At 71.0% G+C, this 55,795-nt stretch carries 36 protein-coding genes and 1 pseudogene; 27 read left to right on the top strand and 10 right to left on the bottom strand.

Annotated features, from left to right (window positions below; genetic code table 11):
• The 6 genes from ACQKIP_RS01495 to ACQKIP_RS01470 form a co-directional block, all read left to right on the top strand.
• A partial coding sequence (locus tag ACQKIP_RS01495; protein ID WP_427741878.1) for a non-ribosomal peptide synthetase occupies positions 1-1,658 on the top strand: 1,658 nt, incomplete at its 5' end.
• A 4-nt stretch (positions 1,659-1,662) separates the two neighbouring features.
• Positions 1,663-5,550, top strand: coding sequence for a non-ribosomal peptide synthetase (locus ACQKIP_RS01490; protein ID WP_365866026.1), 3,888 nt, complete (start codon positions 1,663-1,665; stop codon positions 5,548-5,550).
• Between the two features lie 7 nt (positions 5,551-5,557).
• On the top strand, positions 5,558-6,313 hold the full coding sequence (locus ACQKIP_RS01485; protein WP_361197417.1) for a thioesterase II family protein: 756 nt from the start codon (positions 5,558-5,560) through the stop codon (positions 6,311-6,313).
• 68 nt (positions 6,314-6,381) lie between these two features.
• Entirely contained in the window at positions 6,382-7,359 is a 978-nt protein-coding gene (locus tag ACQKIP_RS01480; protein ID WP_365866025.1) for an ATP-binding cassette domain-containing protein, read from the top strand.
• Positions 7,356-8,117, top strand: a complete 762-nt coding sequence (locus tag ACQKIP_RS01475) for an ABC transporter permease (protein WP_365866023.1) — start codon at positions 7,356-7,358, stop codon at positions 8,115-8,117. The genes ACQKIP_RS01480 and ACQKIP_RS01475 overlap by 4 nt, the downstream gene beginning before the upstream one ends.
• A gap of 148 nt (positions 8,118-8,265) precedes the next feature.
• Positions 8,266-9,492, top strand: coding sequence for a cytochrome P450 (locus tag ACQKIP_RS01470; RefSeq protein WP_365866021.1), 1,227 nt, complete (start codon positions 8,266-8,268; stop codon positions 9,490-9,492).
• 7 nt (positions 9,493-9,499) lie between these two features.
• Here the strand turns inward: ACQKIP_RS01470 and ACQKIP_RS01465 are convergent, their stop codons facing one another.
• From ACQKIP_RS01465 to ACQKIP_RS01455, 3 genes are all read right to left on the bottom strand, one after another.
• A complete protein-coding gene (locus tag ACQKIP_RS01465; protein ID WP_365866019.1) occupies positions 9,500-10,342 on the bottom strand; it encodes a DUF4097 family beta strand repeat-containing protein in 843 nt (280 codons plus the stop codon).
• A gap of 62 nt (positions 10,343-10,404) precedes the next feature.
• Entirely contained in the window at positions 10,405-10,917 is a 513-nt protein-coding gene (locus tag ACQKIP_RS01460) for a hypothetical protein (protein WP_365866017.1), read from the bottom strand.
• Between the two features lie 129 nt (positions 10,918-11,046).
• The gene (locus tag ACQKIP_RS01455) at positions 11,047-12,612 is read right to left on the bottom strand and encodes an FAD-dependent monooxygenase (RefSeq protein WP_427741873.1); all 1,566 of its coding nucleotides are present in this window, start codon (positions 12,610-12,612) and stop codon (positions 11,047-11,049) included.
• Between the two features lie 395 nt (positions 12,613-13,007).
• Between ACQKIP_RS01455 and ACQKIP_RS01450 the strand changes: the two genes are divergently transcribed.
• From ACQKIP_RS01450 to ACQKIP_RS01420, 7 genes and pseudogenes are all read left to right on the top strand, one after another.
• Entirely contained in the window at positions 13,008-13,250 is a 243-nt protein-coding gene (locus ACQKIP_RS01450; RefSeq protein WP_361197397.1) for an acyl carrier protein, read from the top strand.
• Positions 13,247-14,497: a cytochrome P450 gene (locus tag ACQKIP_RS01445; RefSeq protein WP_361390267.1), complete on the top strand. Its 1,251-nt coding sequence runs from the start codon at positions 13,247-13,249 to the stop codon at positions 14,495-14,497. Before ACQKIP_RS01450 ends, ACQKIP_RS01445 begins: the two co-directional genes overlap by 4 nt.
• Complete coding sequence (locus ACQKIP_RS01440; RefSeq protein ID WP_365866013.1) at positions 14,494-15,228, top strand: thioesterase II family protein; 735 nt, start codon at positions 14,494-14,496, stop codon at positions 15,226-15,228. Before ACQKIP_RS01445 ends, ACQKIP_RS01440 begins: the two co-directional genes overlap by 4 nt.
• 52 nt (positions 15,229-15,280) lie before the next feature.
• Positions 15,281-18,400 (top strand): type I polyketide synthase, encoded by a 3,120-nt coding sequence (locus ACQKIP_RS01435; protein ID WP_365866011.1) that lies wholly within the window; start codon positions 15,281-15,283, stop codon positions 18,398-18,400.
• A gap of 52 nt (positions 18,401-18,452) precedes the next feature.
• A pseudogene (locus tag ACQKIP_RS01430) lies at positions 18,453-24,917 on the top strand (SDR family NAD(P)-dependent oxidoreductase); the annotation flags it as partial.
• Between the two features lie 5 nt (positions 24,918-24,922).
• A complete protein-coding gene (locus ACQKIP_RS01425) occupies positions 24,923-28,075 on the top strand; it encodes a type I polyketide synthase (protein WP_365866008.1) in 3,153 nt (1,050 codons plus the stop codon).
• A 75-nt stretch (positions 28,076-28,150) separates the two neighbouring features.
• On the top strand, positions 28,151-31,429 hold the full coding sequence (locus ACQKIP_RS01420) for a non-ribosomal peptide synthetase (protein ID WP_365866006.1): 3,279 nt from the start codon (positions 28,151-28,153) through the stop codon (positions 31,427-31,429).
• Positions 31,430-31,511: 82 nt separating this feature from the next.
• Here ACQKIP_RS01420 and ACQKIP_RS01415 read toward each other — a convergent pair whose 3' ends face one another.
• Entirely contained in the window at positions 31,512-32,279 is a 768-nt protein-coding gene (locus ACQKIP_RS01415) for a thioesterase II family protein (RefSeq protein WP_365866005.1), read from the bottom strand.
• Between the two features lie 304 nt (positions 32,280-32,583).
• Here ACQKIP_RS01415 and ACQKIP_RS01410 point away from each other — a divergent pair, with 304 nt between their 5' ends.
• Both ACQKIP_RS01410 and ACQKIP_RS01405 read left to right on the top strand, forming a co-directional pair.
• Positions 32,584-34,161, top strand: coding sequence for an acyl-CoA carboxylase subunit beta (locus ACQKIP_RS01410; RefSeq protein ID WP_365866003.1), 1,578 nt, complete (start codon positions 32,584-32,586; stop codon positions 34,159-34,161).
• Positions 34,158-34,442, top strand: coding sequence for an acyl-CoA carboxylase epsilon subunit (locus ACQKIP_RS01405; RefSeq protein ID WP_365866001.1), 285 nt, complete (start codon positions 34,158-34,160; stop codon positions 34,440-34,442). The genes ACQKIP_RS01410 and ACQKIP_RS01405 overlap by 4 nt, the downstream gene beginning before the upstream one ends.
• On the opposite strand, the gene ACQKIP_RS01400 is transcribed toward ACQKIP_RS01405, so the two are convergent.
• Positions 34,359-34,862: a hypothetical protein gene (locus ACQKIP_RS01400; RefSeq protein WP_365865999.1), complete on the bottom strand. Its 504-nt coding sequence runs from the start codon at positions 34,860-34,862 to the stop codon at positions 34,359-34,361. The genes ACQKIP_RS01405 and ACQKIP_RS01400 overlap by 84 nt on opposite strands.
• Positions 34,863-35,067: 205 nt before the next feature.
• Here ACQKIP_RS01400 and ACQKIP_RS01395 point away from each other — a divergent pair, with 205 nt between their 5' ends.
• On the top strand, positions 35,068-35,856 hold the full coding sequence (locus tag ACQKIP_RS01395; RefSeq protein WP_365865997.1) for an alpha/beta fold hydrolase: 789 nt from the start codon (positions 35,068-35,070) through the stop codon (positions 35,854-35,856).
• 108 nt (positions 35,857-35,964) lie between these two features.
• Here ACQKIP_RS01395 and ACQKIP_RS01390 read toward each other — a convergent pair whose 3' ends face one another.
• Positions 35,965-36,750 carry a hypothetical protein gene (locus ACQKIP_RS01390; protein WP_365865995.1) on the bottom strand — a complete coding sequence of 262 codons (786 nt, stop codon included), beginning with the start codon at positions 36,748-36,750 and terminating at the stop codon, positions 35,965-35,967.
• Between the two features lie 377 nt (positions 36,751-37,127).
• Between ACQKIP_RS01390 and ACQKIP_RS01385 the strand changes: the two genes are divergently transcribed.
• From ACQKIP_RS01385 to ACQKIP_RS01335, 11 genes are all read left to right on the top strand, one after another.
• A complete protein-coding gene (locus ACQKIP_RS01385) occupies positions 37,128-38,507 on the top strand; it encodes a His/Gly/Thr/Pro-type tRNA ligase C-terminal domain-containing protein (RefSeq protein ID WP_365865993.1) in 1,380 nt (459 codons plus the stop codon).
• 91 nt (positions 38,508-38,598) lie between these two features.
• Positions 38,599-40,716 carry an AMP-binding protein gene (locus ACQKIP_RS01380; RefSeq protein ID WP_365865991.1) on the top strand — a complete coding sequence of 706 codons (2,118 nt, stop codon included), beginning with the start codon at positions 38,599-38,601 and terminating at the stop codon, positions 40,714-40,716.
• 73 nt (positions 40,717-40,789) lie between these two features.
• The gene (locus ACQKIP_RS01375) at positions 40,790-41,431 is read left to right on the top strand and encodes a cupin domain-containing protein (RefSeq protein ID WP_365865989.1); all 642 of its coding nucleotides are present in this window, start codon (positions 40,790-40,792) and stop codon (positions 41,429-41,431) included.
• Positions 41,428-42,855 (top strand): aldehyde dehydrogenase family protein, encoded by a 1,428-nt coding sequence (locus ACQKIP_RS01370; RefSeq protein WP_365865987.1) that lies wholly within the window; start codon positions 41,428-41,430, stop codon positions 42,853-42,855. Before ACQKIP_RS01375 ends, ACQKIP_RS01370 begins: the two co-directional genes overlap by 4 nt.
• Positions 42,856-42,934: 79 nt before the next feature.
• Positions 42,935-44,170 (top strand): ATP-grasp domain-containing protein, encoded by a 1,236-nt coding sequence (locus ACQKIP_RS01365; RefSeq protein ID WP_361390239.1) that lies wholly within the window; start codon positions 42,935-42,937, stop codon positions 44,168-44,170.
• A complete protein-coding gene (locus ACQKIP_RS01360) occupies positions 44,167-45,597 on the top strand; it encodes an MFS transporter (RefSeq protein ID WP_365865985.1) in 1,431 nt (476 codons plus the stop codon). The genes ACQKIP_RS01365 and ACQKIP_RS01360 overlap by 4 nt, the downstream gene beginning before the upstream one ends.
• Positions 45,594-46,193 (top strand): PaaI family thioesterase, encoded by a 600-nt coding sequence (locus tag ACQKIP_RS01355; RefSeq protein ID WP_365865983.1) that lies wholly within the window; start codon positions 45,594-45,596, stop codon positions 46,191-46,193. Before ACQKIP_RS01360 ends, ACQKIP_RS01355 begins: the two co-directional genes overlap by 4 nt.
• 199 nt (positions 46,194-46,392) lie before the next feature.
• Positions 46,393-47,634, top strand: a complete 1,242-nt coding sequence (locus ACQKIP_RS01350; RefSeq protein WP_365865981.1) for an MFS transporter — start codon at positions 46,393-46,395, stop codon at positions 47,632-47,634.
• Between the two features lie 146 nt (positions 47,635-47,780).
• Positions 47,781-49,679 (top strand): 2-oxoacid:acceptor oxidoreductase subunit alpha, encoded by a 1,899-nt coding sequence (locus ACQKIP_RS01345; RefSeq protein WP_427741864.1) that lies wholly within the window; start codon positions 47,781-47,783, stop codon positions 49,677-49,679.
• Positions 49,672-50,733 carry a 2-oxoacid:ferredoxin oxidoreductase subunit beta gene (locus tag ACQKIP_RS01340; RefSeq protein WP_365865537.1) on the top strand — a complete coding sequence of 354 codons (1,062 nt, stop codon included), beginning with the start codon at positions 49,672-49,674 and terminating at the stop codon, positions 50,731-50,733. Before ACQKIP_RS01345 ends, ACQKIP_RS01340 begins: the two co-directional genes overlap by 8 nt.
• A gap of 42 nt (positions 50,734-50,775) precedes the next feature.
• Complete coding sequence (locus ACQKIP_RS01335) at positions 50,776-51,555, top strand: methylmalonyl-CoA mutase family protein (protein WP_365865538.1); 780 nt, start codon at positions 50,776-50,778, stop codon at positions 51,553-51,555.
• Here the strand turns inward: ACQKIP_RS01335 and ACQKIP_RS01330 are convergent.
• The 4 genes from ACQKIP_RS01330 to ACQKIP_RS01315 all read right to left on the bottom strand — a co-directional run bounded on the left by ACQKIP_RS01330 (position 51,552) and on the right by ACQKIP_RS01315 (position 55,582).
• Positions 51,552-52,895, bottom strand: coding sequence for a PLP-dependent aminotransferase family protein (locus tag ACQKIP_RS01330; RefSeq protein ID WP_427741861.1), 1,344 nt, complete (start codon positions 52,893-52,895; stop codon positions 51,552-51,554). The two genes, ACQKIP_RS01335 and ACQKIP_RS01330, sit on opposite strands and share 4 nt — an antisense overlap.
• A 234-nt stretch (positions 52,896-53,129) precedes the next feature.
• Positions 53,130-53,906: an ABC transporter permease gene (locus ACQKIP_RS01325; protein WP_361196177.1), complete on the bottom strand. Its 777-nt coding sequence runs from the start codon at positions 53,904-53,906 to the stop codon at positions 53,130-53,132.
• The gene (locus ACQKIP_RS01320) at positions 53,903-54,868 is read right to left on the bottom strand and encodes an ATP-binding cassette domain-containing protein (RefSeq protein ID WP_365865540.1); all 966 of its coding nucleotides are present in this window, start codon (positions 54,866-54,868) and stop codon (positions 53,903-53,905) included. Before ACQKIP_RS01320 ends, ACQKIP_RS01325 begins: the two co-directional genes overlap by 4 nt.
• 39 nt (positions 54,869-54,907) lie before the next feature.
• The gene (locus tag ACQKIP_RS01315; protein WP_361196174.1) at positions 54,908-55,582 is read right to left on the bottom strand and encodes a DUF4097 family beta strand repeat-containing protein; all 675 of its coding nucleotides are present in this window, start codon (positions 55,580-55,582) and stop codon (positions 54,908-54,910) included.
• Positions 55,583-55,795: the final 213 nt, after the last annotated feature.

Raw genomic sequence — 55,795 nt, 5'->3', positions numbered from 1 at the left:
GACGCGGGGTGGGCCCGGAGTCGGTGGTCGCCGTGTCGCTGCCGCGCTCGGCCGACCTGGTCGTCGCGCTGCTAGCGGTCCACAAGGCGGGCGGCGCCTACCTCCCGGTCGACCCCAAGTACCCGAGCCACCGCCTCCAGGCGATCTTCGAGGAGGCGCGGCCGAGGCTCGTCCTGACGGACTCCGCGACGGTCGCGGTGCTGCCGGAGCACGAAGCCCCGGACGTCTTCCTCGACACGCTCGACCTGTCCACGGAGACCGCCGCACCCGAACTCCGCTTGCACGCGGACCAGTTGGCGTACGTGATGTACACCTCGGGCTCCACGGGCAAGCCCAAGGGCGTCGCCATCACCCACGGATGCGTGGTCAACGGCGTGCTGCGGCTCGCCTCCCGCGTGGGCCTGGAGCCGGGCAAGCGGCTCCTCGCGGGCACGTCCGTCAACTTCGACGTGTCGGCGTTCGAGATCTTCACGACCCTCGCCACCGGCGGCGTCGTCGAAGTGGTCCGCGACGTCCTGGTCCTGGGCGAGCGGGAGAGCTGGAACGGCAGCGTCATCTCCACCGTGCCGTCCGCCTTCGCCGAGCTCGTCGACGAGATCTCCGGCCGTACCAGCGTGGAGACGGTCGTCTTCGCCGGTGAGGCCCTGCCCTCGTCGCTCGTCGAGAAGACCCGCAAGGCCTTCCCCGGCGTACGGGTCGTCAACGCCTACGGACAGAGCGAGTCGTTCTACGCCACCACCTTCACCGTCGATGCCGACACCCGGGCCGGGTCGGGCAGCGCGCCCGTCGGCACCCCGCTCGGCAACATGCGGACCTACGTCCTGGGCCCCGGCCTCTCCCCGGTGCCGCCCGGCGTGGTGGGCGAGCTGTACGTCGGCGGCAGTGTCGGGCGCGGCTACCACGGCCGCCCCGAACTGACCGCCGAGCGCTTCGTCGCCGACCCGTTCGGCCCGGCGGGCGCACGCATGTACCGCACCGGTGACCTGGCCCGCTGGAACGACGCGGGACAGCTGGAGTACGTGGGCCGCGGCGACACGCAGGTCAAGGTGCGCGGCTTCCGCGTCGAGCCCGGCGAGGTCGAGGCGGCGCTCACCGCGCACCCCGAGGTCGCGCAGGCGGTCGTCATCGCCCGCGCCGGGCGCTCCAGCACGGCGGGCAAGCAACTCGTCGCCTACGTCGTACCCGTGGCGAACGGCGACGGCACGGCCGCCGACGGCCGCCCCGCACCGGCGGCGAAGGACCTGCACGGCTTCGTGTCGGAGCGGCTGCCGGACTTCATGGTGCCGTCCGCCTTCGTGGTCCTCGACCAACTGCCGCTCGCCCCGAACGGCAAGCTCGACCGGGCCGCGCTGCCCGAGCCCGAGTACACCGGCGCCGAGTACCGCGCGCCGCGCACCGCCCGCGAGAAGGACCTGGCCGGGCTGTTCGCCGAGGTGCTCGGCCTGGACCGGGTCGGCATCGACGACGGCTTCTTCGAGCTCGGCGGGCACTCCCTGCTCGCCACCCGCCTGATCAGCCGCACCCGCGCCGAGATGGGGATCGAGATCCCCATCCGCAAGATCTTCGACCTGCCGACGGTGGCCGCGCTCGCTGCGTGGTCGGAGGAATCTGCCGCTCCCCGTCGCCCCAGTCTGCGTCAGATGTTCAATAAGGAGTGAAGCAATGATTCCGCTGTCATTCGCACAACGCCGCATGTGGCTCCTGCACCAGCTGGAGGGGGGAGCGGCGACCTACAACATCTCGGCGGCCTTCCGGCTGACCGGAGCCCTGGACGAGGACGCCCTGGTGGCGGCGCTCGGCGATGTGCTCGGCAGGCACGAGATCCTGCGTACGACGTACGAGACGGACGACGCCGGTGAGCCCCACCCGCGGATCCTGTCGGCCGACGAGGCGTCGCCCGAGGTGCGCGTCGTCGATGTGGCGGCCGACGACGTCACCGGCGTGATCGACGAGGCCGTCGCGCACCGTTTCGACCTGGCAGCCGAACTCCCCTTCAGGGCAAGCCTGTTGCGCTGCTCCCCGGAGGACCATGTCCTGGTCCTCGTGGTCCACCACATCGCGTCCGACGGCAGTTCCAGCGCGCCGATGATGGGGGACCTCTTCGACGCCTACATCGCACGGCGGGGCGGCAAGGCGCCGGCCTGGGAGCCGCTGCCCATCCAGTACAAGGACTACGCGGTCTGGCAGCGCGAGGTGCTCGGCGATGTGGCCGAGCCGGGCACGCTGGCCGCCGGGCAGGTCGAGTACTGGCGCAAGGAACTGGCCGGGGTGCCGCAGCCGCTGAACCTGCCGCTGGACCGGCCCCGGCCCGCGGAGGCCAGTTCGGACGGCGACACGGTCGACCTCGAAGTGCGTCCTGACGTCGTGGCCGGCCTGCAGAAGCTGTCGCAGGAACGCGGGACGAGCATGTCGATGCTCATGCAGGCCGCGCTGGCCGTCCTGCTCAGCAAGATCGGCGGCGGCAACGACGTGACGATCGGCTCGCCGATCGCCGGACGGAACGACGAGGCGCTGGCCGACCTGATCGGCTGCTTCGTCAACACGCAGGTGCTGCGCACGGACCTCTCCGGCAACCCGACGTTCGTCGACCTGCTCGCGCAGGTGCGGGACAAGTCCCTTGCGGCGTACGAGCACCAGGACGTGCCGTTCGACGTGGTGGTCGAGGCGATCAACCCCGACCGCTCCGCCGCGTACCAGCCGCTGTTCCAGGTGATCTTCGCCTGGCAGAGCTACGAGAAGCCGAACCTCGAACTCCCCGGTCTCGACGTGGCGTTCGAGCAGGCCATCCCCTCGACCGCCATGGTCGACCTGACCTTCTTCATGGCCGTGGACGACACGGGGACGCTGCGCGGAGACCTCCAGTACGCCACCAAGCTGTTCGACCGCGCGTCGGCCGAGGTGATCGTCGCCCGGCTCGTACGGGTCCTGGAGCAGCTCTCCGCCGACCCCGGCATGCGCGTCGGCGACGTCGACGTACTGATCGCGGGGGAGCGGGAGCGGCTCCTCGTCGAGGTCAACGAGGCGGGCACCGACGCTCCCGGCGCCACCCTCGTCGAGCTCTTCGAGCGCCAGGCGGCGCAACGGGCCGACGCGGTCGCGGTGACCCACGAGGACACCGCGCTCACCTACGGAGAGCTGAACGCACGGGCCAACCGGCTCGCGCGGCACCTCGTCACCCGGGGAGTGGGCCCCGAGTCCCTCGTCGGCGTCTGCCTGGGGCGCTCGGCCGACCTGGTCGTCGCGCTGCTCGCGGTGCTCAAGGCGGGCGGCGCCTATTTGCCCATCGACCCCGACTCCCCGGCCGACCGCATCGCCTACATGCTCGAGGACGCCGCACCGGTCCTCCTGGTGACCACGAGCACGACCGGCGACACCCTCGACATCTCCCCGGACCTCCCCGTGGTCCACCTCGACCGGGCCGACGCGCTCGACGGACAGCAGGACACCGACCTCACCGACGCCGAGCGCCGCACGGCCCTGCGCCCCGACCACACGGCGTACGTCATCTACACCTCCGGGTCGACCGGCCGCCCCAAGGGCGTGCTGGTCCCGCACAGCAACGTGGTCGGACTCTTCAACGCCACCGAGGACTTCGCCTTCGGCGCGGACGACGTGTGGACCCTCTTCCACTCCTACGCCTTCGACTTCTCGGTGTGGGAGCTGTGGGGCCCGCTGCTGTACGGCGGCCGCCTGGTCGTGGTCCCCTACGACGTCTCCCGTTCCCCGGTCGACTTCCGTCGGCTGCTGGCCCGCGAGCAGGTCACCGTCCTGAACCAGACGCCGTCGGCCTTCTACCAGCTCATCCAGGCCGACGCCCAGGCCTCCGACCAGGAACTGGCCCTGCGCTATGTGGTGTTCGGCGGCGAGGCCCTGGACCTGAACCGCCTCACGGAGTGGTACGAGCGCCACGCTCCCGACGCGCCGGTCCTCGTGAACATGTACGGCATCACCGAGACCACCGTGCACGTCACCCGCATCGACCTGGACGAGCACTCCGTCACCCACCACGGGAACGGCGTGATCGGCCGCGCGGTCCCCGGCCTGCGCTCCTACGTCCTCGACGACCACCTCAAGCCCACGCCCCCCGGCGTGACCGGCGAGCTGTACGTGGGGGGCTACGGCCTGGCCCGCGGATACCACGGCCGTCCCGAGCTGACGGCGGGACGCTTCGTCGCGTGCCCCTTCGGCGAGCCGGGCGAGCGGATGTACCGCAGCGGCGACCTGGTCCGCTGGGGCAGGACCGGCCAGATGGAGTACGTCGGCCGGGCCGACTCCCAGGTGAAGATCCGCGGGTTCCGCATCGAGCTGGGCGAGATCGAGCAGGCGATCGCCGGGCACCCCGACGTGGCGACGGCGGTCGTCGTCGTGCGCGAGAACCAGGAGGGCGACAAGCGCCTGGTCGGCTATGTCGTGCCCGAGCCCGGCGCCGCGGCCCGGGCGGAAGAGATCTCCGCGCACCTGCGCGAGTTCCTCCCCGACTACATGGTGCCCTCCGCGCTCATCACGCTGTCGGAGATCCCGCTGACCTCGAACGGCAAGCTCGACCGGCGGGCCCTGCCCGCCGAGGAGACGAACACCGAGGTGGGCAGCGCGCCGCGCAACGCCTACGAGGAGAGGCTGTGCGCCCTCTTCGGCGAGCTCCTGGGCCTGGAGAACGTCGGCATCGACGACAACTTCTTCATGCTCGGCGGCCATTCACTCCTGGCCACCCGGCTCAGCGTCCGGGTCCGCGGCGAGTTCGACATCGACATCCCCATCAGGACCATCATCAGGTACCCCACGGTGGCCGAGCTCGCCGCGCTGATGCTCGCGGGCGGCGCCCCCGTCGACGAGGCCGACGCGTTCGCGGTCGTCCTGCCGCTGAACAACGATCCCGGCACGGGCAAGCCGCCGGTGTGGTTCTTCCACGGAGGCGGCGGTCTCGGCTGGGCGTACTACAGCTTCGTACTGCACATCGAGGACCGGCCCGCCTACGCCCTGCAGTCCCGCGGCTCCGACGGCGTCGAGCCGGTGGCGGGCTCCGTCGAGGAAATGATCGACGACTATGTCGGCCAGATCCTGAAGGTCCAGCCCGAGGGCCCCTTCGACCTGATCGGCTGGTCCTACGGCGGCACGGTCGTACAGGCCGTCGCGGACGCGCTCGACCGGCTCGGGCACGAGGTCCATCTCGTGGCCGTCCTGGACGCCCAGCCCGGCGGCCACGGATTCTCCACGGTGCACGCCGGCAAGGACTCGACGGACTACCGGGCCGAGCTGGAGGACGACCTCAGCCAGTACATACGGACCGGAAACCGGCAGGGCTTCCTGGACACCATGTCGACGGTGCTCGCCAACAACACGTCCCTGATGGCGGACTTCGAATCGCCGGTCTACCGCGGCGACGTGCTGTATTTCAACGCGACGCTGGAGGAGCAGTCGTACGGGCATCTGTGGCGGCCCTATGTGCTCGGCTCCCTGGAAATACACGACGTGCACGCCACGCACCACGAAATGCACATGCCCGGACCCGTGGCCCAGTTCTTCGAGGTCGTCAAGAACAAGCTCGTCTAACGAACGAATGAAGGGGTTGGTCGGTGTGAGGGAACCCGGAACATCCGCACGGGAACAGGACCGGACGGCGCTGCTGTGCGTGCCGTTCGCGGGAGCGGGACCGTCGTTCTTCCACCCATGGCAGGAGCTGGCCGGCGACCGGTGGCGCGTGACCGCCGTCGAACTGCCGGGCAGGGAACGGCGGATCCTGGAGACGCCGTTCCGCAATGTCGTCGAGGCGGCCAAGAGTTCCGTCGACGACGTCGTCGCGGACCTCGGCGAGGGGACGCGGGCCGTGCTGTTCGGGCACAGCCTGGGCGCGGTGCTCGCGTACGAGCTGGTGCATCTGCTGAGCACGCGCGGCATTGAGGTCGAGCGGCTCGTCGTCAGCGGGTCGCCGGGGCCGTGGACACAGCGAGAGCGGAGGGCGGCGGGGCTCCCGGACGACGAATTCCTCGCCAGGGTCGAGGAGTTCGCGGGATTCAGGCACGAAGCTCTCGACCACCCGGAGATGCGCGAACTGATTCTCCCCACGCTCCAGGCCGACTGCGAGATGCACGAGAGCTACGTACCGAGCACCGACGAACCGGTGTCCGTGCCGATCTGCTCGCTGCGGGGCAGCGTCGACGGTCTGGTCACCGCGGAGGAGGCGCAGCAGTGGCGGGACGCGACCACCGCTGAATTCAGCTATGCGGAATTCGAGGGCGACCACATGTACCTGGTCGACAGCGGCCGTCAGGTGCTCGACGCGATCGAGGCGGAATGCGCCCGCGTCAGTGCCTGACCGCTACGTGAGCCGACCGCTACGTGAGCTGACCGATGAGTGAAAGGACCGGAGAGGAAAGTGGAGGCATGAGAAGTCCAGCGATTGCGGTCTCAGGGCTGCGCAAGGCCTATGGCGACAAGGTCGTGCTCGACGGCGTCGACTTCGAGGTCGCGGCGGGATCGATCTTCTCCCTGCTCGGCCCGAACGGGGCGGGCAAGACGACGACGGTGAACGTCCTGACGACGTTGATGAACGCCGACGCCGGAACGGTGCGGATCGCCGGGCACGACGTGGCGACGGAGACCAAGCAGGTGCGTGCCAAGATCGGTGTGACCGGCCAGTTCGCCGCGGTGGACGACCTGCTGTCGGGCCGGGAGAACCTGCGCCTGATGGCCGACCTGAAGCGCGTGCGCTCCGACGAGGTGGTCACCGGACTCCTCGAGCGGTTCGACCTGGTGGAGTCGGCGGACAAGCTGGCGGCCACCTACTCCGGCGGTATGCGCCGGAAGCTGGACCTGGCGATGACGCTGGTCGGCAGTCCGGAGATCATCTTCCTCGACGAGCCGACGACGGGCCTGGACCCGCGCAGCAGGCGCACGATGTGGGGGATCGTGCGCGAACTCGTGGCCGAGGGCACCACCATCTTCCTCACCACCCAGTACCTCGAGGAGGCCGACCAGCTCGCCGACCGGATCGCGGTGCTCAACGGGGGCCGCCTGGTCGCCCAGGGCACCGCCGACGAGCTCAAGCGCCAGATCCCCGGCACCCACATCCGCTTCCGCTTCGCCGACCTCCGTGAACTCGACACGGCGGCGCGGGTCCTGGCCGACGCGACACGGGACGACGACGAGCTGACCCTGCGGGTGCCGAGCGACGGCGAGACCAAGTCGCTGCGGGCGCTGCTCGGACGGCTCGACGCGCACGCGATCGACGCCCTGGAGTTCTCGGTGCACCGCCCGGACCTCGACGACGTGTTCCTCGCCCTGACCGAACGCAAGAGCACCGACGCGGCGGCCGACCACGCGGACATCGAGCACCTGAGCAAGGAGGCGGTCGCACAGTGAGTACGGTCTCGACGCCGTTGGCCGATTCGGCGATCATGCTGCGCCGCAACCTGAAGCACAACGTGCGCAACCCCGTCACGATGTTCAACGCGGTCCTGTTCCCCATCGTGATCATGCTGATGTTCGTCAAGGTCTTCGGCGGCGGATTCAGCGTCGGCGACAGCTACATCGACTACGTGACGCCGGGGCTGCTCGTGATGGCCATCAGCTACGGGCTGAGCGCCACGGCGACCGCGGTGAACTCCGACATGACCAAGGGCGTCATCAACCGGCTCAAGGTGATGGACGTGTCCCGCGGCGCCATGCTGAGCGGGCATGTCGTCATCACCACGGTGCGCGCCCTGGTGGGCTGCGCGGCGATCGTCGGCGTTGCCTTCCTGATGGGCTTCGACCCGCAGGCGTCCGCCCTGGACTGGCTCGGTGTGGTCGGTGTCGTCGTGCTGCTCAGCTTCGCGGCCGGCTGGCTCACCGTCGCCATGGGCCTGGCCGCGAAGTCCGTGGAGTCGGCGGGCATGGCCGCCGTTCCGCTGATCATGCTGCCGTTCCTGAGCAGCGCGTTCGTGCCCGCGGACACGATGGGCGCCGGAGTGCGGCAGTTCGCCGAGTACCAGCCCTTCACCCCGATCATCGAGACGCTGCGCGGTCTGCTCGCGGGCAACCCGTCGGGCGGTGACGCGATCGCGGCCGTCTCCTGGTGCGTCGGCCTCGCCGTCGTCGGTTACGCGTGGGCGGTCTCCACGTTCAAGAAGCGGGCGTGACCCCGGCCGACTCCACCTTGTTGTCCCCTCCTGAGCCGTCTCGGCGCGCGTGTCGCCGAGGCGGCTTTTTCGGTCATTGTTCCGGACGCGGCACACGATGGTGCCACAGTGGCTCGATATGGCACTGAAGGTGTGCCATGGTGGAGTCATGGATCAAACCGTTGCCATCCCCCACGGCCTCCCGACGGAACGCGACGCGGGCCCCTTCGACCCGCCCCGCCGCATCGCCGAGCTGCGCGAGTCGCGCCCCGTCAGCCCCATGCTCTTCCCCGACGGGCACGAGGGCTGGTTAGTCACCGGCTATGAAGAAGTCCGCACGCTCCTGGCCGACACCCGCTTCAGCTCCCGCCAGGACATCGGCGTCCTCCATCTGCCGTACGAGGCCCCCGGCATGCCCCCCATCACCGAGCCGTCCCCGCAGGAGCCGGGCCTGTTCATCAGCATGGACCCGCCGGACCACACCCGGCTGCGGCGCATGCTCACCGGCGCCTTCACCGTCAAACGCATGAAGATGCTCGAAGAGAACATCGTCGCCATCGCCGAGCGGCAACTGGACGAGATGGCGCGCCTGACCCCGCCGGTCGACCTGGTGAAGGAGTTCGCGCTGCCGGTGCCCTCACTGGTCATCTGCGAACTGCTCGGCGTCCCCTACGCGGACCGCGAGACCTTCCAGGCCAACTCCGGCAAGATCATGGAGAAGGACATCTCGCTCGACGAGAAGATGGCCGCGTACACCGGCCTGACCACGTACCTCTCCGAACTGGTCACCCGCAAGCGCGCCGAACCCGACGAAGACATCCTGTCCGACCTGGCCCGCCACGACGACCTCACCATCGAGGAACTGACGGGCATCGCCTTCCTGCTGCTGCTCGCGGGCCACGAGACCACCGCCAACATGCTGGGCCTCGGCACCTTCGCGCTCCTGGAGCACCCGGAGCAGCTGGACCGGCTGCGCGCCGAACCGGACCTGTGGCCCGATGCCGTCGAGGAACTCCTGCGCTACCTGTCCGTCGTCGACGTCCTCTTCCGCTATGCCACGGAGGACATCGAGCTCGGCGGCGAGACCATCGGCAAGGGGTCGACCGTCATCGTCTCCATGCTGGCCGCCAACCGCGACCCCCGGCGCTTCGACGACCCCGACGCCCTGGACGTCCACCGCAAGGCGCGCGGCCAACTCTCCTTCGGCCACGGCGTCCACCAGTGCCTCGGGCAGCAACTGGCCCGCATCGAGATGCGCGCCGGGTTCGCAGGCCTGCTGCGCCGCTTCCCGACCCTGGAGCTGGCCGTCCCCGCCGACGAGGTGAGGCTCAGGACCAACATGAACATCTACGGCGTCCACGCACTGCCGGTCACCTGGACGGAAACGGCCGGGTAGCAGGCGGTCAGGGCTTGGCGCGGCGGATGTCGATGTTGCCGTGCTTGGTGCGGGCGCGGATCTTGACGGAGTCCTCGGGCTTCTCCGGCCTGTCGGACGAGGTCAGCGAGTTACGCACCTGACCCGAGCTGGAGCTCACGTCGAGCCAGGCGGCGGTGCCTTCGCTGACGCCGATTTCGATGGCGCCGAAGGAGGTTTCCAGCTGGATGGTGCCGCGGGTGGCTTCGCCGACGCGCAGGGTGCCGTGCGCGGTGACGGCGGTGAGCGAGTCCTTGGCGCGGGCGATGTCGATGTCGCCGTTGGCGCCGCGTACACGCAGTTCGCCGGTGACGGTGCCGATGGTGGTGGTGCCGTGGGAGTTCTTCATGACGGCGGTGCCGGTGACGGTGCCGACGCGCAGGCTGCCGGAGCTGGTGGAGATCTCGGCGGTGCCTTCGACACGGTCCACGGTGATCGAGCCGTGGGAGGCGGTCAGGTGCAGCGGGCCGGTGGTGTCGAGGCGTACGTCGCCGGAGGAGGTCTTGACGCGGGTCTGGCCGAGGCGGCCTTCGCCGATGACCTGGGTCCAGGCGCCGGTGGTGTCGATGCGGGAGCCGGCGGGCAGTTCGACGGTGACGTCGACGGTGCCGGTGCGGCCGAAGAGGCCGGGCTTGGGTGTCTTGATGGTCAGGACACCGCCCGTGTAGGTGACTTCGGTCTGTTCGGCGGCGCGTACGTCCTGGTCCTTCTTGGCCTCGCGGGGCCGGACCTCGACGAGGGTGTCGGTGCGTTCGCCCGCGGTGTACTGGATGGAACCGGCGTCCACACGCGCCGTGACCGAGATCGCTTCAGGAGTGTCGAACGAAGGCATGACCGGACCGTCCTCGGGTCTTCTGGGCGTGGGGGTGGTGAAGGGCGCGGGCGCGGGCGCGGCTAGCGCACCCAGCCGGTGAAGCTCTGGCCGAGGGTCTGGGTCTTCTCCGTGCGCGGTCGTGTGCCGCCGTCGACCGCCGCCGAAACGGCGCGCACGAGCCAGGCGTTGACCGAAAGGCCCTCACGGCTCGCGGCCTCCTCCGCGCGGGCCTTGAGGTGGGCGGGCAGGCGCAGGTTGACGCGGGCGGTGCCGCCCTCGTCGCCGTCGGCGGGGGCCGGGGCCTTGTAGGTGTCGACCGGCGTGGCCTGTTCCTCGGGGGCGACGTCCGCGGGCGGCAGCGTCACCACGAAGTCCGGGTCGAGGCCGCGGAGCCGTACGTCGACCGAGCCCGGTGCGAGCTCGCTGGTGATCTCGCCCATCGCCGCGGAGAGCACACTCAGCAGCGTCAGGCGGGTCGCCGACTCCAGCGGAGCGGTCAGCCGCTCGGCCAGCTCGCGGGCATCGTCCCCGCCGGCTTCGGCGGCCACCGCGAGCTCGCGGCGGAGGGTGTCGACATACGGGGTGAGGTCCATGACGTCAGCATGGCGGCACTCTGACGCCAGGTGCAAGCCTGGATGGTGCCGCATGCGAGTGGCCCGTGGCCGCGCCGCACGGCATCGAGTGGTGCCGCCAGGTGTCATGTGACGCCACGCGGCGGAGTCTCACCCCCGCAACGACGGACCGAACCAGGTGGTGAGCGCGGTCCGGAGCGCGGAGGCGTCGGGCGCTTCGTCGTCGGCGGCCCCCCAGGCGACATGGCCGTCGGGGCGGATGAGGAGCGCGGCGGGGGCGGGGATGTCGCCGATGGCCGGCACGGGCCAGAAGTCGTCCTCGCTCCGTGCGTCGACCAGGTCGACGCGGTCGGCCCAGCCCTCGGCGAGCGCCGCCAACTCGGCGCTGCCTCCCAGATCGAGCAGGACGGGGCGGCCCTCGTGCAGCAGGTCGTAGACGCCGATGGTGCCGTCCGGAGTCTTCAGGTCGGCGTCGGGGACACGGAGGCCCGCCAGCGGGTGGTCGCCGTCGACCGGGTAGCGGATGTCCAGGGCGGTCAGCATGTGACGCAGGTACCGGTTGACGTCGTCGAACACCATGAGCGCGCCGAACACCTCGCGCAGTGCGTCCGTCTGGGCGCCCGGGCGCAGCAGGGCCGACTGCGCCCGGGTGTTGTGAAGGACGCGCTCCGCGACGGGGTGGCGCTCGGCGTGGTAGCTGTCGAGGAGGGTCTCCGGCGCCCGGCCGCGCACCACGGAGGCGAGCTTCCAGCCGAGGTTGACCGCGTCCTGCACGCCCATGTTCAGGCCCTGCCCGCCGGCCGGGAAGTGGATGTGCGCCGCGTCGCCCGCGAGCAGCACCCGGCCCTCGCGGTACCGGTCGGCCTGCCGCGCGGCGTCGTTGAAGCGCGAGACCCAGCGCGGCGCCCGCATACCGAAGTCGGTGCCCGCGATCCTGACCAGCGACTCCCGCAGCTGCTCGAACGTGGGAGCCTCGTCGCGGTCCGCGACCCGGTCGTACTCGGACGCGATCACCCGGAACCAGCCGGGCTCGAAGGCGATCGCCGAGTAGTCGCCTGCCGCGCAGCGCCGCACCCACACGTAGTCCTCGGGCAGATCGGGGAGTTCGACGTCGCCGATCAGCGCGGTCATCGTCGCCGGAGTGCCGGGGAAGCCGATGCCCGCCAACTTGCGCACCGTGCTGCGCCCGCCGTCGCAGCCCACGAGATAGCGGGCGCGCAGCGTCACGGATTCCGAATCCGCGGCGGCCGTACCGATCCCGACCGTCACGCCGGTCTCGTCCTGGTCGATCCCGGTCACCTCGGAGGACCTGCGCACCCGCACGCCGAGCTCGGCGGCACGCTCCTCCAGAAGCTGCTCGATGGCCGACTGCAGGATCATCAGCGGGTAGGGGTGGCGGGACTCGGACTCGTCGAAGTCCAGGTAGAGGGCGGAGAAGTGGCCCACGGGCTGCAGTTCGCCGACCGCGAGGAAGCGGTCGAGGATGCCGCGCTGGTCGAGGACCTCCAGGGTGCGGGAGTGGATCCCGCCGGCCCGTGACTCGCCCGTCCGCTCCGCGAGCCGCTCGACCACCACCACGTCGACGCCCGCGAGCCGCAGCTCGCAGGCGAGCATCAGGCCCGTCGGCCCGGCGCCCGCAATCACCACGTCCGCGTCGATGTCCGCGTCCCTGCCCGCGTGTCCCACGTCGCCGGTGTGTCCCACGTCGTTCCCCATTCCCCTGCGTCATTCCCTGTGTCGCTGACGTCGTCGAACCGTTCTCACGTTCACGGAACGCGGACAGGACGGTCAACGCGGACCGGTCCCGGTGCGGTGCGGGGCGCCGTCGGACTTGCCTTGTCCCGCCGGCGGGACGGTTCCCGGGGGCGTCAGCATGCAGGCCCGCCGGTCCGCTCTCAACCCCACCGGCCGGCCCGCGCCGCCGGTCCGCGGACCCGGTGTGGGCGGAGGGGAATGCGCGCGACACTCCATTCGGCCATTCACGGAATTTGTCTCGCCGGCGGGACAGCGCAAAGGGCCCCGGAGGAAGGAAAAAGGCAATGAATTCGTCGCCGCAGGTTGTCCACGCAGCTGGTGGACAGGACGAGACGTCAGAAGGACAAGCCGCGCCTTTGAGCACTCCGGTGTCACTGGCGCAGGAAATCGCGGAGCTGTGGGCGCAGCACCTCAATGGCGCCGAAGTCAAGGTGGACAGCGACTTCTTCGCACTCGGCGGCAACTCGCTGACCGGCATCAAAATCATCGACCGTGTCGCGCAGGACTACGGAGTCCAGCTGTCCGTGCGCGACTTCTATCTGGCGCAGTCGCCGGCCAGGGTCGCCGAGCTGATCGAGCAGGGGAGGGCAGCGGCGTGAGGTTGACGCCCGGTGCCGGGCGCGACATCGACCTCGACGGCGTCGACCTGTTCGACCTGGACCTCTACACGTCGGGCGACCCGCATCCGATCTGGGACGTGATGCGGGAGAAGGCGCCCCTGCACCACCAAGTCCTGCCCGACGGCCGCGAGTTCTGGTCGGTAACCCGCTACGAGGACGTCTGCCGCGTCCTCGGCGATCACCGCGAGTTCACCTCCGAGCGCGGCACCGTACCCACCCACCTCGGCACGGACGACGTCGCCGCCGGTGTGCTCCTGACGTCCACCGACCCGCCGCGGCACACCGAGGTCCGCAGGCCGCTCGGCTCCAAGCTCACCGCGCGGGCCGTGAAGTCCTGGGAAGACAGCATCCGCGGGACGGTCTCGCGTTTCCTCCAGCCCGCGCTCGACGGAGAAACGTTTGACCTCGCCGAGAAGGCGCTGCTGCTCCCGGCGATGGTCACCGGCCCCCTCCTCGGCATCCCGGCCAAGGACTGGGAAGAGCTCGTCCAGCTGACCGCGATGGTGACGGCCCCCTCGGACCGGCACTTCCTCCAGGGCAGCGAAGCCGCGACCCTCGCCATCTCCCACCACGAGCTGGTCACCTACGTGAAGGACTGGGTCAAGGAGCGGCGCGCGTCCGGAGGCGAGGACGACAGCCTCCTCCAGCACCTCATGAGCGTCCGCCCCGGCGGCGAGGCGCTCAGCGACGAGGAGATCGCCCTCGACGGCTACAGCATCCTCCTCGGCGCCAACGTCACCACGCCGCACACCGTTTCGGGCACCGTGCACGCCCTCATCGAGCGGCCCGAGCAGTTCGCCAAGGCCCAGGCCGACCCCACGCTGATCCCGAACCTCGTCGAGGAAGGCCTGCGCTGGACCTCGGCCGCCTGCAACTTCATGCGGTACGCCGTCGACGACGTCGAGATCGCCGGGGGCACGATCCCGGCCCGCGGCGCGGTCGTCGCCTGGATCGGCTCGGCCAACCGGGACTCCGCCCAGTTCACCGACCCGCACGACTTCGACATCACGCGGAGCAACGCCAAGCGGCAGGTCGCCTTCGGGTACGGGCCGCACTTCTGCATCGGGGCGCCGCTGACCCGGCTGACCCTGCGTGTCTTCTTCGAGGAGCTGCTCGAGAAGTTCGGCTCCATCGACCTGGCCGGCGAACCGGAGCACCTGCGGTCGTACTTCATCGCCGGGATGACCCACCTCCCCATCGTCGCCGAGAAACGACTGACGCCATGACCTCCGGCTCCGCCACCATCACCTCGCCGTGGTTCGTCCGGCCGCCGACCGAGAACGCCGCCCGGATGTTCTGCTTCCCCTTCTCCGGGTCCGGGGCCTCGGCCTTCAGCGCCTGGCCCCTCGCCATCGATGACGTCGAGGTCAGCCCCGTACAGTTCCCCGGCCGCGAGAACCGCCTCGGCCACCCGCACTACGGCACCTACGAGAACCTCGCCGCGGAGCTGACCGGCCCCCTGGAGCCGCTGCTCGACCGGCCCTTCTCGTTCTTCGGGCACTGCGCGGGAGCACTGCCCGCCTACGAGACCGTGCTCCGGCTCGCCGAACGCGGCCTGCCGACACCGGACCGCCTCTTCGTGTCCGGCCAGCCGGCACCGCACGACGCGTCGCGCGACCGGATGCTCACCATGAGCGAGCCCGAACTCCGCGCCGAACTGGAGACGTTCCTCCGCGGCCGGGGCATCGAGCCGCGGCCGGACATGATCGACATGGGCATGCTCGTACTGCTCCGCGATCACGCGGCGGCGGGCGCCTACCGGCGGACCGAGCCTGCCGCCGTGCCCTGCCCCATCGTCGTACTGCACTGGCGCGACGACCCCGACGTGAGCCTCGACGAGTTGCAGGGATGGCGCGCATACGCGGACTCGGTCGAATTCCGAGTCGTCGACGGCGGCCATTACGACTTCATGGACGCGCCGGACGAACTGCTGAATTTGTTGACCTCCTGGCGGTGAGAGCAGTGCAGCCCGTAAGAGCCATACGTCGAGGGAACCGGAAGGGATTCGCATGAGTGGCGCAGCCACCGATATTGCCGTCATCGGGATGTCGTGCCGCTTCCCCGGCGTGCACGGCCTGAGCGATTTCTGGCGCCTGCTGATCGAGGGCAAGTCGACCGTCGGCACGTTCCCGGAGCACCGGGCGGTCGATGCGAACTCGACGTACACCTCCCATCCGGACGGCGACACCCTCGACTCCGGTTCGTTCTTCGACTCCATCGACGGGTTCGACGCCGGGTTCTTCGATACGAGCGCGGCCGAGGCCGCCGCCATGGACCCCGTGCAGCGCCTCGGGCTCGAACTCGCCTGGGAGGCCGTCGAGGACGCCGGTGTCCCGGCGGCCTCGCTCACCGGCCGCGCGGTCGACGTCGTGGTCGGCGCCGCGCCCTCCGGGTACGAACTGCTGCGCAAACTCTCCGGCAGCGACCAGGACGACCACTACGCCGCGCTCGGCTCCAGCGGCGCGCTGATCGCGAACCGGATCTCGAACCTCTTCGACGTCCGCGGCATGAGCTACTGCGCGGACTCGGGCCAGTCGTCCTCACTCGTGTCGCTGTCCCTGGCGTGCGACCGCATACGGGGCGGCGCGGTCGACATGGCGATCGCGGGCGGCGTGCACCTGATCGCCGACCCGGAGGCGGGAGCGGGCCTGGCGAATCTGGGCGCCCTGTCGCCCGACGGCCGCTGCTTCACCTTCGACGAGCGGGCCAGCGGCTTCGCCCGGGGCGAGGGCGGCGCGTTCGTCGTCCTGAAGCGGCTCGACCTCGCCGTCGCCGACGGCGATCACATCTACGCGGTGGTACGCGGCTGGGGCGTCGGCAGCGGCGGTGCGTCGAGCCGGATGCCCGATCCCAGCCCCGCCGGACAGGCGGCGGCCGTCCTCGCCGCCCTGGAACGCGCGGCCGTTCCCTTCGACGGCGTCGACTACGTCGAGGCCCACGGCACCGGCACCCGCGTCGGCGACCCGGCCGAAATATCCGGTCTGCGCGAGGTCATCAAGGAAGCGGGCGGCCGCAGCCGCCCGCTGGCGATCGGCTCGGTGAAGACGAACGTCGGTCACCTGGAGCCGGCCGCGGGAATCGTCGGCTTCGTGAAGGCGGCGCTCTGCGTGGACCGCGCGCACCTGGTCCCGAGCCTCAACTTCCGCTCCCCGAACCCCGCCATCGCCGACTTCCACCAGGACTTCGAGGTGCTGCGGGCCGCGCGGCCCTGGCCCGGCGAGCCCGGCCGGCCGCGTCGGGCGGGGGTGTCGGCGTTCGGCCTCGGCGGCACCAACGCGCACGTGATCCTCGAACAGGCACCCGGCGACCGGGCGCAACTCCCGCCCACCGGAGCGGACTTGGACACCCCGGCTCACTCCGGAGCCGTGCCGTGGGTACTGTCGGCGCGGTCGGAACCGGCACTGAAGGAGCAGGCGGCCCGGCTGCGGGACCTCGTGGCCGCGGACACGTCCCTATCGGCCGTGGACGTCGGACATGCGCTGGTGTCGCGGCGGTCGTCGTTCGAGCACCGGGCGGTGGTCCTGAGCGGCAGCCGTGAGGAGGCGCTCGCGGGCCTCGACCTGGTGGCGGAGGGCGGCGGCTCGGAGCGGGCGGTGCGCGGGACGGCCACGGACCCGTCGGGCCCCGTCGTCTTCGTGTTCCCCGGCCAGGGCTCGCAGTGGCTGGGCATGGGACGGCGGCTGTACGCGGAGTCCGAGGTCTTCGCGCGGGCGATCGACGCGTGCGAGCGGGCTCTGGCACCCCATGTGGACTGGTCCCTGGTGGACGTGGTGCGCGGCGAGGAGTCGGCCGCGTCCCTCGACCGGGTGGACGTGGTCCAGCCGACGCTCTTCGCGATGATGGTGTCGCTCGCGCAGGTGTGGCGGTCCCTTGGCGTGGTCCCCGAGGCAGTGGTGGGGCACTCGCAGGGCGAGATCGCCGCGGCGTGCGTGTCGGGCGCGCTCTCGCTCGAGGACGCGGCGCGCATCGTCGCCCTGCGCAGCCGGGCCCTGATCGATCTGGCGGGCCCCGGCGGGATGAGCGCGGTCGCCGCGCCCGTCGAATGGGTCCGCGACCGGTTGGAGCACTGGTCGGGACGGCTCTCCGCGGCCGCGGTCAACGGGCCCGCGTCGGTGGTGATCTCCGGCGACAACGAGGCGCTCGACCAGTTCGCCGAGATGGCGGCCGGTGACGGCGTACGGGTGCGACGGGTCAGGGTGGACTACGCCTCGCACTCCCACCACGTCGAACGCATCCGTGAGCGTCTGCTCGCGGACACCGCGGGCATCACGCCGAAGGAATCGGCGGTGAAGTTCTACTCCACGGTCACCGGCGGCCTGCTCGACACCCGCGTGCTCGACGGCTCGTACTGGTACGACAACCTGCGCTCGATGGTGCGCTTCGGCGAGGTCGTCGAAGGCCTCATGCGCGAGCACGGCGGCGTGTTCGTGGAAGTCAGTCCGCACCCCGTGCTCCAGGTCGCGATGGAGGAGGCGGCCGACGCGCTTGCCGCCCCGCCGACCGTGGTCAGCACCCTGCACAAGCAGGACGGGAGCGCGGGCAAGGTCCTTGCGTCGCTGGCCGAGCTGCACGTACGCGGTCTGCCGGTGAACTGGAAGGCGGTGTTCGCCGCGGACCGGCCGCGCCGGGTCGCCCTGCCGACGTACGCGTTCCAGCGGCAGCGGTACTGGCTCTCGGCGTCCGACGACACCGGCGCCACGAGCGACCCCTCCGCGCAGGCGGGCGCCGCACCGGCGGACCTGGGTTCGCAGTCGGCGGTCCTCGCGCTGGTGCGCGCCGAAACGGCGGCGCTCCTGGCCGCCGGCGGAGTGGCGCTGACCGAGGCCGACCTCACGGCGCGGTCGGCCGAGACCTTCAAGGATCTGGGGTTCGACTCCTCGATGGCCGTGCGGCTGCGCAACCGGCTGACCGCGGCGGCCGGTGTACGGCTCCCGGCCACGGTCGCGTTCACCTACCCCACGGTGCGCAAGCTCGGTCTCCATATCTTCTCCCTCCTGGAGCCCCGGACGCCCGAAGTCCCGGAGCCCCCGGCCCCCGAAGTCCCGGCGGCGGACGCGGTGGGGGAGACGAGCCCGGAAGACCGCAGTGACGACGATTTGTACGCATTGATCGAGCGCGGATACGCGTAGCCACACCCGTTCGTCCGAGCAACCGTTAAGGGAGTCCCTGGTGGAGGATGTCGACAAGCTCCGGTCCTACTTGCGACGTGCCGTCGGCGACGCGCAGGAGCTGCGCGAGCGCGTGCGGGAGCTGGAGGAGTCCGCTCACGAGCCCATCGCGATCGTGGGCGTGGGATGTCGCTTCCCCGGCGGGGTGACCTCCCCCGAAGACCTGTGGGGAGTCGTGTCCGACGGTGTGGACGCGATAAGTGACTTCCCGCAGGACCGCGGCTGGGACGTGGACGCGCTGTACGACCCAGATCCCGAGGCGCGCGGCAAGACGTACGCGCGCACGGGCGGATTCCTGACCGATCTCGGGGATTTCGACGCGGAGTTCTTCGGCATCAGCCCGCGCGAGGCGCTGGCGATGGACCCGCAGCAGCGGTTGATGCTGGAGACGTCGTGGGAGGCGCTGGAGCGGGCGGGCATCGACCCGGCCGGGGTACGGGGTTCCGCGACCGGGGTGTTCACCGGGCTCTACGCCGTCGACTACGGCCCGCGGATGGGCGACGCGGCGGCCGGTGACGTGGAGGGCTACGCCCTTGCGGGGACCTACACCAGCGTGGCATCGGGCCGGGTCGCGTACGCCCTGGGCCTGGAGGGCCCGGCGGTGTCGACCGACACGGCGTGCTCGTCGTCGCTCGTCGCCGTCCACCAGGCCATGCGCTCGCTGCGTTCCGGGGAGTGCACCCTTGCGCTGGCCGGCGGGGTGTCGACGCTTTCCACCCCGGGGCTGCTCGTGGAGTTCGCACGGCAGCGGGGTCTGGCCCTCGACGGACGGTGCAAGGCGTTCGCGGACGCGGCGGACGGCACCGGCTTCTCCGAGGGCGCGGGCGTACTGGTCCTGGAGCGCCTGTCGGACGCGCGGCGCAACGGGCGCCGCATCTGGGCGGTGATCCGCGGTGCGGCGGTCAACCAGGACGGAGCGTCCAACGGCCTTACCGCGCCGAACGAACTGGCTCAGCAGCGGGTGATCCGGGCGGCCTTGGCGGACGCCCGCATGCAGGCGAACGACGTGGACGTGGTGGAGGCCCACGGGACCGGCACGTCCCTGGGCGACCCCATCGAGGTGGAGGCACTCCTTGCCGCCTACGGGCAGGCCCGCGAGCCCGGCAGCCCGCTGTGGCTGGGGTCGCTGAAGTCGAACATCGGCCACACGCAGGCGGCCGCGGGCGTCGGCGGAATCATCAAGATGATCATGGCGATGCGGCACGGGGTGATGCCCCGGACGCTGCACGTGGACCGCCCGTCGACACACGTGGACTGGTCGGCCGGGACGGTGGAACTGCTGACCGAGCCCAGGGAGTGGACCAGCGCCCCGGGACGGCCCCGCCGCGCGGGAGTGTCGTCCTTCGGCATCAGCGGCACGAACGCCCACCTGATCCTCGAACAGGCACCGGCGCAGGAACAGGAACCGGACACCGCCGAGCGCGAGCCGGATTCCGCGGACCGCCTCGTCCCCTGGGCCCTGTCCGCGCGATCGGAGCAGGCGCTGCGGGCGCAGGCAGAGAAGCTGCGCGCGTTCGCCGCCGCCGATCCGGACGCCGACATCGCCGACGTGGGCTGGTCGCTGGCGTCGAGCCGGGCCGGTCTCGAACACCGCGCGGTGGTCCTCGGGCACGGTCACGACGAGCTCCTGAGCGGCCTCGCGGCACTGAGCGAAGGCACGGAGGCCGCCGGGGTGGTGCGCGGCGTCGCCGCGGAACTCGGCGAGCGCGTCTTCATGTTCCCCGGACAGGGCACGCAGTGGGCCGGTGCGGCACGGCAGTTGTACGACACCTTCCCCGTCTTCGCGCGGAGCCTCGACGAGGTCTGCGCACGCTTCGACGCCCATCTGGCCTTCGACCTCAAGCCCCTGCTCCTCGCGGACGAGCCCGAGGGCCGTGAGCGCACCGACATCACCCAGGCGGCGCTGTTCGCCCTCCAGGTCAGCCTGTACCGGCTCCTGTCGCGGTACGCCCCGCGACCGGACCAGCTGATCGGTCACTCCGTCGGCGAGATCGCCGCCGCCCACGTGTCCGGAGTCTTCGACCTGGACACCGCGACCAGGCTCGTGGCCGCGCGCGGACGGGTCATGCAGACGGTCGGCGAGCGCGGCGCGATGCTGGCCGTACGCGCCTCGGAAACCGCCGTGAGCGCCCTGCTCGAACAGTGCGAGCGCGTCGGGATCGCCGCCGTCAACGGCCCCGAATCGGTGGTGCTCTCGGGCCTTCGCGACGAGGTCCACGCCCTGCGGGACCGGCTGATCGAAGGCGGCACGTCGGCGAAGCTGCTCGACGTCGACCACGCGTTCCACTCCCCGCTCATGGACCCGATCCTGGACGAGTTCGCACGCTCGCTCGGCGAGCTCACCACGGGCGAGATGTCGATCCCGATCGTCTCGACCAGGCTGGGCCGTGCGGCCACGCTCCAGGAGCTGTCGTCCGTCGCGTACTGGGTGGCCCACGTCCGCGAACCCGTGCGCTTCCACGACGCGGTGGAGTCCGCTCGTGCGGCCGGCGCGAGCGTCTTCGTCGAGGTGGGGCCCGGAGCGACGCTCGCGAGCATCACCAAGGAGGCCTTCGCCGCCGAGGGCGTGAGTGACGCACTGGTCGTCTCCACGGCACGGCGGGGCCGTCCGGCAGCGGCCGCACTGGCCGACGCCCTGGCCCAACTGCACGTGAGGGGCGTGCCCGTGCACTGGGACGCCCTGTTCGGGACGCGCCGCCAGGTGGACCTGCCCACCTACGCGTTCCAGCGGCAGCGCTACTGGATGGACGCCCCCGCCGGAACGGGGTCGGCGGACATCGCCTCCGCCGGTCTCTCGGCACCGGACCACCCGCTGCTCGGTGCCGTGGTGGACCACCCCGGCACCGACGAGGTGGTGTTCACCGACCGGTGGTCCCTGCGGACCCACGAATGGCTCGCCGACCACGCCGTGTTCGGGGCGGTCGTCGTACCCGCGACGGCCTACATGGACCTGGCGCTCTCGGCGGGCGACCTCGTCGGCTGCGCCGCGCTCGAGGAACTCTCCCTGGAAGTCCCCCTGATCCTGCCCGACTCGGGCGACGTGCAGATACGGGTCGTCGTCGGCGCGGCCGACGAGACCGGACGCCGGTCCCTCGACGTGTACTCGCGTCCCGCCGAGGACGGCAGGACGGTGGGCGGCTGGACCCGCCACGCGATGGGGAACCTGGCACCGGACACCGCGCGGACGACCGCGTGGACCGACGACACGCGACCGCTCGCCGTATGGCCGCCGGCCGGGGCGCAGAAGGTCGACATCGACGGCCTCTACGACACGCTCGCGGACGCGGGCTTCGACTACGGCCCGACCTTCCGCGGACTGCGTGAGGTCTGGCGGCAGGGCGACGACCTCTACGCCCTCGCCACACTGCCGGAGAGCGCCGATCACCGGGCCGGGGGCGGATTCGCCCTGCATCCCGCGCTGATCGACAGCGTGCTGCACGCCGTACTCGCGGGCGGTGTCGTCGAGGTGACGGGCGATCAGGGCTGGATGCCCTTCTCCTGGTCCGGCGTCGACCAGGTCGGTCCGTGCGGCCCGAGCGTCCGGGTCCGGCTCACCCCGGCAGGCGAGGGCATCGTGTCCCTGGCCGTCGCCGACGAGGACGCCAACCCGATCGCGCACGTCGACGCGCTGACGTTCCGCCCGGCCAGTGCCGAGCAAGTGCGCGCGGCACGCGGCGGACAGGAGCAATCGCTCTACGAACTGCGCTGGCGGCCGCTCACGCAGGACAAGCAGGAGACCCACCGCGGATCGTGGGGCGTTCTCGGCGCGAAGGACGGTCTGGCCTCCCGGCTCTCCGGAGCGGGAGACGGCGACGTCGTGCTCCACGAGACCATGGACGACGTCCTCGCCGCCGAGGCACCCGGACACATCCTCCTGTGCCTGGACGACTTCATCACCGCCGACCCCGATCTGCCCGCCGCCGTCGGCGGCACGGGCAAGCGCGTCCTGGACTGGATCCAGCGGTTCCTCGCCGCCGAGACCCATGCCGGATCCACCCTGGTGGTCCTCACCCGCCTCGCCGTCGACACCGGTGCGGGGGAGCGCGTCGAAAGCCTCCCCGGCGCCTCCGTATGGGGCCTGATCCGGTCCGCGCAGACGGAGCACCCCGGCAGGTTCCGCCTGGTGGACATCGACGACCAGGAGACCTCCCTGGCCCGCGTTCTGGACGCGCCCGCCATCGGTGAGGAGCAACTGGCGCTGCGCGACGGCGCGTACCTCGTTCCCCGCATGGCGCAGGCCGCACCCGCCGACCACCAGATCGAGCCGCCGGCCGAAGGCGCCCACCGCCTCGGCATCCCGAGCAGGGGCACGCTGGAGAACCTGACATGGGTCCCGAGCCCCGAGGCGGAGGCACCCCTTTCGAGCGGGCAGGTACGCATCGCCGTCCAGGCGGCGGGCCTCAACTTCAAGGACGTCACGATCGCCCTGGGCCTGGTGAACAGCACGGTCGCCGATGCCCCGATCGGCCTCGAAGGCGCCGGCGTGGTCACCGAGGTGGCGGACGACGTGACACGCCTTTCGCCGGGCGACCGGGTGACCGGCGTCTTCAACGGCGCCTTCGGCCGCGTCGCCGTGGCCGACAACCGGATGCTCACCCACGTCCCCGACGAGTGGAGCTACGCCCAGGCGGCGTCCATACCGACCACCTTCCTCACCGCCTACTACGCGCTCTTCCGCCTGCGGAACCTCAAGAAGGGCCAGCGCATCCTCATCCACGCCGCGGCCGGCGGCGTCGGGATGGCGGCCGTCCAACTGGCCAAGCACGTCGGCGCCGAGATCTACGCGACCGCGAGCCCGGCCAAGTGGCCCGCCCTGCGCGCTCTGGGCCTCGACGACGAGCACCTGGCGTCGTCGCGCGACCTGGAGTTCGCCGAGAAGTTCCGGCACTCCACCGGCGGGCAAGGGGTCGACTTCGTACTGAACTCCCTCGCGCACAGCTTCGTCGACGCCTCGCTGACGCTGCTCACCCGCGGCGGCGACTTCGTCGAGATGGGCAAGACGGACATCCGTGATCCCCGCCAGGTGGCTGCCGACCACCCCGGAGTCGACTACGAGGCCTTCGAGCTCTACGACGCGGGACCGGACGCCATCCACGAGATGTTCCGGGCCGTCATGGAACTCTTCGCCGACGGCCGGATCCGGCTCAACCCGATCTCCGTACGGAACATCCGCGACGCACGCAGGACGTTCCGCGAGATGAGCCAGGGCCGCCACATCGGCAAGCTGGTCTTCGAGGTCGCAGACGGCCTCGGCGGCGGCACCGTCCTGGTCACCGGCGGCACCGGCGGCGTGGGTTCCCTGCTGGCGCGCCACCTCGTCGCCGAACGCGGCGTACGCAGCCTGGTGCTCGCGAGCCGTCGCGGTCCGGCGGCCGACGGGGTGACCGAGCTGGTCGCGGACCTGGAGGCCGCGGGCGCCGCGGTCAGGGTCGTGGCATGCGATGTCGCGGACCGGGCCGCCGTGGCGGACCTGCTCGCCGACGTGCCCCCGAAGTACCCCCTGACGGCGGTCGTGCACGCGGCGGGCACACTGGCGGACGGCACGATCGAGTCGATGACCGCCGAGAGCTTCGACCACGTGCTGCGCGTCAAGGTCGGCGGTGCGGTCAACCTGCACGAACTGACCGAACAGCACACCCTGTCGGCGTTCATCCAGTTCTCCACCGTCGCCGGCACGCTCGGCACCGGAGGACAGGCGAACTACGCCGCGGCCAACGTGTTCCTGGACGGCCTCGCGGCGCGACGCAGGGCATCCGGCCTGGTCGGCACCTCGCTGTGCTGGGGCTGGTGGGAGCAGAGCAGCGGCATGACCGGCGGCCTCGACCAGGCCGACCTGTCACGGCTCCGGCGGATGGGCATCGCCCCGATGCCGACCGCCGAGGCACTGGCCCTGTTCGACGCGGCCTGCGCGCTCGACGAGCCGGTCCTGATCCCGGCCAGGGTGGACATCGCCGCGCTGCGGAACAAGACCGGCGAGGAACTGCCGCCCCTCCTGCGCGACCTCGTCGACGCAGGCCGTCCGCGCCGCAACAGGGCGGGCACGGCCAAGGACGCCGGCGCTCCCGGCCTGGCCGCCAGGCTGGCCGCCCTGCCCGCGGACGAGGCGGCGGCAGCCGTACTCGACTGGGTCCGCGACCAGGTCGCCGTCGTGCTCGGGCACGCGTCCGGCGCGGTCGTCGACGTCGACCAGGCGTTCACGCAGCTCGGATTCGACTCACTGACGTCCGTCGAACTCTGCAACCGCCTGGCTTCCGCGACCGGACTGCGCCTGCCCTCCACCCTCGTCTTCAGCTACCCGACGCCGCGCGAACTGGGCGAGCACCTGTCCGGCCTGCTGCGTCCGGAACCGGACACGAGCGACGCCGCCGACACCGCTGCCGCCGATGACGCGGTGCTCCGGGAAGTGCTGGGCGCGGACGAACTGTCGGACTTGGACCTGGAAGCACTGGTCGGCCTGGCTCTGGATGAGAAGAGGTAAGTGACATGACCAACTCCGCGGATCGCACAGCGGACGGCGCGGACCGGGTCCAGCGGGCGCTCCGCACGCTGCTCGAGGAGCGCGACCGGCTCCGCCAGGAGAACGACGCCCTGCGAGCGGGCCGCGGCGAGCCCATCGCCGTGGTGTCCATGGCCTGCCGTTACCCGGGAGGCGTGTCGACGCCCGAGGACCTGTGGGACCTGCTCCGCGACGGCCGTGACGTCGTGGAGGAGTTCCCGAAGGACCGCGGGTGGCGGGACGTGTACGACGCCGACCCCGACGCCGTCGGCAGCACGTACGCGCGCCGGGGAGGTTTCCTGAGCGACGCGGCCGGTTTCGACGCGGGCTTCTTCGGCATCAGCCCGCGCGAGGCGCTCGCGATCGACCCGCACCACCGCCTGCTCCTGGAGACGTCGTGGGAGGTCCTGGAGCGGGCCGGCATCGTCCCCGCCGACGTGCGCGGATCCGAGGTCGGTGTCTTCTCCGGGGTGAGCTCGTCCGAGTACGGGTGGCGATTCCTGGAGGGCGGCCAGAAGGACCTGGAGGGCTACCTCCTGTACGGCAGCGCGCTGAGCGTCGCCTCCGGCCGGGTGGCGTACGAACTGGGCCTGACCGGACCGGCGGTGTCGGTGGACACGGCGTGTTCGTCGTCCCTCGTGGCCCTGCACATGGCGGCGCAGTCACTGCGTTCGGGGGAGTGCTCGCTCGCCCTCGCGGGCGGGGCGACGGTGATGGCGACGCCCTCGTTCTTCGTGGAGTTCGCCCGGCAGCGCGCCCTGTCGGCCGACGGCCGGTGCAAGGCGTTCGCGGACGCGGCCGACGGAACCGGCTGGGCCGAGGGAGTGGGCGTACTGCTCCTGGAGCGTCTTTCCGACGCCCGCCGCAACGGCCACCCGGTCCTCGCCGTCCTGCGCGGTTCCGCCGTGAACCAGGACGGGGCGAGCAACGGTCTGACCGCGCCCAACGGCCGTGCCCAGGAGAAGGTGATCCGCAAGGCGCTGGCGAACGCGGGGGTGTCGGCCTCCGAAGTGGATCTGGTCGAGGCCCACGGCACCGGAACCAAGCTGGGGGACCCCATCGAGGCGGGTGCGGTCCTCGCGACCTACGGGCAGGGCCGTGCGCAGGGCAGGCCGCTCTGGCTGGGGTCCCTGAAGTCGAACATCGGTCACTCCATCGCCGCCGCGGGTGTCGGCGGCGTCATCAAGTCCGTGCTGGCCCTGCGCCACGGGTATCTGCCGAAGACCTTGCACGTGGACGCGCCCTCCCAGCACGTGGACTGGTCGTCCGGTGACGTCGAACTCCTGACGGAGGGGCGCGAGTGGATCCGGACGGACGGTCCGCGGCGGGCCGGTGTGTCGTCGTTCGGAGTCAGCGGCACCAACGCGCACGTGATCCTGGAGGAGGAGCCGCCCTACGAGCCGCCGCAGGTTGCCGGGCAGGAGCCGGCGCAGGAGCAGGCACAGGAGTCCGCGGCGGCCCCCGGTGTCGTCGGCGGCCTCGTGCCGTGGGTGGTGTCGGGCAAGAGCGCGGCGGCCCTGGAGCAGCAGGCGGGCAAGCTGAGCGCGTTCGCCGCCGCCGATCCGGGCGCCGACACCGCCGACATCGGCGCGTCGCTGGTGTCGAGCCGGTCGCGCTTCGAGCACCGCGCGGTGGTCCTGGGCCGCGGCCGTGACGAGCTGGTGAGCGGCTCGGCGGCGCTGGGCCAGGGCACCGAGTCCCCGGCGGTGGTGCGGGGTGTCGCCGGGAAACTCGGCGGCGTCGCCTTCATGTTCCCCGGCCAGGGCTCGCAGTGGGTCGGCATGGGCCGCCAGCTGTACGACAACTTCCCGGTCTTCGCGCAATCCCTCGACGCCTGCGACGCCGCACTGTCCGAGTGGGTCGACTGGTCGCTGCTCGACGTCGTGCGCGGCGTCGAGGGGGCACCGACCCTGAAGCGGGTGGACGTCGTCCAGCCGGCGCTGTTCTCCGTGATGGTGTCCATGGCCGCCCTGTGGCGGTCCTGGGGCGTGGAACCGGCCGCGGTGGTCGGACACAGCCAGGGCGAGATAGCCGCCGCCCACGTGTGCGGCGCGCTGTCCCTGCGGGACGCCGCCAAGGTCGTGGCGCTGCGCAGCAAGGCCCTGGTGGACGTGATCGGGAACGGCGGGATGGCATCGGTCGCGGAGTCCGCGGACGTCGTCGCGGAACGCCTCGCTCCGTGGAGCGACCAGGTGAGCGTCGCCGTGGTCAACGGACCCCGCTCGGTGGTGGTGTCCGGGGAGCCGGACGCGCTCGACGAGTTCGTCGAGAAGATGAAGGCCGACGGCGTCCAGGCGCGGCGGATATCGGTCGACTACGCATCGCACTCCCACCACGTGACCCCGGTCCGGGACCAGGTGATCGACGCGCTGTCCGACCTGAGCCCGAAGACGTCGACGCTTCCCTTCTGCTCGACGCTGTACGGCAGGACCATCGACACCGCGGAGCTGAACGCCGACTACTGGTACAACAACCTGCGCGAGCAGGTCCTCTTCGAGCCCTCCGTGCGCCGGTTGGCCGAGGACGGATTCCGGGTGTTCATCGAGATGAGCCCGCACCCCGTCCTGACCGTCCCGGTGCAGGAGATCGTCGAGGACGTGGACGACGCGCTGGTCCTCTCCTCGTCGCGGCGGGAGCGGGACGAGGTGGAGTCCGTGATCGGCTCCCTTGCCCAACTGCACGTGCGGGGCGGGTCCGTGGACTGGGACGCCCTGTTCGGGACGCGTCGGCGGGTCGACCTGCCGACGTACGCGTTCCAGCGGCAGCGGTACTGGCTCAACTCGTCGCACACGGCCGTCGAGGCGTCCCCGGCGGAGCTGCCATCCGCGGCCGAAGAGCAGGCCGTATCCCTGGCGGACAGGGTCGCCGCCCTCACCGACGACGACGCGAAGGCACTCGTACTCGACCACGTCCTCGAAAAGGTCGCCGTCGTGCTCGGGCACTCCTCCGGTGACCTCGTCGACCCCGACCAGGAGTTCAAGGAGCTCGGATTCGACTCACTCCTCTCGGTGGAGCTGAGCAAGCGCCTGACCGCGTCGACCGGACTCAAACTGCGCGCGAACACGGTGCTGCGGCACCCGTCGCCGCGACGGGTCGCCGAGCACGTCACGACCTCGATGGCCAAGCACGGCCGGGGGTGAACCGACGGTCCCGCGGGCCCGCACGGGCCCCGCGGGACTGTCCCGCCGGCGGGACACCGCAAGGCCGGGAGCGGAGTGTCCCGCCGGGCAACGACTTGTCTTGAACGGCCACATCACTTCCCGGAAGGTGGAAGTGATCCGTGGATTTCTCCGATTCCCGGGCCCGGGCCTTTTTGCTTCGAGGGGTTGATTTCTGTGCGTTCGTTCGGTGCGTCGTCTGCGCATAAAGGATTGTGGCGGGCGCAGGAAATGTTTCCCGACACGCTGAACCATGCGCTGACCATGTGGGACGTGGACGGCGACCTGGACACGGCGGTCCTGGAATCCACGTTCCTGCACGTGATGAACGAGGCGGAGGTGCTGCGCGTCAATTTCGTCGACGGCGACAGCGGACTGCGCCTCGTGCCCCGGGAATTGGGGGACTGGCGGCCGTTCTTCCTGGACCTGAGCGCCGAGGCCGACCCCGAGCAGGCGGCGCGCGAGGCGCTGGCCGACCTGCTGCGGCAGCCGTTCGACCTGGCGCGGGACCTGCTCTTCCGCCTCGGCGCGGTGAAGCTCGGGGCGAACCGCACCCTCCTGGTGATCGCCTACCACCACCTCATATCGGACGGGTTCGGCTCGGGCGGCCTCCTCTCGCGGCGCCTGGCCGAGGTGTACACCGCGCTGGCACAGGGCGAGAAGGCACCGGAGCCCGCGCACCCGTGGGACGCCGAGTCGTTCGCGACCGGCGCGACGGAGTACCTCGCCTCCGAACAGGCCACCGAGGACACGCAGTTCTGGCGCGACTACCTGAAGGACGCGCCCGCGCCCGCCCAGGTACCGCGCGTCGCCCTGTCCGACGCCCGGCGGTCCGCGCTCGACGCACCGACGGGCAGCGCCGACCGCTGGGGCGAGCTGACCGAACCCCTCGGCATGGTGAGCCGCACCCTGAGCGTCGGCCGCGCCGAGGCGGACGCGTGGGCCGAGACCGCCACGTCCATGGGCGTATGGACGTCGTCGCTGCTGACCGCGGCCACCGCGGTGTTCCTGCGGCACCGCTGCGACCGTCCGGAGTTCCTCCTCTCCCTGGCCGTGGGCAACCGGGTCGGAGCGGCCAGCAGGACGCCGGGTCTCGCGGTGAACGTGGTGCCGGTGCGGGTGAAGGTTCCGCTCGGCGCGACCTTCACGGAGATCGCCGACGCGATCGGCGACGAGACGTACGACATCTTCGACCACACCGCCAGCCACTACTCGGAGATCCAGCGCGCGAGCGGCACCGTCCTGGACGCCCGCGGCAGCTTCGGCGCCGTCGTGAACGTCGTCGACTTCGTGGAGCGGCTGCACTTCGCGGACAGCCCGGCGCGCTACCTCGGCGGGACGACCGGTGTCTTCGACGAACTCTCGATCGCCGTCTACAACGACGGGAGCGCCGACAGTGACCTGTTCATCCGGCTCGACGCCCCCGCGAGCCTGTACTCCCGCGCGGAGCTTCGCTCCATCGGCGAGGACCTCATCGCGTACATCCGCGCCGCGGTGGCCGCGGGCGAGCAGCCGGTCGGCGCCCTTGACGTGGTGAGCGGAGCCGAGCGCGACCGGCTCCTGACGGCGCGGGACGACACGGACGCGCAGGTGCCGGAGGCGACCGTCGCGGAGCTGTTCGCGCGGCAGGTCGAGCAGGATCCCGATGCCGTCGCGGTGGTGTCGGGGGACTCCTCGGTCTCGTACCGTGAGCTGGACGAGCGCTCCAGCCGGCTGGCCCGGTCGCTGCGCGGCCGGAACGTGGGCCCCGAGACGGTCGTGGCGGTGGCCATGCCCCGATCGGCGGACCTGGTCGTCGCCCTCCTCGGCGTGGTGAAGGCGGGCGGCGCCTACCTGCCGATCGATCCGGCCCTCCCGGCCGCCGGGATCAAGTCGGCGGTCGAGGACGCTTCGGCGAGCCTGCTGCTCACCGACGCGACGACGCCCGGGCCGCTCCCCTCCGACGCCGGTGTTCCGGTGATCGCCTTCCACGACATCGCTTCCGACGGGTCCGGCGACGACAGCGGCGGTGCGGGCGAGATCCCCGTACCGTCGCATCAGGACAGCCTGCTGGCCGTGTCGTACGGATACGCGCCGACCGGTGAGAGCACCGTGATCGCCGTGACGCACGGCAACGTGCGGCGCTTCGTCCTGGACCGCCGCCGACAGGAAGCAGGCGCGAGCACGGTGCTGTGGCATGCGCCGCACACCGCCGATGTGCTCGCCGTCGAAGTGTGGGCGCCTCTGCTGAACGGCGGCCGGGTGGCCGTCGCTTCTGCCGGAAACCTGGACGCCGACGCGCTGACCGAGGCGCGGGCCGCGCACGAGATCTCCTCGGTGTGGCTGCCCGCGGGCCTGTTCTCGGAGATCGCGGCACAGCGCCCCGAACTTTTCGCCGGACTGCGCGAGGTGTGGACCGGCGGCGACCGCGTGTCCGCGGCCGCGCTGCGACGGGTACGGGAAGCCTGCCCCGGCCTGACGGTCGTCGACGCCCACGGCCCGACGGCCACGAATGAGCTTGCCGCGTCCGCCCGCTACGTCCTGGGCCCGGGACTCGCGCCCGTTCCCGTGGGCGTGACCGGAGAGCTGTACGTGGCGGGACCCGGCGTGGCGCGCGGATATCCCGGGCACCCGGGCCGGACCGCGCGGAGCTTCGTGCCCTGCCCGTTCGGTCCGGCGGGCGGCCTGATGTACCGCACCGGTGAGCGGGTGCGGTGGGCCGCCGACGGACGCATCGAGTACGTGGGCGGTGCCGGTACGCGCACCGATGTACGCGGGGTCCGGGTGGAGTTGACCGAGGTCGAGGAGGCGCTGTCCGAGTACACCGGCCTCGCCCGGTCGGTGGTGGTCGTCCGGCAGGACGACACCGGGCAGCAGCGCCTCGTGGCCTATGTGGTCCCGGCGGGCGGCCGTACCCTCGCGGCCGAGGAGCTGCGCCGGTTCGCCGCGGGGCGGTTGCCGGAGACGATGGTGCCCTCGGTGTTCACGGTCGTCGAAAGCCTGCCGGTGACCGCCGACGGGAGGGTGGACCGGGCGGCGCTGCCGAAGCCCGTGTTCGACGACGGGAAGTACCGCGCACCGCGCAACGACACCGAGCGCGTTCTGGCCGCGGCCTTCGCCGAGGTGCTCGAACTTGACCGGGTGGGCATCGACGAGGACTTCTTCGACCTCGGCGGCAACTCGCTGCGGGCGATCAGGCTGGTCGGCCTCATCCGGTCGGAGCTGAACCAGGAGGTGTCGATCCGCAGGCTGTTCGCGGCGCGCACCATCACCGGTCTCTCGGACATGTGGAAGGACCTCGCCCGGTCCAACAGGCCGACCCTGCGCAGGAGGACGAGGGAGGGCGCGGTCGTCTGAGCGGGCGAGAAAAGGGCCTCCCGGTGGTGTCCGGCCCGACGTGAGTCGGCCGAACACCACCGGGAGGCCCTGTCGCTTGTACTCAGGCAGCGGCAGCGGTGGTCCCGGCGAGCAGCCCCTCGGTGATGGCCGCGGCGACCTCGCCGACGTGGTCGCCGATGTAGAAGTGGCCGCCGGCGAACACCTTGAGGGCGAAGTCGCCGCTGGTCTGCTCCCGCCAGGTGCCCGCCTCCGAGACCGTCACCATCGGGTCGCTGTCGCCGACCAGGACGGTCAGCGGAGTGGCGAGCGGCTCTCCGCCGCCCCAGCGGTACGTGGCAAGGGCCCGGTAGTCGGCCCGCAGCGCCGGCAGCACGATCTCCAGGATGTCCGGGTCGTCGAGCATGCTCTGATCGGTACCGCCCAGCTTGCGCACCTCGGCCAGCACGTCGGCGTCCTCCTCGGGAAGCCCGCGTGCCCTGTTCAGGGGGTCGGGCGCGCCCCTGCCGGAGAGGAAGAGCCGCTGGGGCGAAGGCAGTCCGCGCCGGTCGAGCAGCCGGGCCGTCTCGAACGCCACCAGCGCGCCCATGCTGTGCCCGAACAGGGCGTAGGGCCGTCCGGGGTCGGCGGCCAGATCGTGGGCCAGCTCGTCGGCCACGGCCTCGACGAGCGGGGCGATGGCGGTGAACGGCGCGTCGCCGTAACGGTCCTGGCGCCCCGGGTACTGCACGGACACCACGTCGAAGTCGGCGGGCAGCGTACGCGCCAGGTCCACGTACGCCGTCGCGGAACCCCCCGCGTGCGGGAAGCACACGAGCCGCGTCCCGCGCCCCGCGGTCTTGGTGAAGCGTCGGAACCACGTGCTGTTCATGGTGGGTGTGTCCCTTCGTCTGTGCCGGTCATGCCGGTCAACCGCTCGCACCGCACCGGCGGCGGGCATGAGGAAGGCCCGCCGGTGCCCTCGGGGGATGTGGGGCGCCGGCGGGCGGTTCGGTGCTCCGCGCGGGCTTGTGGCACGCACGGGAGCTCACGACCCGAGGATCCCGCCGCGGGCTCGACGGATGCTCGCGCGCCGGTCGAGCGCGGGCCCGTCGTCATCCGGTGCTCTAACCGGCTTCGAGTGGCACGGCAGAAGCTGGTGGGTGGGTCATCACGATGGCTGGAAGGGGAAGCTCATGACGGCTCTGGACGACAGGCCGGTCGGGCAGCAGCGCGGCACGGTGGCCGAGCTCGAGGCCGTACGTGACGCCGCGCGCCGGGGGCCCGGCGACAGGGCCACCGAGGCGCAGCACGCCAAGGGCAAGCTCACGGCCAGGGAGCGGCTGCGGCTCCTCTTCGACGACGGCAGGTTCACCGAGGTCGAAGGGTTGCGCAGACACCGGGCGAGCGGCTTCGGCCTGGAGGACAAGCGCCCCTACACCGATGGTGTGATCACCGGCTGGGGCCGGGTGTTCGGACGTACCGTCTTCGCCTACGCCCACGACTTCAGGATCTTCGGCGGCTCCCTCGGCGAGGCGCACGCCGAGAAGATCCACAAGATCATGGACATGGCCGCCACCGCGGGCGCCCCGATCGTCGGCCTGTGCGACGGAGCCGGGGCGCGCATCCAGGAAGGGGTGACCGCGCTCGCCGGATACGGCGGGATCTTCCAGCGCAACGTCCGCAACTCCGGGGTCATCCCGCAGATCAGCGTGATGATGGGACCGTGCGCGGGCGGGGCGGCCTACTCCCCGGCGCTGACCGACTTCGTGTTCATGGTGCGCGGCACCTCGCAGATGTTCATCACCGGCCCCGACGTCGTACAGGCCGTCACCGGGGAGCAGATCAGCCAGAACGACCTGGGCGGCGCCGACACCCACGCCACGGTCTCCGGGGTGGCGGGATTCGTGTACGACGACGAGGCGAGCTGCCTCGCCGATGTCCGCTACCTGCTGTCCTTCCTGCCCTCCGACAACCGTGAGCAGCCGCCGGCGGAACCCAGCGCCGACCGGCCCGACCGGCTGACGCCCGCCATGCTCGACCTGGTGCCGTCCGACGCCAAGCAGTCGTACGACATACGGAAGGTCATCGGGGAGTTCGTCGACGCGGGCGACTTCTTCGAGGTGCACGAGTTCTGGGCGCCCAACGTGGTGTGCGCCCTGGCCCGGATGGACGGCCATGTCGTCGGCGTCGTCGCCAATCAGCCCGCCTCGCTCGCCGGGGTCCTCGACATCAAGGGCAGCGAGAAGGCGGCTCGTTTCGTGCAGATGTGCGACTCGTTCAACATCCCGCTCATGACGCTGGTGGATGTGCCGGGCTTCCTGCCCGGCGTCGACCAGGAGCACGGCGGCATCATCCGGCACGGCGCCAAACTCCTTTACGCGTACTGCAACGCGACGGTCCCCCGCATCCAGCTGATCCTGCGCAAGGCCTACGGCGGCGCGTACATCGTCATGGACTCGCGCTCCATCGGCTCGGACCTCTCGCTGGCCTGGCCCGGCAACGAGATCGCGGTGATGGGGGCAGAGGGAGCCGCCAACGTCATCTTCCGGCGCGAGATCGCGGCCTCGGAGGACCCCGAATTCACGCGCACACAGCACATCAAGGAGTACGAGGACCAGCTCATGCACCCGTACTACGCCGCCGAACGCGGCCTGGTGGACGATGTCATCGACCCCGCGGAAACCCGCGTACGGCTGATCGACGCCCTCTCCGTGCTGCGCGACAAGCACGTGGCACGGCCCGCCCGCAAGCACGGGAACCAGCCCCAGTGAGCGCGGGGGAGGAGCGGCCGCGCCGGGCCGCCGCGGACACGGCGGGACCGCTGCTCGTCGTCACGGCGGGCAACCCGACGTCGGAGGAGCTGGCCGCCGTCACCGTGGCCCTGCTCGACCTCGCCCGGGTCCGGCCCGCCGAGCCCGTCGCACCGCCGTCCCAAGCCGCCTGGCACCGCGTCCCGGTGGGTGGCGGGTCAGGCGGCGGGGCAGAGCCGCGCGGGGTCGGCCGGGGCCGTGTGCACGGGACGCACGGCGGCCGTCGCGGCCGTGGCCTGTGAGTGGCTGCGGGCGAAGACGACCAGGCGCAGGACGGCGAAGCGGGCGACTCCTGCGAGTGCGGATGCGGAGAGGTAGACGACCTGTTCCAGGACCGCGCCGGGCGTGGCCACCAGCTGCTGCAGGAGCAGCATCGCCAGGCAGGTCACGGTGTAGGCGGCGGCCGCCGATCCGGCGGACTGCGCGTGCTGGCGCCGGGTCGCGTGCCGGCCCGCGCCAAAGGTGAAGCGGGCGTGGAGTTCAGTGGCGAGAAGTGTGGAGGCCGCGGTGACGAAGGCGTTGGCGAGGCTCCAGGGGATACATGAGGCGAGGGCCGCCACCGCGAAGCTGGAGGTGATCCCGACTCCGCCGCCGCAGAGCGTGAAACGGGCGAAGGCGGAGCAGGCGCCGGGCGCCGCCTGTCGGCTGTGCGCTGCTTCCATGACTCCACCCCTTTTGACCGCTCGGATGTTTCTGATGAAGAAAACGCTACGTTGCATTTACTGATCAGGCAATCGATTCGTTGCGCAACAACAGCATTAATGCAGGTAGTGGCGGTAAAATCGTTGCAACTGGCTAAATATTAATGCAACGATTTCTCTAGGTTCGTTGCAATGAATTAGAGAAGAAAGCTATGGGGAGCGCACCATGCCGTACGTCGATGCCAACGGGATCCGTCTCTACGTCGAGGACCGCGGCCAGGGCTCCGCGCTGGTGCTGCTGCACGGCACCGGCACCAGCGGCCGGGTCTGGGACGCGCAGCTCGCGGACCTGTCGAGGGACCACCGGATCGTCGCCGTCGACTCGCGCGGCTGCGGTCGCTCGGACCGGCCCGTCGTGGGTAACACCATCGCGGGCAACACCGCGGACGTCCTCGCCGTGATCGACGCGCTGGACCTGGACCGGCCCGTCGTGGTGGGCAGTTCGGTCGGCGCGGTGTTCGCGATCGAGGCGGCGCTCGCCGCGCCGGGCCGCATCGGCGGGATCATCTCGATCGACGGCCCCGGCTACTGGCCGGCCGTCGCGCTGGGCGACAAGCTCGTGGAGGTCGCCGCCGCCACCGACCGGGCCGCGCAGTTCGCCGAGTGGGTGCCCACGTGGTACAGCCCGGCGGCGTCCCCGGAGCTCGTCGCCTCGACGCTGCGGCAGATTCTGGAGTCCAGCGAGCACGTCGACGAACTGTTCGCCGACGGCGCCTCGTACGACCCGCGCGAGCGGATCCGTGAACTCGACGTTCCGGTGCTGTTCCTGCACGGCGCCCTGGACGCCTCGATCCCCTGCGAGGTGTCGCGGGTCCTGGCCGGTCTCGCCCCGCAGGGCACCTTCCGGCTCATCGAGGGCGCGGGCCACATGCCGCACCAGGAGCGGCCCGAAGCGGTGAACGAGGCGGTACGGGAGGCCGTGTCGCGGCTGGCCGCACCGCAGCTGGTCGTGTGATCCGGTACGGGCCGCTCCTGGTGAGGAGCGGCCCGGTCACGGTGTCTTCGGTACTGAGCAGGTGTCTTCGGTACTGCGCAGGTGAACTGAGCGGTCCCGGAACGCCGTTCAGGCCGTCGGCTCCTCGCCGAGCGCCCGGCGCACGATCGCGCTGATGTCCTGACCCTGCATGAGCCCGGCGAGCTCGGTGCGCAGCCACGCCACCTTCTCGTCGGCGACCGCCGGGTGGATGCCCGGCACCGGCTTCTCCGCGGCCGCCTGGAGGAAGGCGGCGATGGCGTGCTCGGCGACCTTGCGCTTGTCGGTCTCCTGGACGGTGAGGACCAGCTGAAGCGAGTCCTCCTCGCCGACGACCGAGGGGCAGGCGTGGCTCGGCGGCAGATAGACGGCGCTCGTACGGTGCAGGGTGATGGTCACCGGCACCCGCCCGTAGGCAAGGTCCCAGCTGCTGCTTCCGTCCAGCTGGAGCACGAACGTGTGGTCGCCCGCGGCGGCCGGACGCGGAGCGAGGGTGCCCGCGGGGCTCAGCACCAGGGCTGCCTGCGCGTCGGCGGCGCCGAGGTCCTCGCACAGCGCGGTGAGGAGGTCCGCGATGCCGGGAAGCCACTCGCCGGGACCGTCGAAGCGGACGCTCTCGCCGCCCGCGAAACGCTCCTGAGCGGCCGGGTCGCGCTTCCAGAGATCGGCCTGTGTGGCCGTGTCGGGAAGCGCGCGGCAGTGGAAGGACGCGGGCCTGATGCCCCACACCTCGCCGAAGAAGGAGTCGGTGTCCCCGACGATGCCGGCGAGCCGGATCGGCAGATTGCGCACACCAGTACCCGTGGTGGTGGCTCCCGAAGGGGCGGTTGCCGGCAAGCGGGCGCCTTGGGAGGTGGGATCGAGCGCGACGGTCATGGCTGCGTACCTTCCTGCTCCGCACAGTGACGGGCACCCACGTTATGAGTGCCGCGGCGGCGGGGGCAATCGGAAGGGTCGGCCCCTCAAGGGGAATTCCAGCGCTTCTGGATCGGGCAGGGGCAGCTAATTCATATACCACTGGCCATAGGTGAACTCCCCTGCCGAAAAACAATCCGGAACACCGCGAAGATCACCATCTTCGCAGCTCAAGGCGGTGCGCACCGCTCCCGAAGCCGTCTGCCCCAATCCGCTGGAATCCCGCTTGAGTTCGGCTGCACAGCTGGCAGCAATTCGTTGACGCACTTCGCAGGCCCTCCTAGTTTCTCGTCCCGTCACGGCGAACTCTCGCAGCGATGGACCCCGGAGGGAGATTCATGGGCCAGGTAGTGGACGTCCAGATACTCGACGGCTCAGGAAACGTCCTCTGGCGGGGATCGGAGGCCGACTACCCCGCCGCCCTCGGTGCCATCGACCCCGACAACTCGGCGCTGCGCATGCTCGCCGACGGGGACCCCGAGCACCGCTGCGCACGCGACGACGTCATGCGCACCGCCGAGACCCTGCAACTCGTCAGCCGCCGCGGCACACCACGCGGCTTCCTCACGACCCTGCCGCGCGGCGCGGTCCTCGAGGCGGGCGTCGAGGCCTTCAACGCACAGCACCTCGCGGGTCTTGAGATCAACACCGTGCACTTTCCGCTGGTGTTCGACGGCTCCTCCGAGCCGATGCGCGAACTGACCAGCCAGTACGCCGAGCAGTCCCGGATGTTCGAGCTCGCGGAGGGCGACGGCAAGCTCAAGCTCGCCTACGCGGCCGACCCCAACCTCTTCGCCTGGCTCAAGGACTCCGTCCTTGAGCGCGCCAGGCTGCCGTACGCGATGTACAGCCCGCAGCCGGTCTTCCGCCGCTTCAAGTCCGGCGAGACCAACATCCAGCGCCGCCGCCAGTTCAACGTGCCCGACGTGCACATCTGGTGCCACCCCGACGATGTCGCCGAGCGCTATCTGCACGCGCTCCAGCAGGCCGCGGACGCCACCGCCTACTGGTTCCAGCACGACTACGTCCACGTCCTGGACTCCGTCGCGGGCACCAGCCACGACACCGACGACTTCCACCGGCAGTGCGCCAAGGCCGCGGGCGGCATCACCGTCGTACGCCGTCTCGCCGCGCACCCCAAGTACTACGCGCAGAAGACCGGCATCCTCGTCTCGTCGGGCTACGACCTCGTGATGCTCCAGAACCTCCAGCTCGACGAGGTGAACGCGCCCCGCTTCAACATCCGCACGGACACCGGTGAACACCCGAGCCTCATCCACGCCTGCGTCGCCATGGGCGGCTCACGGGTCCTTCCGCTGGTCATCGGCCGGGGCCTGGCCGGCATCGGACCGCAGGTCATCCCCGCGGAACTGGCCTGGAACCAGGTGGTTTTCCTGCCGCTTGCCGAGAAGCACGTGGGCCGCGCCTACGAGCTGGCGGGCCCGCTGTGGATCGACGGCGTACGCACCGCGGTCGACCTGGAGTTCAAGCGGCCGATCGGGGCCCGCATCGGCCGCCTGAGGCGCGAATGGCAGCCGCTGTACTGCGTGGTCGGCGACCGCGAACTGAACGAGCAGCCGCGCTTCCAGGCCGGCAGCGGACCCGGCATCAACCAGGACTACCAGGAGTTCCTGGCCGAGCAGCTGCCCGGCTGGCTGCGCTGCCGCCCCGCCACGCCGGTCGGCGCCGCGCCCCTGCCGTTCGCCAACGCGTCCTGAGCAGGCAACGCCTCCTGAGCAGGCGCGCCTCCTGACCAGGCGTGCCGCCTTGTGAACAGGTCCTGAACTGCACCGCGGAAGGTACCTCCCCATGACTGACTGGCCCCACCTCCTTGCCGGGCTCCCCGCGGGCGCCCGGGTAGTGGTCCGATGTCCCAGCGGTCAGCGCCTGGCCGATGTGCTGACCGCCTGCTTCGAACGGCGTCTGGTGTGTGTGCCGCTCTCCCCGCGCGCCACCGACGCGGAACTCGCCGAGCTCGCCACCAGGGTCGCCGCCTCCGCCGTCCTCGACGGGCCCACCGCACAGGCCCGCCCCCTGCCGGGCGACCCCGGCCACCCGGAGGCCGAAGGCCTGGCGTACATCATGTTCACCTCGGGCTCCACCGGCCGCCCCAAGGGCGTCAAGATCGGCCGGGACGCCCTGCTCGGCAACGCCCTCAAGACCGCCGAGCTGCACCGCTTCCGCCCCGACCGGCCGCACGGCACCTGCCTGCCGCTGTTCCACTGCAACGCCATCGTCATGTCGCTGACCGGCACCCACGCCACCGGAACGCCCCTGGTGCTCTCCCACCCGTTCGACGCGTTCCGCTACTTCAAGGAACTCGACGCCGCAGGCGCGCGGACGGCGTCCATCGCCCCCGCCCTCCTGCACGACCTGGTCGAGGCGAACCCGCCCTGGCCCGACGGTCTCGACTACCTGATCACCGCCGCCGCCCCGCTCACCAGCGACCTGGCCCGCCGCTTCCACGACCGGTACGGGCCGCGCCTGCGCCAGGGCTACGGCCTGACCGAAGCGGTCAACTTCAGCTTCGTCATGCCGAGCCTGGACAGCGCGGACTTCCGCGAGCAGTACGTCGACCACCGGCCGCCCGTCGGACTGCCGCTGCCCGGCACCGAACTGCGCCTGGAGGACGGCGAGGTGTGGCTGCGCACCCCCGACCGCATGGACGGCTACTGGGCCGACCCCGAAGCCACCGCCCGCGCCCTCACCGACGACGGCTGGCTGCGCACCGGCGACATGGGCGAACTGCGCGACGGCTTCCTGGTGCTGCGCGGGCGCCGCGACGACCGGGTCAACCGGGGCGGCGAGAAGTACCACCCCGTCGAGATCGAACAGCGCTGGCGCGCACGCGGCCTCGACACGCGCTTCGCCGCCGTCGCCGTCGCCGAACCCGCCCTCGGGCAGGACTTCGGGCTTGTCGCCGAAGGCGCCGACGCCGCACGCCTCCGCGCGGTCTACGAGGGCGGCTTCCCGCGCCCCCTCGCGGTCGACGGCGGGGGATTCGCGACCACCGAGACCGGTAAGCCGCGCCGCTCGCTGATGGGCCGCCGCCTGGCCGCCCTGCGCGACAGCGGCCCGCGCTACGAAGACCTCGTCGGATACGCCGTCACCGCGGCCCGCACCCTCGTCGAAAGCCCGCACCGCCCCGCCACCGCCCAGGCAGGCCACGTGCACCAGCAGGCTCTCGCCCTCGTCGCGGCCTTCCCCGACGCGGCGCCGGTGGCGGGCACACCGCGCAGCGCGGCGCACGACTCCCTGGACGCCCTCGTGTCCGGCTGGCCCGAGTTCGCCGCGGGCACGGCCACCGGCGAGGAACTGATGCAGCGCCACCGCGGCCTGTGGCGAAGGCTCATGACCGAGTGGCCCATGGGCAGCTACCCCGACCTCGCGGCCCGCACCCTGGAGGCCGCCGGACTCCTGACCGGGCGCGTCCTCGAAGTCGGCTCCGGCGTGGGCAACACCACCGAGCGCATCGCCCACCGCGTCGACGGCGAGTTCGTCTGGTCCGACCGGCTGCCCGAACTCGTCGCACGCGGCCGCTGGCCCGGTACCGGCGCCGTCCTGGACCTCGACCGCGAACCCCCGGCGGACCTCGGCACGTTCGACACCATCGTGGCCACCAACGTCGTGCACTGCGTCGCCGACAAACCGGCCACCCTGCGCCGGCTGCACGACCTGCTCGTCCCCGGCGGACGGCTCGTGCTCGCCGAGGGATCGAGCCCCACCACCGGCGAAGGCGCCCCCTGGGCACTGGACTTCCTCTTCGGCCTCTTCGACGGCTGGTGGGACCGCGGCGGCTTCCGCACCCGCTGGGAGTGGCTCGCGCTCATGGAGTCCGCCGGGCTCCACCGGCCCGGCTTCTCCGCCCTGCGCGCCGGACCGTACGACCTGGGCGGCGTCGTGTGGGCGTCCCGCCCCGCCCGCTGAGCCTTCCCCGTCGGCGCCCCGCGTCCTCCACCGGGCGTCTCCTCCGTACCCCTCCACACCTCAAGGAGCCGGCATGGCCACCGCCACCGAGACCGTCGCCACCGAGACCGCCGCCACCGAGACCCTCACCACCGGGACCACCGCCGAGGAGACGACCCGCATCGCCGCCCCCGGCCAGTCCACGCTGAACATCGTCGACTGGGCCATGAGCCGCGTCACCGAGGACGCCACCGACCTGCACATCGACCACGGCCTGCGCCCCGTGCACGTCCACGGCTCCGCCGCCACCGGCCAGGCCCTGGTCTCCAACGGAGCGGTCGGCGCCGACGTCATCCGGCTCCCGGCGGGCCACGGTTTCCTGCCGCACACCCACCCCGGCCACCACATCCTCATCGTCGTCGGCGGCGAGGGCACCATCACGTACGACGGCCGCGTCTACCCCACCCACGCCGGTCAGATCTACCTGGTCGAGGGCGAGGTGCCGCACGCCGTCGGTGCCATCACCGACCATGTCATCGTCGCCGTCGGCTCCCCGCACAAGCACATCGACGCCGAGGACCGCATGGCGCCCGTGCCCTACGAGGAGGTCGTCGCCCCCGACGGCGACCTGACCTGCCTCATCTGCGACATCAGCGCCATCGCCCCCAAGCGGCTGCACGACGAGAGCTGTCACCACTGCCCGTGCAAGGACTGTGCGGCACGGGAATCCCGATGACAGCCGCAACGATGACCGCCGCGCCGACGACCGCCGCAACGACGACCGCCGCGCCGACGACCGCCGCAACGACGACCGCCGCGCCGATCCGGCTCATCGACCCGCGCACCGGACACGTACGCGGCGAGAGCCCCAACGGCCGCGAACACGACATCGCCCGGGCGGTGGACGCCGCCCGCAAGGCCACCGGCCGCTGGGCCGCGTACACGCCACGCGAACGCGCCTACCGCCTGGACCGGCTCGCCGACCTCATCGAGGAGAACGCCGACCAGTACACGGCCCGCGAGCAGGCAGGCACCGGAAAGCCCCGCGCCGAAGTCATGCAGGAGATCGGCGAGGCCGCCGACCTGTTGCGCTTCTACGCCTGGGCGGCACGCACCGCCACCGCGCCCGCGGCCGGCGGGCTCAAGGCGGGCCACGAGAGCTGGGTGCGCTGGGAGCCGATCGGCGTCGTCGCCGGCGTCGTGCCGTGGAACTACCCGCTGATGATGGCCGCCTGGCGCTGCGCACCGGCGCTCGCCGCGGGCAACACCGTCCTGGTCAAGCCCGCCGAGTCGACGCCCGACTCGCTCGACCTGCTCGCCTCCCACGCCGCCGACGCGCTCGGCCCCGACGTGCTTGCCGTCGTCACGGGGGACCGGCACACCGGGCGTCTCCTCGTGGACAGCGACGTCGACATGATCGCCTTCACCGGCAGCAACGCCGCGGGCGCCGACGTCCAGACGCGGGCCGGCATCCGCCGCGTCAGCCTCGAACTGGGCGGCAACAGCCCGGTCATCGTGCTGCCCGACGCGCCCGGACACACCTACGCCGACCTCGCCGCTGCCTGTACGTACAACGCGGGCCAGAGCTGCGCGGTGCCCGCCCGGGTGATCACCCTGGAGGAGAACTACCGCGACACGGTGCAGGCGCTCGGCGAGGCCATGTCCGAGCGGCTCGCCGGACGTGACTTCGGGCCGCTCAACAACGCGGACCAGGCGGCGCGCTACGACCGCATCGTGGCCGCCGCGGGCGCGGACCGCGACGTGACCGCGCCGCTGGCCACCGGGCCCGGCGAGGAGAACGGCTACTGGCGCGGCGCCCGCCTCCTGGCCGACCTGCCCGACGACAGCCCCGCCCTCACCGAGGAGGTCTTCGGGCCGCTGCTCACCGTGCAGAGCGCCCGCGACCTCGAACACGCCCTGGACATCGCGCACTCGGTGCCCCAGGCGCTCGCCGCCAGCGTCTGGACCAAGGACCTCGGGCACGCGCTCGACCTGGCGGGGCGGCTCGACGCCGGCGAGGCATGGGTCAACTGCCACCTGGTGCAGACCGCCGAACTCCCGCACGGCGGGCGCGGCGCCTCCGGCCAGGGCACCGACCTGAGCGTCCTCGCCCTGCACGAGTACCAGCGCCCCAAGACCGTCACGGTCCGCATCGGCTGACCGCCCTTCTTCGAAGCCCTGAAGCCGTGAAGCCCTGAAGATCCGAAGCTCCGAAGCCCGCCCCGACGAAGGACCCCCCATGAAGATCGCCATCGTAGACGGCTATTCGACCGCCCGTTTCCTGGTCGGGGAACTGACCGGGCGCGGCGCCGACTGCCTCCACCTGCGCAGCCAGGAACACCCGCCCGCGGTGTACGCCCGCGCCTTCGACGCCACCGCCTACCGGGAGGACTTCGGCTGGTTCGCCCGCTCGTCGCACGCGGCGGCCGCCCTCGCGGAGGCGGGCGTCGACCGCGTCGTGGCGGGCACCGAGTCCGGCGTCCTGCTCGCCGACGAGCTCAACCACCTGCTCGGCCTGCCCGGCAACGCACCCGAGACGGCCGAGGCGCGGCGCGACAAGGCCGCCATGGCCAAGGCGCTCAGGGCCGCCGGGATCACCGCCGTCGAGGACACCGAGGTCGCCACCGCCGAGGAGGGCCTCGCCTGGTTCCACGACCGCGGGGGCCGCCCGGTGGTCGTCAAGCCGCGTGCCAGCGCGGGCAGCGACAATGTCTGGGTCTGCCATACCGCGGAGCAGGTCACCGCCGCCTGCCGCAGGGTGCTGGCCGACACCGACTTCTTCGGTACGCCCAACCACACGGCGCTCGTTCAGGAGTACCTGGACGGCCCCGAGTACCACGCCGACTCCGCCTCGCTCGACGGCGAACACAAGATCGCCGAAGTGTGGCGCTCCACCCGGCTGCCGCAGGGCAACGGGGCGTTCGTCTACGACTACGAGGAGCCCCTCCAGGCCGACGACCCGGTCGCCGTCCAGATCTCGGCGTACGTCAAGGACGTCCTGACCGCCCTCGGCATCCGCAACGCGGCCGGACACAGCGAACTGCGCATCACCGAGCGCGGCCCGGTGCTCCTGGAGACCGGTGCGCGGCTCATCGGCGGCATCCTGCCGCACGTCGCCGAGGAGCAGTCGGGCGTCTCCCACGTCAGCCTGCTCACCGACACCCTCGTCGACCACGCCGCGTTCGCCGCGTTCGACGACACCACCGTGCGCTGGGCCAAGCCCACCCGGTGGGTGTCCCTCATCAGCGACCGCGCGGGCACGGCCACCACCGACACCTGGCGCGACACGCTGACCCAACTGCCCACCTTCCAGGGCCTGGTGAGCCGCATCGGACCGGGCAAGCCGGTGCCCGCCACGGTGGACCTGGCCTCGTCGCCCGGCTTCGTCTACCTCGTGGGCGACCACCACGACGACGTGCGGCGCGACTACGAGGCGCTGCGTGCCGCCGAGACGAAGGGCTTCTACCTGTCGTGAGCGCCGAATCCGCCTCCGCGAAGAACCCGAAGAAGAACTCGAAGGAGAACGCGAAGGAGAGCAAGAAGGAGAGCAAGAAGGAGGACGCCAAGCCCGACCCGTCCCTCGCCGGTCCGCTGCGCGTCTTCGTCCTCGTCTCCCTCCTCGACTCCCTGGGCACCGGCCTCTACCTGGCCGGCAGCGCCGTCTACTTCGTCCGCATGGTCGGCCTCTCCCCGGCCCAGCTCGGCCTCGGCATGACCATCGCCGGATGCGCCGGGTTCCTCGCGACCGTCCCCGTCGGCCTGCTCGCCGACCGGCTCGGCGCGAAACGCGTCCTGACCGGCCTGCAACTCTGGCTCGCGGTCACCTTCACCGCGCTCGCCTTCGTCGACGGCCCGCTCGCCTTCGCCGTCGTCTGCTCGCTGATGGTCATCGCCGAATGCTCCGCGCCCCCGATGATCCAGGCCGTCGTCGCCGACCTGATGCGGGGCAGCGGCCAGGTCAACGCGATGGCCCGCATCCGCACCGTGCGCAACATCGGTTACGCGGCGGGCTCGCTGCTCGCCGTACCGCTGATGGCCACCGACACCCGCTGGGCGTTCCAGGCGCTGCTCATCGCCAACGCCGCGTCCTACGTCGTGGCGGCGCTCCTCCTGCGCGGGGTCAAGCTGCGGGCGACCGTACGGACGGCGGCGCGGCCATCCGGCGCCCGTCGCCGCCTGCGCCCTGAGCTGCCCAAGGGCCTCGGCGACCGCCGCTTCCTCGCGGTGACCGGGATCAACGGCGTCCTCGTACTGCACAGCACGGTGCTCAACGTCGGCCTGCCTTTGTGGATCGTGGAGAACACGGAGGCGCCGGTCGTGACGGTCCCGCTGCTCTTCGTCCTGAACAGCGCGCTGGTGATCGGTCTCCAGGTGCGGTTCAGCCGGGGCGCCGACACGCCAGGCCGCAGCCGCCGCGTCCTCTACTACGCGGGTGTCGCCCTGGCGGCCACCTGTGTGCTGTTCGCCCTCAGCTCGGAGCCCGGCCCTGTCGGTGCCGTGGTCCTCCTGACCCTCGCCGTGCTCGCCCTGACGGCGGGCGAACTGTGGCAGGCCATCGCGGGCTGGGCCCTGCCGGTCGACCACGCCCCCGAGGGGCGGCGCGCCGAGTACCTCTCGGTGTTCAACCTGGGCGTCACCGTGCAGGGCATCCTCGGCCCGCTCCTGGTCACGGCGCTGATCACACTGCGGGGCACGGGCTGGCTGCTGCTCGCCGGGGCGTTCGCGCTGTGCGCGGTGCTCGCCGGGCCGTTGGTCGCGGCGCTGGAGAGGTCACGCAAGGCGTCGGAGGAGACGGCGACTTCCGACGGGGGCACGGTGTCCTTGCCCGAGGGCGGGGCGCCCTTGCCCGAGAGCGCGGTGTCCTTGCCCGAAGGCGCGGTGGCCACCGGGGAGCCACGGTGACCGGCGCGCCCGCGGCCTCCGAGCGCACCACACCGCCCCCGCACGCCCGCGTCCCCGCCTCGCCCGTGACGGCGGGGCAGGGTCGCGTCAGGCTGCCCCACACCCCGGACCACGCGTCCTGCTTCGCCTGCGGACCCGGCGTTCCGTCCGGACTCGGCCTGCGCGTCACCGACACCGACGAGCAAGGCGTCACCGCCCTCGTGACCCTCGACGACGTGCACCAGGGCGCGCCCGGCATCGCCCACGGCGGCATCGTGGCCGCCGTACTCGACGAGGCCACCAGCCTCGCGGTGTGGCACGTACTGAACCGCCCGAACGTCACCGGCCGCCTGGAGATCCAGTTCCTCGCCCCGGTCCCGCTCGGCCGCCCGCTGCGACTGCGCGCCACGTGCACCGCCGTACACGGCAGGAAGGCCTACGCGACCGCCGAGCTGCACACGGACGGGCCGGACGGGCCCGGCGGGACGGTGGCGGCCACCGCCGCGGCCGTCTACATCGCCGTACGGCAGGACCACTTCGACCACCCCGACCGGCACACCGCAGGCACGGCGGAGCCCCGCGTCCCCACACCCGCCGGCACCGCGCCCTGCCCCTGAGACCCGAAGGCACCACTGCTCACGACCGACTGACCGACCGACCGCTCGCGCGACGGCCCTTCCCCGAGGACGGACGATGACCTCCACCCTGCCCAACCCACCAGTCACCGAGGCACCATCCGCGCCACCAGCTCAACCTGCCCCAACACCCGTACCGGTTCAGACGTCCGCCGAACCCGCGCCCTCCTCCAGCAGACGCGTGGCGATCGCCGGGATGATCGGCTCCACCGTCGAGTGGTACGACTTCTACCTCTACGGCACCGCCACCGCGCTGGTCTTCAACGAGCTGTTCTTCTCCAGCCTCGACCCGGTGACCGGCGTCCTCGCCGCGTTCGGCACCTACACGGTCGGCTTCCTCGCCCGGCCGCTCGGCGCCGCCGTCGCCGGACACATCGGCGACCGCCTGGGACGCAAGCCCGTCCTGGTCGCCTCGCTGTTCGTGATGGGCCTGGCCAGCGCACTCGTGGGGCTCCTTCCCACCTACCGGCAGGCGGGGCTGATCTCGCCGCTCTTGCTCGTTCTGCTGCGCCTGGTGCAGGGCTTCGCGGTCGGCGCCGAACAGGGCGGCGCCGCGGTGCTCACCGTGGAGAGCGCGACAGCGAAACGCCGCGGCCTGTGGGGCAGCTTCGCCATGTCCGGGTCGTCCCTGGGCCTGCTGCTCTCCTCAAGCGCCTTCGCCCTCACCCAGTGGCTCACGGACGACAAGGCGTTCCTCGCCTGGGGCTGGCGCGTGCTGTTCCTGTCCAGCGTCGTGCTGATCGTCGTGGGCCTGGTGCTGCGGGCCACGTTGCAGGAGCCGAAGGTGTTCACCACCGCCCAGCCCGCCGAGAAGCCGCTGCGCGACATCGTGCGCCACCACCGCGCCCCGCTGTTCCAGGCCATCGGCATGCGCATCTCGCAGACCGGAGCCTCGTACTTCTACACGGTCTTCGTGCTGTTCTATCTGACCGAGCAGACAGGCCACCCCAAGAGCCTCGGCGTGACCGCCGTGACGATCAGCGCGGCCGTCAGCATGCTCACGTCCCCGCTGTGGGGCGCGGCATCGGACCGCTTCGGACGGCGGCCCGTCTTCCTGTTCGGCGCGATCGGCAGCGCGCTGTACGTCGTGCCGTTCTTCCTCCTCGTCCAGAACGGCTCGGCCACCGTCATCGTGCTGTCGGTCGTGATCGGCGTGAACGTCTTCCACGACGCCATGTTCGGCCCGCAGGCGGCCTGGTTCAGCGAACTCTTCCGCACCGACATGCGCATGAGCGGCGCCTCCCTCGGCTACCAGACGGGCGCGGTGCTCGGCGGCGGCCTGCTGCCCCTGGTGGCCACTTCCCTCTACCTACTCGCCGCGGAGACACCGTGGCTGGTGTGCGGCTACTTCCTGCTCCTGTCCGCCCTGACCATCACGGCCGCACTGCGGGCACCGGAGACGCGCGGGCGTGATCTGGGCTGAGTTTTCCCGCACTCCGTGGCGCCACGAGCACCGCTCGACCGGCGTTGCATAGCCTCTGAGCGGTGTACGACCCTGCACCGCTACGCGTGTCCGCCGACGTGTCTGCCTGCGCTCGCGGACCAGCAATGACAGGAGCAGACACACGCATGACCGTGCAAACAACTGCCGCCAGCGGGGCAGGGCCGCTAGACAAAGAGGTCCGCCGTCTGGATCGGGTGATCATTCGCTTTGCGGGTGACTCGGGTGACGGTATGCAGCTGACGGGTGACCGGTTTACTTCGGAGACGGCGTCGTTCGGGAATGATCTGTCGACGCTGCCGAATTTCCCGGCGGAGATCCGGGCGCCTGCCGGGACGCTGCCGGGGGTGTCGTCCTTCCAGCTGCATTTTGCCGATCATGACATCCTGACGCCGGGGGATGCGCCGAATGTGCTGGTGGCGATGAATCCGGCGGCGTTGAAGGCGAATATCGCCGATGTGCCGCGCGGTGCGGAGATCATCGTGAATACGGACGAGTTCTCCAAGCGGGCGATGGCGAAGGTCGGCTATGAGGCCTCGCCGCTGGAGGACGGGTCGCTGGACGGCTACAGCGTGCATCCGGTGCCGCTGACCACGCTGACGGTGGAGGCGCTGAAGGAGTTCGATCTGTCGCGCAAGGATGCGGGCCGGTCGAAGAACATGTTCGCGCTGGGGTTGCTGTCGTGGATGTATCACCGGCCGACCGAGGGCACGGAGAAGTTCCTGCGGTCGAAGTTCGCCAGGAAGCCCGATATCGCGGAGGCGAACATCGCGGCGTTCCGGGCGGGCTGGAATTTCGGGGAGACGACGGAGGATTTCGCGGTCTCCTATGAGGTGGCGCCGGCGGCGCAGGCGTTCCCGGCGGGCACCTACCGCAATATTTCGGGGAATCTGGCGCTGTCGTACGGGTTGGTCGCGGCGGGCCGGCAGGCGGATCTGCCGTTGTATCTGGGTTCGTATCCGATCACTCCGGCCTCCGACATCCTGCACGAGCTGAGCAAGCACAAGAATTTCGGGGTGCGGACCTTCCAGGCGGAGGACGAGATCGCCGGGATCGGCGCGGCGCTGGGCGCCGCGTTCGGCGGCAGTCTGGCGGTGACCACCACCTCGGGTCCCGGTGTGGCGCTGAAGTCGGAGACGATCGGCCTTGCGGTGTCGCTGGAGCTGCCGTTGCTGGTGGTGGACATCCAGCGGGGCGGGCCGTCGACGGGGTTGCCGACCAAGACCGAGCAGGCCGATCTGTTGCAGGCGATGTACGGGCGCAATGGTGAGGCGCCGGTGCCGATCGTGGCGCCGAAGACGCCGGCGGACTGCTTCGACGCCGCGTTGGAGGCGGCGCGGATCGCGGTCACCTACCGCACCCCGGTCTTCCTGCTGTCCGACGGTTATCTGGCCAACGGCTCCGAGCCGTGGCGGATCCCGGACCCGGAGGAACTGCCGGACCTGCGGGTGCAGTTCGCCTCGGGGACCAACCACACCGAGGCCGACGGCACCGAGGTGTTCTGGCCCTACAAGCGCGACCCGCAGACCCTGGCCCGCCCCTGGGCGATCCCGGGCACGCCGGGCCTTGAGCACCGGATCGGCGGGATCGAGAAGCAGGACGGCACCGGCAACATCTCCTACGACCCGGCCAACCACGACTTCATGGTCCGCACCCGCCAGGCCAAGATCGACGGAATTGCCGTGCCAGACATGGACGTTGACGACCCTTCAGGCAGGGCGCGCACTCTCGTCCTGGGCTGGGGCTCGACGTACGGGCCGATCACCGCGGCTGTACGCCGCCTGCGCAGCTCGGACGAGGCAATCGCTCAGGCCCATCTGCGCCACCTCAACCCCTTCCCGTCCAATCTGGGCGAGGTCCTGCACTCGTACGACAAGGTGGTGATCCCGGAGATGAACCTGGGCCAACTCGCCACCCTCATCAGGGCTAAATATCTCGTGGACGCGCACTCGTACAACCAGGTCAACGGAATGCCGTTCAAGGCGGAACAGCTGGCCACGGCTCTCAAGGAGGTCATCGATGACTGACTCCGGTAACGGGCTGCTGCAACTTGTGCCCAAGGCCGAGGCCAAGCAGTCCATGAAGGACTTCAAGTCCGACCAGGAGGTGCGGTGGTGCCCGGGCTGCGGGGACTACGCCGTCCTGGCCGCCGTGCAGGGCTTCATGCCCGAACTCGGCCTGGCCAAAGAGAACATCGTCTTCGTCTCCGGCATCGGCTGCTCCAGCCGCTTCCCGTACTACATGAACACCTACGGGATGCACTCCATCCACGGCCGCGCCCCCGCCATCGCCACCGGACTCGCCTCATCCCGCCGCGACCTGTCCGTGTGGGTGGTCACCGGTGACGGCGACGCGCTGTCGATCGGCGGCAACCACCTCATCCACGCCCTGCGCCGCAACGTCAACCTCAAGATCCTGCTCTTCAACAACCGCATCTACGGGCTGACCAAGGGCCAGTACTCCCCCACCTCCGAGGTCGGCAAGATCACCAAGTCCACGCCGATGGGCTCCCTCGACGCGCCCTTCAACCCCGTCTCCCTGGCCATCGGCGCCGAGGCATCCTTCGTGGCCCGCACCGTGGACTCCGACCGCAAACACCTCACCAGCGTGCTGCGCGAGGCCGCCGAACACCCCGGCACCGCCCTGGTCGAGATCTACCAGAACTGCAACATCTTCAACGACGGCGCCTTCGAAGTCCTGAAAGACAAACAGCAGGCCGAGGAAGCCGTCATCCGCCTCGAACACGGGCAGCCCATCCGCTTCGGCCCCGACCAGTCCAAGGGCGTCGTCCGCAACCCGGCCACCGGCGACCTCGAAGTCGTCCCCGTCACCCCCGAGAACGAGCGCGACATCCTCGTCCATGACGCGCACTCCACCTCACCCACCACGGCGTTCGCCCTCTCCCGCCTCGCCGACCCCGACACCCTGCACCACACCCCCATCGGCGTCTTCCGCGACATCCAACGCCCCGTCTACGACACCCTCATGGCCGACCAGCTCGACACCGCCATCGAACAGAAGGGCAAGGGCGACCTCACCGAACTCCTCACGGGCGGCGACACCTGGACCGTCGTCGGTTGACGTCGCCCAGCCCCCGTCGTACGGAATGGGAAGCGGGAAGCAATGAATCGCACCACAGCAGGTGAGTCGGGGCTTCCCTGGACGATGCGCCAGTACGCGGGCTCCGGTACGGCGGTCGAGTCCAACGCCCGCTACAAGCAGCTGATCGCGAACGGTACGACGGGCTTGTCCGTCGCCTTCGACCTGCCCACGCAGATGGGCCACGACTCGGACGCGCCGATCGCGTCCGGCGAGGTCGGCAAGGTGGGGGTCGCCATCGACTCGATCGACGACATGCGGGTCCTGTTCGGCGGCATCCCGCTGGACAGGGTGTCGACGTCGATGACGATCGACGCCCCCGCCGCCCTGCTGCTCCTGATGTACCAACTGGTGGCCGAGGAGCAGGGCGTCCGGGCGGACCGGCTGACGGGGGCGATACTGAACGACGTCGTGGGGGAGGACATCGCGCGCGGGACGTACATCTTCCCGCCCAAGCCCTCCCTGCGCCTGATCGCGGACGTCTTCGAGTACTGCCGGGCCGAGATCCCGAAGTGGAACACTGTCTCGATCCCCGGATCCGGACGGCACACGGCAGAGCCGGGCGTGACGCCCGCCGCGCGCGAGACGGCCATCGAGGCCCAGCAGGCCGAACGCCTGGCCAAGCTGCGTGCCTGGCGGTGCGCCGAACGCGTGGCGGACGCCCTGTCGCTGGTGCAGGACGCGGCGGCGGGGACGGCCAACGTCCTGTATCCGATGCGGGAGGCACTCGCCGCCGGGGCCACCGTCGGCGAGGTCTGTGACGCGCTGCGCGAGGTGTGGGGCACGTACGGCCCGGCCGCCTAGGACGTCCGCGGCCCCGGTATCCGTATCGGGCGGGAGCCCACGCCACCGAACGCGTGGGCGAAGTCCGTCTCGGCCTCCAGGACCGCGGCGAGGCGGCGCACTCCCTCGCGGATGCGTTCCGGTGTCGGATAGCAGTAGGACAGCCGCAGTCGGCGGCCGCCGGACCCGTCCGCGTAGAAGCCGGTGCCCGGCGCGTACGCCACACGTGCGGCCACCGCGCGCGGCAGCATCGCCTTGGTGTCCACGCCGTCCGGCACGGTCAGCCACGTATAGAAACCGCCGTCCGGCTTCGTCCATGTGCAGCCCGGCGGCAGGTACTGCTCCAGTGCCGAGAGCATCGCGTCGCGGCGCTCGCGGTAGTTCTCCCGGAACAGCTCGATCTGGCTCTGCCAGTCGTGCGTGGCCAGGTAGCGCGACACGATCAGTTGGTTCAGCGTGGGCGGGCACAGCGTCGCCGACTCCGTGGCGAGCACCAGCTTCTCCCGCACCGAGGGCGGCGCGAGGACCCAGCCGACCCGCAGACCGGGGGCGAACGTCTTGGAGAACGAGCCCAGATACACCACGTTGTCGGGGTCGAGCGAGTGCAGCGCAGGGTAGGTCCGGCCGTCGAGGCCGAGCAGGCCGTACGGATTGTCCTCGACCACCAGGACGTCGTACGTGCGACAGATCTCCAGGATCTCCGCCCGCCGTCCGACCGCCAGCGTCACGCCGGCCGGGTTGTGGAAGTTCGGGATGGTGTAGAGGAGCTTCACGCGCTGCCCGGCGATCCTCGCCTGCCGCAGCGCCGCCCGCAGCGCCTCCGGGACCAGGCCGTGCTCGTCCATCGCGACCTGCACGACCTGCGCCTGATACGCGGCGAAGGAACCCAACGCGCCGACGTACGAGGGGCCTTCGGCCAGCACCACGTCTCCCGGGTCGCAGAACAGCCGGGTCACCAGGTCGAGGCCCATCTGCGAGCCGACCGTCACCACGACGTCGTCCGGGTGAGCCGTGATGCCCTCCAGGGCCATCACGTCGCAGATCTGTTCCCGCAGCGGCGGCAGACCGTGCGCCGACGCGTACTGCAGGGCCGTCAGGCCGTCCTCCGCGATGATCTGCGCGACCTGCGTCGAGAGTGTTTCCAGCGGCAGCGCGGCCAGGTTCGGCATGCCGCCGGCCAACGAGACCACCTCCGGCCTGCTGGCGACCGCGAACAACGCCCGGATCTCCGAAGCCGTCATGCCCGCGGTGCGTGCGGCGTACCGGTCGGCGTGCGGGTCGAAGTGCGGGTCGAGTACGGTGCGGCCGCTCTGCGGTTTCGCGGGGCCGTGCCCGGTCAACTCGTCGTTCGCCATCAGCATGATCTGTCCGTCCGCCGATCCTGGTCCAGCCTCGCCAGGCAGCATGGGCGCCCGCGCTCAATGACCGCTCAAGTCCTCCTCGCGGCCGACTACGAGACGGCCTGAACCGGCAGGCCGGACCGGCTGACCGCACATGAGTGTGGCGGCGCACGCCGACGGGTGTCGGAGTGCGCCGCCACTGGGCGGGACGGGCCGGGGGGCGGCGTCCCGCACGTTCGCGGTTGCCCGGGGGGCCTACTTGGGGTCGCGGTTGAACTGTGCGCTGGACCAGCGGTAGCCGAGGAGGGCCAGACCCACGCACCAGGCGAGGGCGATCCAGCCGTTGTTGCCGATCTCGGTGCCGAGGAGGAGTCCTCGCAGGGTCTCGATGGCGGGGGAGAAGGGCTGGTACTCGGCGATCGGCTGGAACCAGCCCGGCATGCTCTCCAGCGGGACGAAGGCGCTGGAGATCAGCGGCAGCAGGATCAGCGGCTGTGCGCTGTTGGCGGCCGCCTCGGCGTTCGGGCTGCCCATGCCCATGCCGACCGCGATCCAGGTGAAGGCGAGGGAGACGAGGGCGAGCAGTCCGAATGCCGCCAGCCACTCCAGAGCCGTGGCGTCCACGGACCGGAAGCCGATCGCGACGCCGACCGCGCCGACGAGCACCACGCTCAGGATCGCCTGGAGCACGCTGCCCGCGACGTGACCGAAGAGCACCGATCCGCGGTGGATGGCCATCGTGCGGAAGCGGGCGGTGATGCCCTCGTTCATGTCGGTGGAGACGGAGACCGCGGTGCCGATGGTGGTGGAGCCGATGGTCATCAGGAGGATGCCGGGGACGATGTAGGCGATGTACGCGTCGCGTCCGGCGCCGCCGCTCATGGTGTCGCCGAAGATGTAGACGAACAGCAGCAACAGCATGATCGGCGTGAGCAGCAGGTTCAGCGTCAGCGACGGGTAGCGCCTGGCGTGCAGGAGGTTGCGGCGCAGCATCGTGTTCGAGTCGCGCACGGCGAGGGACAGGGAGCTCATCGGACAGCCTCCTTGGGCTGGCTGGGCACGGTGGTGCCGGTGTTACCGCCGGTGAGGGCGAAGAAGACGTCGTCGAGGTCGGGGGTGTGCACGGTCAGCTCGTCGGCTTCGATGCCCGCCGCGTCCAACTTGTCGAGGATGGCGCGCAGTTCGCGCTGGGTGCCGTCGCTGGGGATCTGCAGGGAGAGTGCCTCGTCGTCGCGGGTGACCTCGGGCAGGGCGAGGCCGGCGGACTGGTAGGCGACCGGGTCGGAGAAGCGGAGGCGGACGTGTCCGCCCGGGATGAGGCGCTTGAGTTCTTCCGCGGTGCCTTCGGCGGCGATCTTGCCGCCGTTCAATACCGCGATGCGGTCGGCGAGTTCGTCGGCTTCTTCGAGGTACTGGGTGGTGAGGAAGACGGTGACGCCGCCGTTGACGAGCTCGCGGATGATGCCCCACATGTTGTGCCGGGAGCGGGGGTCCAGTCCGGTGGTGGGCTCGTCCAGGAAGATGATGCGGGGGTTGCCGACCAGGGTCATGGCGATGTCCAGGCGGCGCTTCATGCCGCCGGAGTAGCTGGAGGCGGGCTTCTTGGAGGCCTCCACCAGGTCGAAACGCTCCAGGAGTTCGGCGGTGATGCGCCGCCCCTCCTGCCTGGAGAGGTGGTGCAGGTCGGCCATGAGGAGCATGTTCTCCTCGCCGGTGATCAGGCCGTCGACGGCGGAGAACTGCCCGGTGACACCGATCGAGGCGCGTACGGCCTGCGCATCGGCGGCCAGGTCGTGACCGCCGACGCGGACGGTGCCGGCGTCGGCAGTCACGAGAGTCGAGAGGATCTTCACGGCAGTGGTCTTGCCGGCGCCGTTGGGACCGAGCAGAGCGAAGATCGTTCCTTCGGGGACGGTGATGTCGACGCCGTCGAGCACGACCTTGTCGCCGTAGGACTTGCGCAGCCCGTTCGCCGCGATGGCCAGATTCGTCATGTTGGTGCTCCTCGGAGGCTTCGGTTAGAAGCTGGGGGGTCAGAGACTGCGTGCGGTGATGTCGCCGTACGAGGTGGTCGCGTGGATCTGCAGGCCGGCGGCGGCGCCGTCGGTGTTCTGGAGGGTGTTGTCGATCCGGCCGTAGCTGGTGCCGGCGTCCAGGTGGGCGGAGACGCCGCGGGCGGCGCCGACCGAGATCTCGCCGTGCTCGGTGCGCAGCGTGACCTTGCCCTTGATGGCCTCGGTGATCAGCAGGTTCCCCTTCTGGGTGCTGATCTCCGCGGGGCCGCCCAGGTGGCCGACCGAGATGTCACCGGCCTGGAGGGCGAGGCGGGCGCTCGATGCCTCGTCGAGCTTGACCGTGCCTTCCGCGCCCTCGAAGGAGACGTCGCCGAGGCGTCCGACGCCCCGGATCTCACCGCTGGCGGCCTTGGCCACGATGTCCGACCCGGCGGGCAGTTGGACGGTCACCTCGATGGTTCCGGAGGCGCCGAGGATCTGGTTCTTCACGGGTGCGGCGTTGATCCGCAGGACGCCGTCGGCGCCGAACTCGACCGTGGCCTCCTCGGCCGCCTTCACGTCGCGGCTCTTGGAAGCGTTCGCGGGGAGGATCTCGACCGTGGTGTCGGCGCGGTCGGCGGCGATGATCCGGATGCTTCCCGCGGCGATGTCGACGACGGCGGAGACCGGGGCGGGGGTGTCGAACTTCTGCATGATGGGCTCCCTTTTCTCTGGTGCGTGCCCTGCGGCTCGCTGTTTCTGATGATGGAAACGCTAAGTTGCATTCACGTTTCTGGCAACAGAGATGTTGCGTGCAATGGGCATCACTCCAGGTCAGAGGCGCTAATTCGTTGCAGTGGCGTGGAGGCTAATGCAACAGTAGAGAACGAACTCGTTGCAATGAATTGACCGCGAACGCTATAGTGG

Origin of the sequence: Streptomyces sp. NPDC059900, assembly GCF_050270335.1 — a bacterium.
Classification (GTDB): Bacteria; Actinomycetota; Actinomycetes; order Streptomycetales; family Streptomycetaceae; genus Streptomyces.
This window is presented reverse-complemented; position numbering and strand designations above follow the sequence as displayed.

Coding starts and splice junctions, on each gene's coding strand:
- ACQKIP_RS01490 (WP_365866026.1), top strand. CDS start 1,663: ATGATTCCGCTGTCATTCGCACAACGCCGCATGTGGCTCCTGCACCAG.
- ACQKIP_RS01485 (WP_361197417.1), top strand. CDS start 5,558: ATGAAGGGGTTGGTCGGTGTGAGGGAACCCGGAACATCCGCACGGGAA.
- ACQKIP_RS01480 (WP_365866025.1), top strand. CDS start 6,382: ATGAGAAGTCCAGCGATTGCGGTCTCAGGGCTGCGCAAGGCCTATGGC.
- ACQKIP_RS01470 (WP_365866021.1), top strand. CDS start 8,266: ATGGATCAAACCGTTGCCATCCCCCACGGCCTCCCGACGGAACGCGAC.
- ACQKIP_RS01465 (WP_365866019.1), bottom strand. CDS start 10,342: ATGCCTTCGTTCGACACTCCTGAAGCGATCTCGGTCACGGCGCGTGTG.
- ACQKIP_RS01460 (WP_365866017.1), bottom strand. CDS start 10,917: ATGGACCTCACCCCGTATGTCGACACCCTCCGCCGCGAGCTCGCGGTG.
- ACQKIP_RS01455 (WP_427741873.1), bottom strand. CDS start 12,612: ATGGGGAACGACGTGGGACACACCGGCGACGTGGGACACGCGGGCAGG.
- ACQKIP_RS01440 (WP_365866013.1), top strand. CDS start 14,494: ATGACCTCCGGCTCCGCCACCATCACCTCGCCGTGGTTCGTCCGGCCG.
- ACQKIP_RS01435 (WP_365866011.1), top strand. CDS start 15,281: ATGAGTGGCGCAGCCACCGATATTGCCGTCATCGGGATGTCGTGCCGC.
- ACQKIP_RS01425 (WP_365866008.1), top strand. CDS start 24,923: ATGACCAACTCCGCGGATCGCACAGCGGACGGCGCGGACCGGGTCCAG.
- ACQKIP_RS01415 (WP_365866005.1), bottom strand. CDS start 32,279: ATGAACAGCACGTGGTTCCGACGCTTCACCAAGACCGCGGGGCGCGGG.
- ACQKIP_RS01410 (WP_365866003.1), top strand. CDS start 32,584: ATGACGGCTCTGGACGACAGGCCGGTCGGGCAGCAGCGCGGCACGGTG.
- ACQKIP_RS01400 (WP_365865999.1), bottom strand. CDS start 34,862: ATGGAAGCAGCGCACAGCCGACAGGCGGCGCCCGGCGCCTGCTCCGCC.
- ACQKIP_RS01395 (WP_365865997.1), top strand. CDS start 35,068: ATGCCGTACGTCGATGCCAACGGGATCCGTCTCTACGTCGAGGACCGC.
- ACQKIP_RS01390 (WP_365865995.1), bottom strand. CDS start 36,750: ATGACCGTCGCGCTCGATCCCACCTCCCAAGGCGCCCGCTTGCCGGCA.
- ACQKIP_RS01385 (WP_365865993.1), top strand. CDS start 37,128: ATGGGCCAGGTAGTGGACGTCCAGATACTCGACGGCTCAGGAAACGTC.
- ACQKIP_RS01380 (WP_365865991.1), top strand. CDS start 38,599: ATGACTGACTGGCCCCACCTCCTTGCCGGGCTCCCCGCGGGCGCCCGG.
- ACQKIP_RS01375 (WP_365865989.1), top strand. CDS start 40,790: ATGGCCACCGCCACCGAGACCGTCGCCACCGAGACCGCCGCCACCGAG.
- ACQKIP_RS01370 (WP_365865987.1), top strand. CDS start 41,428: ATGACAGCCGCAACGATGACCGCCGCGCCGACGACCGCCGCAACGACG.
- ACQKIP_RS01365 (WP_361390239.1), top strand. CDS start 42,935: ATGAAGATCGCCATCGTAGACGGCTATTCGACCGCCCGTTTCCTGGTC.
- ACQKIP_RS01345 (WP_427741864.1), top strand. CDS start 47,781: ATGACCGTGCAAACAACTGCCGCCAGCGGGGCAGGGCCGCTAGACAAA.
- ACQKIP_RS01340 (WP_365865537.1), top strand. CDS start 49,672: ATGACTGACTCCGGTAACGGGCTGCTGCAACTTGTGCCCAAGGCCGAG.
- ACQKIP_RS01335 (WP_365865538.1), top strand. CDS start 50,776: ATGAATCGCACCACAGCAGGTGAGTCGGGGCTTCCCTGGACGATGCGC.
- ACQKIP_RS01330 (WP_427741861.1), bottom strand. CDS start 52,895: ATGCTGATGGCGAACGACGAGTTGACCGGGCACGGCCCCGCGAAACCG.
- ACQKIP_RS01325 (WP_361196177.1), bottom strand. CDS start 53,906: ATGAGCTCCCTGTCCCTCGCCGTGCGCGACTCGAACACGATGCTGCGC.
- ACQKIP_RS01320 (WP_365865540.1), bottom strand. CDS start 54,868: ATGACGAATCTGGCCATCGCGGCGAACGGGCTGCGCAAGTCCTACGGC.
- ACQKIP_RS01315 (WP_361196174.1), bottom strand. CDS start 55,582: ATGCAGAAGTTCGACACCCCCGCCCCGGTCTCCGCCGTCGTCGACATC.